Source organism: Salinarimonas soli, assembly GCF_008386575.1.
Lineage (GTDB): Bacteria > Pseudomonadota > Alphaproteobacteria > Rhizobiales > Beijerinckiaceae > Salinarimonas_A > Salinarimonas_A soli.
Window position 1 is genome coordinate 1 of record NZ_VUOA01000010.1, and the last position, 51,132, is coordinate 51,132.

Annotated in this window: 43 protein-coding genes; 21 read left to right on the forward strand and 22 right to left on the reverse strand. The window is 71.9% G+C overall.

The window, feature by feature from the left end:
• Window positions 1-758: 758 nt before the first annotated feature.
• The 5 genes from F0L46_RS05150 to F0L46_RS05170 all read left to right on the forward strand — a co-directional run bounded on the left by F0L46_RS05150 (window position 759) and on the right by F0L46_RS05170 (window position 6,685).
• Window positions 759-2,144, forward strand: coding sequence for a DEAD/DEAH box helicase (locus F0L46_RS05150; RefSeq protein ID WP_149815970.1), 1,386 nt, complete (start codon window positions 759-761; stop codon window positions 2,142-2,144).
• A gap of 265 nt (window positions 2,145-2,409) precedes the next feature.
• Window positions 2,410-3,174 carry an SDR family NAD(P)-dependent oxidoreductase gene (locus F0L46_RS05155; protein ID WP_149815971.1) on the forward strand — a complete coding sequence of 255 codons (765 nt, stop codon included), beginning with the start codon at window positions 2,410-2,412 and terminating at the stop codon, window positions 3,172-3,174.
• A gap of 236 nt (window positions 3,175-3,410) precedes the next feature.
• Window positions 3,411-4,622, forward strand: coding sequence for an acyl-CoA dehydrogenase family protein (locus F0L46_RS05160; protein WP_149815972.1), 1,212 nt, complete (start codon window positions 3,411-3,413; stop codon window positions 4,620-4,622).
• A gap of 5 nt (window positions 4,623-4,627) precedes the next feature.
• Window positions 4,628-5,884: a 3-oxo-tetronate kinase gene (gene otnK, locus F0L46_RS05165; RefSeq protein WP_149815973.1), complete on the forward strand. Its 1,257-nt coding sequence runs from the start codon at window positions 4,628-4,630 to the stop codon at window positions 5,882-5,884.
• A gap of 21 nt (window positions 5,885-5,905) precedes the next feature.
• Window positions 5,906-6,685, forward strand: a complete 780-nt coding sequence (locus F0L46_RS05170; protein WP_149815974.1) for a hydroxypyruvate isomerase family protein — start codon at window positions 5,906-5,908, stop codon at window positions 6,683-6,685.
• Between the two features lie 34 nt (window positions 6,686-6,719).
• Here F0L46_RS05170 and pbpC read toward each other — a convergent pair whose 3' ends face one another.
• Window positions 6,720-8,894 (reverse strand): penicillin-binding protein 1C, encoded by a 2,175-nt coding sequence (gene pbpC / locus F0L46_RS05175; RefSeq protein ID WP_149815975.1) that lies wholly within the window; start codon window positions 8,892-8,894, stop codon window positions 6,720-6,722.
• Window positions 8,895-8,968: 74 nt separating this feature from the next.
• Window positions 8,969-14,173, reverse strand: coding sequence for an alpha-2-macroglobulin family protein (locus F0L46_RS05180; protein WP_149815977.1), 5,205 nt, complete (start codon window positions 14,171-14,173; stop codon window positions 8,969-8,971).
• A 216-nt stretch (window positions 14,174-14,389) separates the two neighbouring features.
• On the opposite strand from F0L46_RS05180, the gene F0L46_RS05185 reads away from it, so the two are divergent.
• Window positions 14,390-15,796 carry a peptidoglycan-binding protein gene (locus F0L46_RS05185; protein WP_240539878.1) on the forward strand — a complete coding sequence of 469 codons (1,407 nt, stop codon included), beginning with the start codon at window positions 14,390-14,392 and terminating at the stop codon, window positions 15,794-15,796.
• 201 nt (window positions 15,797-15,997) lie between these two features.
• Here the strand turns inward: F0L46_RS05185 and F0L46_RS05190 are convergent, their stop codons facing one another.
• Window positions 15,998-17,719 carry a M81 family metallopeptidase gene (locus F0L46_RS05190; RefSeq protein WP_210247606.1) on the reverse strand — a complete coding sequence of 574 codons (1,722 nt, stop codon included), beginning with the start codon at window positions 17,717-17,719 and terminating at the stop codon, window positions 15,998-16,000.
• On the opposite strand from F0L46_RS05190, the gene F0L46_RS05195 reads away from it, so the two are divergent.
• Window positions 17,718-18,149 carry a hypothetical protein gene (locus F0L46_RS05195; protein WP_149815980.1) on the forward strand — a complete coding sequence of 144 codons (432 nt, stop codon included), beginning with the start codon at window positions 17,718-17,720 and terminating at the stop codon, window positions 18,147-18,149. The genes F0L46_RS05190 and F0L46_RS05195 overlap by 2 nt on opposite strands.
• A 7-nt stretch (window positions 18,150-18,156) precedes the next feature.
• On the opposite strand, the gene F0L46_RS05200 is transcribed toward F0L46_RS05195, so the two are convergent.
• Both F0L46_RS05200 and F0L46_RS05205 read right to left on the reverse strand, forming a co-directional pair.
• Entirely contained in the window at window positions 18,157-19,386 is a 1,230-nt protein-coding gene (locus F0L46_RS05200; protein ID WP_149815981.1) for an adenylate/guanylate cyclase domain-containing protein, read from the reverse strand.
• Window positions 19,387-19,466: 80 nt separating this feature from the next.
• Entirely contained in the window at window positions 19,467-20,645 is a 1,179-nt protein-coding gene (locus tag F0L46_RS05205; protein WP_149815983.1) for an aminotransferase class V-fold PLP-dependent enzyme, read from the reverse strand.
• A 63-nt stretch (window positions 20,646-20,708) separates the two neighbouring features.
• Between F0L46_RS05205 and kynA the strand changes: the two genes are divergently transcribed.
• Window positions 20,709-21,524 (forward strand): tryptophan 2,3-dioxygenase, encoded by an 816-nt coding sequence (gene kynA / locus F0L46_RS05210; protein ID WP_210247607.1) that lies wholly within the window; start codon window positions 20,709-20,711, stop codon window positions 21,522-21,524.
• Between the two features lie 46 nt (window positions 21,525-21,570).
• Here kynA and F0L46_RS05215 read toward each other — a convergent pair whose 3' ends face one another.
• Window positions 21,571-22,659: a TRAP transporter substrate-binding protein gene (locus F0L46_RS05215; protein ID WP_149815986.1), complete on the reverse strand. Its 1,089-nt coding sequence runs from the start codon at window positions 22,657-22,659 to the stop codon at window positions 21,571-21,573.
• Window positions 22,660-22,780: 121 nt separating this feature from the next.
• On the opposite strand from F0L46_RS05215, the gene F0L46_RS05220 reads away from it, so the two are divergent.
• The 3 genes from F0L46_RS05220 (at window position 22,781) to F0L46_RS05230 (ending at window position 27,070) form a co-directional block, all read left to right on the forward strand.
• Window positions 22,781-23,398 carry a TIGR02466 family protein gene (locus tag F0L46_RS05220; protein ID WP_149815988.1) on the forward strand — a complete coding sequence of 206 codons (618 nt, stop codon included), beginning with the start codon at window positions 22,781-22,783 and terminating at the stop codon, window positions 23,396-23,398.
• Between the two features lie 84 nt (window positions 23,399-23,482).
• On the forward strand, window positions 23,483-26,050 hold the full coding sequence (locus F0L46_RS26050) for an OmpA family protein (RefSeq protein ID WP_188311864.1): 2,568 nt from the start codon (window positions 23,483-23,485) through the stop codon (window positions 26,048-26,050).
• Window positions 26,051-26,134: 84 nt separating this feature from the next.
• Window positions 26,135-27,070: a Gfo/Idh/MocA family protein gene (locus tag F0L46_RS05230; RefSeq protein ID WP_149815990.1), complete on the forward strand. Its 936-nt coding sequence runs from the start codon at window positions 26,135-26,137 to the stop codon at window positions 27,068-27,070.
• 88 nt (window positions 27,071-27,158) lie between these two features.
• On the opposite strand, the gene F0L46_RS05235 is transcribed toward F0L46_RS05230, so the two are convergent.
• Entirely contained in the window at window positions 27,159-27,404 is a 246-nt protein-coding gene (locus F0L46_RS05235) for a hypothetical protein (RefSeq protein ID WP_149815991.1), read from the reverse strand.
• A gap of 54 nt (window positions 27,405-27,458) precedes the next feature.
• Window positions 27,459-28,694, reverse strand: a complete 1,236-nt coding sequence (locus tag F0L46_RS05240) for a M20/M25/M40 family metallo-hydrolase (RefSeq protein ID WP_149815992.1) — start codon at window positions 28,692-28,694, stop codon at window positions 27,459-27,461.
• 291 nt (window positions 28,695-28,985) lie between these two features.
• On the opposite strand from F0L46_RS05240, the gene F0L46_RS05245 reads away from it, so the two are divergent.
• A complete protein-coding gene (locus tag F0L46_RS05245; RefSeq protein ID WP_149815994.1) occupies window positions 28,986-29,399 on the forward strand; it encodes a DUF1236 domain-containing protein in 414 nt (137 codons plus the stop codon).
• A gap of 104 nt (window positions 29,400-29,503) precedes the next feature.
• On the opposite strand, the gene F0L46_RS05250 is transcribed toward F0L46_RS05245, so the two are convergent.
• The 5 genes from F0L46_RS05250 to dnaG all read right to left on the reverse strand — a co-directional run bounded on the left by F0L46_RS05250 (window position 29,504) and on the right by dnaG (window position 35,234).
• Entirely contained in the window at window positions 29,504-29,911 is a 408-nt protein-coding gene (locus F0L46_RS05250; RefSeq protein WP_149815996.1) for an acyl-CoA thioesterase, read from the reverse strand.
• 291 nt (window positions 29,912-30,202) lie between these two features.
• On the reverse strand, window positions 30,203-30,481 hold the full coding sequence (locus F0L46_RS05255) for a DUF2442 domain-containing protein (protein WP_149815997.1): 279 nt from the start codon (window positions 30,479-30,481) through the stop codon (window positions 30,203-30,205).
• Window positions 30,482-30,570: 89 nt separating this feature from the next.
• Window positions 30,571-30,744, reverse strand: a complete 174-nt coding sequence (locus F0L46_RS05260) for a DUF4160 domain-containing protein (RefSeq protein WP_149815999.1) — start codon at window positions 30,742-30,744, stop codon at window positions 30,571-30,573.
• A 9-nt stretch (window positions 30,745-30,753) separates the two neighbouring features.
• The gene (gene rpoD, locus F0L46_RS05265) at window positions 30,754-32,766 is read right to left on the reverse strand and encodes an RNA polymerase sigma factor RpoD (protein ID WP_149816001.1); all 2,013 of its coding nucleotides are present in this window, start codon (window positions 32,764-32,766) and stop codon (window positions 30,754-30,756) included.
• 449 nt (window positions 32,767-33,215) lie between these two features.
• The gene (gene dnaG / locus F0L46_RS05270) at window positions 33,216-35,234 is read right to left on the reverse strand and encodes a DNA primase (RefSeq protein WP_149816003.1); all 2,019 of its coding nucleotides are present in this window, start codon (window positions 35,232-35,234) and stop codon (window positions 33,216-33,218) included.
• A 101-nt stretch (window positions 35,235-35,335) separates the two neighbouring features.
• Between dnaG and F0L46_RS05275 the strand changes: the two genes are divergently transcribed.
• Entirely contained in the window at window positions 35,336-35,875 is a 540-nt protein-coding gene (locus F0L46_RS05275; RefSeq protein WP_149816005.1) for a hypothetical protein, read from the forward strand.
• A 40-nt stretch (window positions 35,876-35,915) separates the two neighbouring features.
• Here F0L46_RS05275 and F0L46_RS05280 read toward each other — a convergent pair whose 3' ends face one another.
• On the reverse strand, window positions 35,916-36,377 hold the full coding sequence (locus F0L46_RS05280) for a GatB/YqeY domain-containing protein (RefSeq protein WP_149816006.1): 462 nt from the start codon (window positions 36,375-36,377) through the stop codon (window positions 35,916-35,918).
• A 127-nt stretch (window positions 36,378-36,504) separates the two neighbouring features.
• On the opposite strand from F0L46_RS05280, the gene carA reads away from it, so the two are divergent.
• From carA to F0L46_RS05300, 4 genes are all read left to right on the forward strand, one after another.
• Complete coding sequence (carA, locus tag F0L46_RS05285; protein WP_149816007.1) at window positions 36,505-37,707, forward strand: glutamine-hydrolyzing carbamoyl-phosphate synthase small subunit; 1,203 nt, start codon at window positions 36,505-36,507, stop codon at window positions 37,705-37,707.
• A gap of 221 nt (window positions 37,708-37,928) precedes the next feature.
• On the forward strand, window positions 37,929-38,303 hold the full coding sequence (locus F0L46_RS05290; RefSeq protein ID WP_149816008.1) for a hypothetical protein: 375 nt from the start codon (window positions 37,929-37,931) through the stop codon (window positions 38,301-38,303).
• Window positions 38,303-38,620, forward strand: a complete 318-nt coding sequence (locus tag F0L46_RS05295) for a c-type cytochrome (RefSeq protein WP_149816009.1) — start codon at window positions 38,303-38,305, stop codon at window positions 38,618-38,620. Before F0L46_RS05290 ends, F0L46_RS05295 begins: the two co-directional genes overlap by 1 nt.
• A 73-nt stretch (window positions 38,621-38,693) precedes the next feature.
• The gene (locus tag F0L46_RS05300) at window positions 38,694-39,398 is read left to right on the forward strand and encodes a class I SAM-dependent methyltransferase (RefSeq protein WP_149816010.1); all 705 of its coding nucleotides are present in this window, start codon (window positions 38,694-38,696) and stop codon (window positions 39,396-39,398) included.
• On the opposite strand, the gene ubiA is transcribed toward F0L46_RS05300, so the two are convergent.
• From ubiA to F0L46_RS05315, 3 genes are all read right to left on the reverse strand, one after another.
• Window positions 39,395-40,327 (reverse strand): 4-hydroxybenzoate octaprenyltransferase, encoded by a 933-nt coding sequence (ubiA, locus tag F0L46_RS05305; RefSeq protein ID WP_149816011.1) that lies wholly within the window; start codon window positions 40,325-40,327, stop codon window positions 39,395-39,397. The genes F0L46_RS05300 and ubiA overlap by 4 nt on opposite strands.
• Window positions 40,328-40,349: 22 nt before the next feature.
• The gene (locus tag F0L46_RS05310; protein WP_149816012.1) at window positions 40,350-40,811 is read right to left on the reverse strand and encodes a hypothetical protein; all 462 of its coding nucleotides are present in this window, start codon (window positions 40,809-40,811) and stop codon (window positions 40,350-40,352) included.
• Between the two features lie 486 nt (window positions 40,812-41,297).
• Window positions 41,298-41,597 (reverse strand): HlyU family transcriptional regulator, encoded by a 300-nt coding sequence (locus F0L46_RS05315; protein ID WP_149816013.1) that lies wholly within the window; start codon window positions 41,595-41,597, stop codon window positions 41,298-41,300.
• 129 nt (window positions 41,598-41,726) lie between these two features.
• On the opposite strand from F0L46_RS05315, the gene F0L46_RS05320 reads away from it, so the two are divergent.
• Together F0L46_RS05320 and F0L46_RS05325 are read left to right on the forward strand one after the other, a co-directional pair.
• On the forward strand, window positions 41,727-41,960 hold the full coding sequence (locus F0L46_RS05320; protein WP_149816014.1) for a hypothetical protein: 234 nt from the start codon (window positions 41,727-41,729) through the stop codon (window positions 41,958-41,960).
• 68 nt (window positions 41,961-42,028) lie between these two features.
• Window positions 42,029-42,355: a hypothetical protein gene (locus tag F0L46_RS05325; RefSeq protein ID WP_149816015.1), complete on the forward strand. Its 327-nt coding sequence runs from the start codon at window positions 42,029-42,031 to the stop codon at window positions 42,353-42,355.
• On the opposite strand, the gene F0L46_RS05330 is transcribed toward F0L46_RS05325, so the two are convergent.
• The 5 genes from F0L46_RS05330 to F0L46_RS05350 form a co-directional block, all read right to left on the reverse strand.
• Window positions 42,343-43,851 (reverse strand): carboxypeptidase M32, encoded by a 1,509-nt coding sequence (locus tag F0L46_RS05330; RefSeq protein ID WP_149816016.1) that lies wholly within the window; start codon window positions 43,849-43,851, stop codon window positions 42,343-42,345. The two genes, F0L46_RS05325 and F0L46_RS05330, sit on opposite strands and share 13 nt — an antisense overlap.
• The gene (locus F0L46_RS05335; protein ID WP_149816017.1) at window positions 43,848-44,858 is read right to left on the reverse strand and encodes an ABC transporter ATP-binding protein; all 1,011 of its coding nucleotides are present in this window, start codon (window positions 44,856-44,858) and stop codon (window positions 43,848-43,850) included. The genes F0L46_RS05330 and F0L46_RS05335 overlap by 4 nt, the downstream gene beginning before the upstream one ends.
• The gene (locus F0L46_RS05340; RefSeq protein ID WP_149816018.1) at window positions 44,855-45,838 is read right to left on the reverse strand and encodes an ABC transporter ATP-binding protein; all 984 of its coding nucleotides are present in this window, start codon (window positions 45,836-45,838) and stop codon (window positions 44,855-44,857) included. Before F0L46_RS05340 ends, F0L46_RS05335 begins: the two co-directional genes overlap by 4 nt.
• A gap of 247 nt (window positions 45,839-46,085) precedes the next feature.
• Window positions 46,086-47,042 (reverse strand): ABC transporter permease, encoded by a 957-nt coding sequence (locus F0L46_RS05345; RefSeq protein ID WP_149816019.1) that lies wholly within the window; start codon window positions 47,040-47,042, stop codon window positions 46,086-46,088.
• 58 nt (window positions 47,043-47,100) lie between these two features.
• Window positions 47,101-48,072 (reverse strand): ABC transporter permease, encoded by a 972-nt coding sequence (locus tag F0L46_RS05350; protein ID WP_149816020.1) that lies wholly within the window; start codon window positions 48,070-48,072, stop codon window positions 47,101-47,103.
• 182 nt (window positions 48,073-48,254) lie between these two features.
• On the opposite strand from F0L46_RS05350, the gene F0L46_RS05355 reads away from it, so the two are divergent.
• Together F0L46_RS05355 and F0L46_RS05360 are read left to right on the forward strand one after the other, a co-directional pair.
• Window positions 48,255-49,850, forward strand: coding sequence for an ABC transporter substrate-binding protein (locus F0L46_RS05355; RefSeq protein WP_149816021.1), 1,596 nt, complete (start codon window positions 48,255-48,257; stop codon window positions 49,848-49,850).
• A gap of 179 nt (window positions 49,851-50,029) precedes the next feature.
• Window positions 50,030-50,962, forward strand: coding sequence for an isoaspartyl peptidase/L-asparaginase family protein (locus tag F0L46_RS05360; protein ID WP_149816022.1), 933 nt, complete (start codon window positions 50,030-50,032; stop codon window positions 50,960-50,962).
• Window positions 50,963-51,132 lie beyond the last annotated feature (170 nt).

Genomic DNA, 51,132 nt, shown 5'->3' on the forward strand with positions numbered 1-51,132 from the left:
GTGCCGGGGCGACCCGGACGGGACCGGACCATCGATCCGGGCACCCCGTGGACGCCGCTGGGCTTAAGCTCACGGCCGACTGCACCATCGAGCCCGCGGCGTCCCGCGCCCCCTCGATCCTCTCTCGCCCGCCCTCCGGCAGACGGCCGGACAGGACGGGCCGCCCCCGGGGCGCGATGCGCCATGTCCGGGCGACCTCCCCTCTCCCATGGGGAGAGGGGTCAGGGGGTGAGGGGGTACCACGCTGAGCCAGGTATCGCCGGACCCCTCCCCCTTTGCGGGGGAGGGACAGCTTGGCGAAGCCAAGCAGGGAGAGGGGCCGTTCGAGGTTCGCGCTGCCGGGGCCGCCGCGCGAGATCAGCGGCGAGCAAACCTTCCGCTGTCGAGGTCCGCTTTTCCGCGTGCCCCTCTCCCGACCCCGCTTCGCGGGGCCACCCTCCCCCGCAGAGGGGGGAGGGGGAGCGAACCGCCCGACGTGGTACCCCCTCACCCCCGGCCCCTCTCCCCATGGGAGAGGGGTGCCCCCCCTCCATTGACTTCCGGGGCCTTCGGTCGCATATGAGGTCCATCACGGCGCGGCGGGCATCGATCCCGCTTGAGCGAGACCTGCGTGAGGGCGCGCACGGCGCACCCGGTCTCCCCCTTCAGCCGCCGTTCCCAGCCGACCGTCCCCATCACGCGGGTCGTTCTCTCGACGCACGCGGACCGACCCGGCGCCCCCATGGCGCGGGCCCGCTCCGCCATGGATCATGACACCCGTGACATCTTTCAAAGACCTCGGTCTTGCCGCCCCGATCATGAAGGCGCTCGTGGCCGAAGGCTACGAGACCCCCACCCCGATCCAGGCCAAGGCCATCCCGCACGTGATGCAGGGCCGCGACCTGCTCGGCATCGCCCAGACGGGCACCGGCAAGACGGCGGCGTTCTCGCTGCCGATCCTGCACCGCCTCGCCGCGAACCCGAACCGCGCGCCGCGCCGGGGCTGCCGGGTGCTGGTGCTCAGCCCCACCCGCGAGCTCGCGAGCCAGATCGCCGAGAGCGTCCAGACCTATGGCCGCTTCCTCCAGATCAGCACCACCGTGGTGTTCGGCGGCGTGCCGCTGGGCAAGCAGGAGCGCGCGCTCGCCAACGGCGTCGACGTGCTCGTGGCGACCCCGGGCCGCCTCCTCGACCTCGTGGAGCGCCGCTCGCTGACGCTTGCCAATGTCGAGATCCTCGTCCTCGACGAGGCCGACCAGATGCTGGATCTCGGCTTCATCCACGCCTTGAAGCGCATCGTCGGCCTGGTGCCGAAGAAGCGCCAGACGCTGTTCTTCTCCGCCACCATGCCCAAGACCATCCGGGCGCTGGCGGCGGACTACATCGTCGATCCCGTCGAGGTCGCCGTCACCCCCGTCGCCACCACCGCCGAGCGCGTCTCGCAGCAGGTGATGTTCGTGGGCGGCGGGCAGAAGCAGGCGCTCCTCGAGCACGTGCTGCGCGACCCCGCCATCGAGCGCGTCCTCGTCTTCACCCGCACCAAGCACGGCGCGGACAAGGTGGTGCGCAACCTCGAGAAGGCGAATGTCGGCGCCGCCGCGATCCACGGCAACAAGAGCCAGGGCCAGCGCGAGCGGGCGCTCGCCTCGTTCAAGGACGGCCGCTGCCGGGTGCTCGTCGCCACCGACATCGCGGCGCGCGGCATCGACGTCGAGGGCGTGACCCACGTCATCAACTTCGAGCTGCCGAACGTGCCCGAGTCGTACGTCCACCGCATCGGCCGCACGGCCCGCGCCGGGGCCGAGGGCGTCGCGATCTCGTTCTGCAACGGCGAGGAGCGGGCCTACCTCAAGGACATCGAGAAGCTCACCCGCCAGCCGGTGCCGGTGATGGCGCTGCCCCCGGGCTTCCACGCCGAGGCGGCGCCTGAGGGCCCCGCCCCCGCGCAACCCAACCGCGGCCGCCCCTCGGGCCGCGGCGGGCCCCAGCGCCCGGGCCAGCCCCAGCGCTCCGGCCAGCCGCAGCGCTCCGGCCGCCCCGGCGGTCACCCGGGCGGCGGCCGTCCGGGCGAGTCCCGCTCCGGCGAGGCGAACCCTGGCGCCGGCCGCTCCCGCCGCCGTCGCGGCGGTGGCGGCGGCGGCCAGGGCCAGGCGGCGGGGCGCTGAGGCGCCCTCCCCTCTGCAGCGTCGGAACCCTCCCCCCTTTGCGGGGGAGGGACAGCCTGCGAAGCAGGCAGGGAGAGGGGCCGTCCGGGAGGTCGGGCCACCTGTGCCGCCGCACGAGAGCGGCGGTGGGCGAACCTGCCGCCGTCGTGTTCCGCTTTTGCGCGTGCCCCCTCTCCCGACCCCCGCTAACGCGGGCGCCACCCTCCCCCCTTGACCCCGGCCCCGCCGGAGGCGAGCTTGCCCCTGCGACAGCGGGGGAGGCCGGATGGATCTCGGGGGGGCGATACGGGGGCGGCATGTGCTCGTGACGGGGGCGTCGAGCGGGCTGGGCGAGCATTTCGCGCGGCTTTGCGCCCGCCACGGCGCCGCCGTCACCGTGGCGGCCCGCCGTCGCGACCGGCTCGCCGCCCTCGTGGCGGATCTGGAGCGCGAGGGCGCCGCCCGGGCCCGGGCGCTCGATCTCGACGTGGCCGAGGAGGCCTCCGTGGCGGCCCTCTTCGCGGCACTCGCCGACGATCCCCTCGACGTCCTCGTCAACAATGCCGGCATCGCCGGCGGCGGCGCGGCGATGGACACCGCCCTCGCCGAGTTCGACCGCATCATCGCCACGAACCTGCGCGGCGTCTGGCTCGCCTCGACCCATGCGGCCCGCGCCTGGCGCGATCTCGGGCGCGGCGGCACCATCGTCAACATCGCCTCGATCCTCGGCCTTCGCGTCTCCGGCGGCGTCGCGCCCTATGCGGTCTCGAAGGCGGCCGTGGTGCAGATGACGGAGGCGCTGGCGCTGGAATGGGCGCGCCACGGCATCCGCGTCAACGCGCTGGCGCCTGGCTACATCGCCACCGACATCAACGTCGACTTCTTCGCCTCCCCCGCCGGCGAGGCCATGATCAAGCGCATCCCCATGCGCCGCCTCGGCCAGCCCGCCGACCTCGACGCCGCCTTCCTGCTGCTTGCCACCGACGCCTCCGCCTGGATGACCGGCGCGGTGCTCCCGGTGGACGGCGGGCACCTGGTGTCGGGGCTCTAGCTCCCCTCCCCGCCCCAAGTCGGGTGTTTCCGACTTGGGGCACCGACCTGCCCATCTCGGCAGCAGCCGGGATGGGTGGGGAGGGGTTGGGGGTGGGGGTCGAAAAGTCGGAGCTGGCGGGGGAGGATTTGGAGCACGCAGGCTTGTACAGGCATAATCTGAACCGACGGGATCTCGCGTCCCGACCCCCACCCCTAGCCCCTCCCCACAAGGGGGAGGGGGAGAGCTGAGACTCCATGGATTTCCACATCCCGCCCCGCATCGAGGACTACCGGCAGCGCATCGCGCGGTTCGTCGAGCAGGAGCTGATCCCGCTGGAGAGCGATCCCGGCTCCTACGACCCGCACGAGAACATCCGCCTCGACCTCCTCGACAGGGTCCGCGCCAAGGCGAAGGCGGAAGGGTTGTGGTGCCTCCAGCTCAAGCCCGAGACGGGCGGTCAGGGGATTGGCCGCATGGGCATGGCCGTGACCTACGAGGCGATGAACCGCTCCATCTTCGGCCCGGCCTCGTTCAACTCGGCGGCGCCCGACGACGGAAACATGATGGTGCTGGAGGCGATCGGCACGCCCTACCAGAAGGAGCGCTGGCTCCAGCCCATCGTACGCGGCGACGTGCGCTCCGCCTTCGCCATGACCGAGCCGCATCCTGGCGGCGGCTCCGACCCGTCCATGATCCAGACCCGGGCGGACAAGGGCGCGGACGGGCGCTACCGCATTCATGGGCGCAAATGGTACATCACGGGAGCGGGCGAAGCGGCCCATTTCATCCTGCTCGCCCGCACCTCCGACGATCCCCGCTACGGTCTCACCGCCTTCCTGTTCCACCGCGACCAGCCGGGCTGGCGCATCCTGCGGCGGATCCCGATCATGGGGCCGGAGGAGCATGGCGGCCATTGCGAGCTGGAGTTCGACGGCCTGGAGGTGGGGCCCGAGGACGTGCTGCTGGGCGAGGGCCAGGGCCTGAAGGTCACGCAGATGCGGCTCGGCCCCGCGCGCCTCACCCATTGCATGCGCTGGCTGGGCCTTGCCCGGCGCTGCGTCGAGATCGCCAAGGAGTACGCCGCCGAGCGCCACGGCTTCGGTGTGCGCCTGTCCGAGCGCGAGAGCGTGCAGCTCATGCTGGGCCGGCTTGCCATGAACATCGAGGTCGGCCGGCTCCTCGTCATGAAGGCCGCCTGGGAGCTCGACCGGGGCGGGTTCGCCCGCAAGGAGGTCTCCATGGCGAAGGTCCAGGTGGCGAACGTGCTGCACGAGGCCGCCGACACCGCGATCCAGATCAACGGCGCCCGGGGCTACTCGAAGGACACCGTCCTCGAATGGATCTACCGCTACGCCCGCCAGGCCCGCCTGGTGGACGGGGCGGACGAGGTGCATCGCATGGTGCTCAACCGGAACCTGGACGCGGAGGGCGCCGACTTCTGGCGCTGGCCCGTGGCGGAGGCTTGAAAGTCATGCTGCTCGGCGTCATCGCGGACGATTTCACGGGGGCGAGCGACGTCGCCAACACGCTGGCCCGGGGCGGGCTCGCGACCATGCTGCATCTGGGCCTGCCCCGGCGCGACGCCGACGCCGCCACCGAGGCCGGCGTCGTGGCGCTCAAGAGCCGCTCGATCCCTGCCGACGAGGCGGTGGCGCTCTCGCTCCAGGCCCTCGACTGGCTCAAGGCCCAGGGCTGCCGGCAGATCGTGTTCAAGATCTGCTCCACCTTCGATTCAACGCCCGAGGGTAATGTCGGGCCCGTCTCGGAAGCCCTGGCCGGGGCGCTCGGCGCCGCCGGCGTGCCGGTCTGCCCCGCCTTCCCGGCGACGGGCCGCACGGTCTACCAGGGGCACCTCTTCGTCGGCGACCGGCTCCTCAGCGAGTCCGGCATGGAGCGCCATCCCCTCAACCCGATGACCGATCCGGACCTGCGGCGCTGGCTCGCCCGCCAGTCGCGGGAGCCCGTGGGGCTGGTGCCCTGGCGGGTGGTGCGCTCCGGCGCGGCCGCGATCCGCGACGCGCTCCAGGCGGCCGCCGCTGCGGGCGAGCGCCAAGCCATCGTCGACGCGATCGTCGACGAGGACCTCATCGCGCTGGGCGCCGCTTGCGCCGACGCGCCCCTTCTCACGGGCGGCTCGGGCATCGCGCAAGGGTTGCCCGCGAACTTCATCCGGAGCGGGCTTGCAAGCGGCAGCGCCTCGGCGTTCCGGGGCGTCGCCGGCCCCGAGGCGATCCTCGCGGGCTCCTGCTCCAAGGCGACGCTGGAGCAGATCCTCGTCCATGTCCGCGAGCACCCCTCGCTCGCCGTCGACGTAGAGGCCGTGCTGGAGGAGCGCCTGGCCCCCGCCGACCTCGCGGCCTTCGTGCGGGAGCACGAGGGGCAGGCGCCCCTGGTGTTCTCCTCCGCCCCGCCGGGCCAGGTCGCGGCGCTCCAGGAGCGCCATGGCCGCGAGGCCGTCGCCCACCGCCTCGACGCGCTCTTCGCCGACACGGCGCGCCTCCTCGTCGAGGGCGGCGTGACGCGGCTCGTGGTGGCGGGCGGCGAGACCTCAGGCGCCGTGGTCTCGGCCTTGGGCCTCGACGCCGTGGCGGTCGGGCCGGAGATCGATCCCGGCGTGCCGGCGCTCGCCAGCCCCGACCGGCCCCTGGCGCTCGCCCTGAAATCGGGGAATTTCGGGGCGCCCGACTTCTTCGCCAAGGCGCTCGCCGTCATGGCCCGCGACGCTTGACCCGTCATCCACGAGGATTCCATGCCGGCTTTCACCGCCAACATCGCCTTCCTCTTCGCCGACCGGCCCTTCGTTGAGCGCATCGATGCCGCCCGCGCGGCGGGGTTCGAGAACGTGGAGTGCCACTTTCCCTACGACACACCCGTCGAGACCCTGAAGGCGCGGCTCGACGGGGCGGGCGTGCGGATGACGGGGCTCAACACGGCGCCGGGCGACATCCGGGCCGGCGACTGGGGCCTTGCCGGCCTCATCGGCCGCGAGGACGATTTCGAGGCAGGCGTCCGGCAGGCGGCGGACTATGCGAGGGCGCTCGGCACCCCGATGATCCACGTGATGGCGGGCGTGGTGGACGAGGATGCCCGCCCGCAGGCCTACCGGACGTATGTCCGCAACCTGCGCAGCGCCGCCCGCGCCGTGGCGGCGGACGGGATCACCCTGCTCCTCGAGCCGCTCAACGCCCGCGACCGGCCGGGCTATCTCGTCTCGCGCTCCGACGACATCGCGGAGCTCATCGGCGAGATCGGCGAGCCCAACGTGCGGCTCCTCTTCGACGCCTATCACGTGCAGATCATGGAGGGCGACCTCATCCGCCGCATCGAGCGCCACGCGCCGGTCATCGGCCACGTCCAGATCGCCGCCGTCCCCTCCCGCGCCGAGCCGGACGAGGGCGAGGTCCACTTCCCCGCGATCTTCGACGCCCTCGCGGCGAACGGCTACGACGGCCTGATCGGATTGGAGTACAAGCCCCGCGGCTCGACGGAGGAGGGCTTGGCCTGGATGGACAGGCTCGGCGTGCGGTGAACCCCCTCTCCCCCTGGGAGAGGGGAGCTGCCCCCTACTCCACCCGCACCGTCACGCTGTCCGTCGCCCCCGTCGCGTCTATCACGCTCACCCGGGCGAAGCCCGCCCCGTCCGGCCGCCAGAGCGACTGGCGGCGGGGGCTGGCCGAGCCGACGGGGGCGCCGTTGACGAGCCAGGTGAGCGGGAGCACGCCGCCCTGCGCCTTCAGGGCGAGCGCCGCGAGATCGGCGCCGGCGCTCGCGAGGCCGAGATCCACCCGGGCGCCCTCGGGCGGAAAGGCGATCTTCAAGGGCGCGGCGACCGTGGAGGCCACCGTCTTGGGCTGGTCCTTGCGGATGTGGCGCAGGGGCGGCGGCAGGGTCGCGGAGGTGGCGAGCAGGACGTGGGGCGGGCGGATCACGGGCTCCGGCTCGCCGCCGAACCGCGCGAAGGCATCGAACAGGAGGGGCGCCGCGGCGACGCGGCCCGTGAGGCCCGGCACGGCCGCGTTGTCCGGCCGCCCGAGCCAGACCGCGATGGTGACCCGCCGATCGAAGCCCACCGCCCAGGCGTCGCGATAGCCGTAAGACGTGCCCGTCTTGAAGGCGATGCGCCCGGCGAGCGCGTTGTCGGGCGGCGGCGCGCCGCGCAGGATGTCGGCCACGTACCAGGCCGCCACGGGATCGGCGATCGCAAGCCCCCCGGGCGTCGCCGGCGCCCCGCCGAGGCGCCGCACGAGCGGCGGCACCTCGCCGCCCCGCGCCAGGCCCGCATAGAGCCGCGCCATGTCGGACAGCGTGATCCCGAGCCCGCCGAGGCCCACCGCGAGGCCCGGCGCCGCCTCGGCCGGCAGGAAGAGCTCGGCGCCGGCCTGGCGCAGGCGGGCGAGGAAGCGGGGCGGGCCGATCTCGGCGAGGAGCTCCACGGCCGGGACGTTGAGCGAGAGCTGGAGCGCGCGCCGCGCCGTCACCGTGCCCTGGAAGGTGAGGTCGAAGTTCTCCGGCGCGTAGGTGCCAAAGCGCGACGGCCGGTCGTCGAGCATGGTCTCCGGGTGCGCGAGCCCGCTCTCGAAGGCGAGGCCGTAGATGAAGGGCTTCAGCGCCGAGCCCGGCGAGCGGGGCGAGGCCGTCATGTCGAGGGCGCCGCCGCGCTCGGAGGCCAGGTAGCCGGCGCTGCCCACATGGGCCCGCACCTCGCCCGTGGCGTTGTCGACGACGAGGATCGCGGCGGACAGCCGCGGCCCCTGCCGCTCCGCGCCCTCGCGCGCCAGGGCCTCCAAGCTCGCCTGGAGGCGCCCGTCGATGGGAAGCCGGTGCACCCGCTCGCCGGGGCGCTCGCTCAGGGCCGCGTCGGCTGCGTGGGCGGCAAGCATGGGGAAGGGGCGGCGCTCGTCGGGCACCGGCTCGGCGCGGGCCGCCTCGGCGTCGGCGGGGGTGATGAGGCCGCGGGCCATTGCCCGGTCGAGCACCCGGTCCCGGGCGCGCCGCGCGGCGGCCGCGAACCGGTCGGGGCGGCGCGCCTCGGGCGCCTGGGGCAGTCCGACGAGGAGCGCCGCTTCGCCGTTGGAGAGCCGCTTCGGCTCGCGGCCGAAATAGGCGAGGCTCGCGGCGCGCACACCCTCCAGGTTGCCGCCATACGGGGCGAGGGCGAGGTAGAGATCGAGGATCTCGGTCTTGGAGAAGCGCCGCTCCAGCTGCACGGCCCGCACGATCTGGCGGGCCTTGGCGCGCGGCGTGCGCTCGTCCCGGGGCTCCAGGAGGCGGGCGACCTGCATGGTGAGCGTGGAGCCGCCCGACACCACCCGGCCGTGGCGCAGCCATTGGCCGGCAGCGCGCATGAGCGCCAGGGGCTCGACGCCACGGTGTTCGTCGAAGCCCCGGTCCTCGTAGGCCTTCAGGAAGGCGATGAAGCGCGGATCGACGTCGCCCGCCGCGACCGGCAGCCGCCAGCGCCCGTCGGCCGCCGCGTACGGCCGCAGCAGGCGCCCGTCGCGGTCGAGGACTACGGTGGAGCGCGCCTCCGCCGCCGTGAGGTCGAGGGGCCCGAGCGCGTCGACATACGCCCACACGCCGCTGCCGATGGCTGCTAGGAGGAGGATGGCCCCGACGGCGAGGCGGCGGACGACGACTCCCCTCCCCCTTGTGGGGAGGGGCTGGGGGTGGGGGTCGTGACGCCATCCGCCGACAATCCAGGACAGAGCTGTACGAGCGTGCGTGCTCCGACCACCCATCCCCAGCTCCGACTTTTCGACCCCCACCCCTAACCCCTCCCCGCAAGGGGGAGGGGAATCGTGCGCCTCCCTCCTCACGGCCGCGCCACCACCTCGACGGTGCCGAAGCCCGTGCGGCCGAAGCGCTCGGGGCGGTACATGTCCTCGACGCTCGCCGGCGGGTGGACGAAGCGGCCCGGCGCCACGGCCCGCACGATGTAGGCCACGGTGAAGAACGCGGGCTGGCCGGCTGCGCGGTCGAAGGCGGCGACGAAGCGGTCGTCGCGGTACTCGGCATGGGCGGGCTCGACCTCCGTCTTGAGCCAGCCCAGGGCCTCGACGGTGCCGGAATCGACGAGCTTCGGGTTGTCGATCTCAAGGCCCGCCGGGAGCCGGTCCACGAGGAGCACGCGGGCATATTGCGAGACGGGCTCGGTGACCTTGAGCACGGTCACGAGACGCTCGTTCTGGCGCACCTGGGCCGGATCGGCGGGGCTGCCGTCGAGGCGGTAGTAGGAACGCTCGATGGAGTAGCCGCGGGACGCCGCGGGCTCCGGGCCCACGGGATTGCCGGTGGTCGAGATCACGATCTGGGCGGGCAGCGTGCCCGTGTTGGCGATCGTGACCGGCCCGCGCTCCAGGGCCTCCCCGCGCCAGGTGCGGTAGAGGGCGCCCTCGTGGCGCGCGCCGCCGACCTCGAGGGCGAGCGAGGCGGAGTCGCGCTGGATCGCCTGGGCGGCGAGGATCATCCAGGCGTTCTCCTGGGTGCTCGTCGCCCGGCCGATGGGCCGCTCCTCGGCGATCACCTGCGTGACGGGGCGGATCGCGTCCCGGGGCAGGTTCGCCTCGGCGATGAGGGCGAGGATCCCGGCGCCGTCGCGAAGGCGGGTGCCGTAGTCCGCCCGCGAGAGGCCGCCGTCCCGGGTGGCGCGCAGGCCCTGGACGGCCGAGTCGAACACCGCCGCCGAGCGTCCGCGGTCGCCGAGCAGGGCAAGCGCGGCACCGATCTGGGCGCGGGCCAGCGCCGTCTTGAAGGCCGGCAGCTTCGTGTCGGCGAGGTAGCGCAGGTCGCCCATCACGGGGCGGCCGTTGCGGGCCAGGACATAGGCCGCGTAGGCCAGCCCCGCCCCGTTCTCGTCGCCGACATCGCCGGCGTTGGCGACGTGGTTGCGCAGCCGGTCGAGGGCGAGCGAGAAGGCCGCCTGCGGCACGGGGTGGCCGGCCTCCCGGGCCCGGGTGAGGAAATCGGTCACGTAGGCGTCGAGCCACGGGTCGTCCCCGCCCACGCTCCACAGGCCGAAGGCGCCGCTGGAATTCTGGCGTGCCAGCACCCGTTCCACGGCGCCCCGGATCCGCTCGTCGAGGGCGCCGTCGATGGCGAGCGCCTCGCCCTGCGCCAGGCGGTTCACGTAGAGGAGCGGCAGGGCACGGCTGACGATCTGCTCCGAGCAGCCATACGGGTAGCGGTCGAGGGCCTGGAGGAGCCCCGGCACGTCGATGGCCGAGAAGGTCGACACCGCCGCCGAGACCGCGCCGGTGCCCGGCAGGATGTCGGCCAGGAGATCGTTCGACAGGGTCACCCGGCCGCCGGGCTCGATGGAGCGCACGTCGCGGCGCACCAGCGCCGAGGTGCCGGGCTGGACGCGCAGCGCGAAGGTCTGCGAGACGTCGACGCGAGGGCCCGTGAGCCGGGCGGTGAGCACCGCCGTGCCGGGCCCCGCCGCCGTGACGGGGATCGTGACCGCCGCCTTGCCGCCGCGCTCCAGGCGCACCGTGCGGCGCAGCTCGGCGGCGGGCGCCAGGACCGGGCCGCGGATGTCGAGATCGACCGTGTAGTCGCCGGGCTCGCCCTCCACGTTGTCGAGCTGGAGATGGACCCGCGACTGGTCGCCGACCGAGAGGAAGCGCGGGAGCGTGCCCGCCACCACCACGGGATCGCGCACGATCACGTCGGCGTTCGCATGCCCCACCCGGTCGCCGGTCCAGGCGACGCCCATGACCCGCACGGTGCCGTTGAAGGCGGGGATGTCGAAGGTCACGGCCGCGGTGCCGTCGGGACCGACCCGCACCACGCCCGAATAGCGGGCGAGCGGCTCCTGGGTGGGCGTCGCCGAATCGAGGCTCGGCACGCCGTCACCGCCGGAGCGGATGGCACCGCGCGTCCCCTGCATCCCGTCGATGAGGAAGCCGTAGAGGTCGCGGATCTCGGTGCCGAGCTGCTTCTGGCCGAAGAAGAAGGCCGTCGGGTCGGGCGCCTGGTAGCGGGTGAGGTTGAGGATGCCGACGTCGACCGCCGCCACCGTAACCCGCGCCTCCTCGCCAGCCTTCAGGCCCGTGAGGCGGATCGGCAGGGTCAGGGCGCCGCGCGGGCGCATCTCGGCGGGGGCGCCGAGATCGAGGGCGAGGGTGCGGGCCGCGCGGTCGACGGAGAACCACGCCACGCCGAGCGCCCGCCCGGGCTGGCGCCGGGCCGCCTGGTCGAGGGGCCGGTGGGCCAGGGTCACGAGATAGGCGCCCGCGCCCCACTCCGCCTTCACGGGGATCGAGACCTCGGCGCCCCCCGCCGGCACGTCGACCACGCGCACCTCGTGGACGCGGTCGCTCACCACGGCGAGCGTCGCGGTGCCCGCGAACCGGGGCGAGAGGCGGGCCTTGAGCGCCTCGCCGGAGGCGTAGGCCGCTTTGTCGAGGCTCATGTCGAGGAGGTCGGGCACGTCCGCCGTCTGGTCGCCGGACCAGCCGACGGTGAAGCCCGTCGAGGTCGCGGGCGCGTCGGGCCCCTCGCCCCGGACCTCCAGGCGGTAGCTGCCCCAGGTGACGGCGGCGGCGATGCGGGCGGGATCTTGCGTGCCGATCTCGATGCGCCCGTCGGCCACGCGGGTCGTGGTCTTCACGGGCTCGTAGCCCCAACGACCGTCATTGTTGAACCATTGGTAGCGCCGCTCGACCCGGTAGAGCGCCCAGGAGGCGGCGCGGGCGATGCGGCGGCCGTCGGGCGCCGCCGCGACCACGTCGAAGGTGGCCGTGCCGCCCTCCGCGAGGGTGTCGCCGAAGGTCTTGCGTACCCCGATCACCGGCCCCGCGGGCAGGATCGGCAGGGTCACCGAGCGCTCGACGGCCCGCCCGCCGGCCTCCGCGACGCGCAGGACGATCTTGGCCTCGGTCGGGCGCGGGGCGGCGGCCTCCTGGACCGGGATCTGCATGGAGACCCGGCCGCGGGCGTCCGTGGTGCCCTTCGCCTCGATCTCGACGGTGGAGGCCTCGACCGCCTCGTCCTCGAGGCCCACGGCATAGCCGGGGAGGCCCGGCAGGAAGCCCGTCGCGGCCCCGACCACCACCTCGCCCGAAACCTCCAGCGCCGCGCCGGGGGCGCCGAACAGGTAGCGCGCCTCGACGTCGATCTCGGCGGGCTGGCCGGGCCGCAGCGCGGGCTCCTTCGGGGTGAGCGTGAGCTCCAGGCGCTCGGGGACGTAGTCCTCGACGAGGAAGGTGGCCTCGCCCACGGAGGGGCCCTTGGGGTCGGCATAGGCCGTCACCCGCCAGGTGCCGCGCATGGCGCCGCCCATGAGGGGCAGAGAGAAGGCGCGCCCGCCCAGGCCCTGGTCCTCGACCACGGCCCGGCGCTGCTCCACGCCGTCGGGGCGCCGCACCACGAGGGTGAGCGGCAGGGCCGGCACGGCGGCGCCGCGCACGTCCCGCAGGAGGGCCGTGACGAACACCGTCTCGCCCGAGCGGTACACGCCCCGCTCGGGATAGACGAACGCCTCCAGGGCGCCCGTGGCGGCCCGGCCCTTCACGCCCCGGTCGGACAGGTCGAAGGCGCCGGTCTGGAGATCGAGGAAGCCGTAATCGCCGGACAGCCCCGCCGTGACGAGGCCGGGGCTCATGCCGCCGGCGCCGCGCGCCAGGCCCGGATCGAAGCGGGCGTGGCCATTCGCGTCCGTAACCTTCGTGGCGAGGATCTCGTTGTTGCGGGCCACAAGCCGCACCTCGACGCCCGCGAGCGACTTGGCCGAGGCGAGCGAGCGGGCGAAGACGTGCACGCCGTCGCCGCCCTTGAACGCCGTGAGGCCGAGATCCGAGACCACGAACCATTGCGTGGCGAGCGTGCCGTAATCGTCGTCCGTGTTGTCGCTCGTGGGGGGCTTGGCCGTCATCACGTAGACGCCGGGCTCCAGGGTACCCACCGCCTCCAGGACGGGGAAGGCCGTCACCACGTCGCGGTTGAGCTCGTTCTTCACGTCAAGGGTGCCGGACCAGATCTTCACGCCCTTCTCGGCGCCGATCTGGCCCGCCGAATAGCGCGAGAGCTGGCTCAGGAAGTCGTCGGAGCGCAGGGTCGGCAGGAGGTTGCGGTCGCCCACCCGGGAGACCTCCACCGCCACCTTGTCGGTGTTCACCGTGACGACGGGGATGCCCTCCTGGCCCGTGCGCGGCAGGACGTAGTTGCGGCCCGTGAACCGGGCCTGGGGCGTGCGGTCGCGAACGTAGATCTCGTAATCGGCCGATTTCAGCAGCGTCTCGCCCACCGACGAGGGCAGGCCCTGGCGGAGCACGAAGGCGTAGCGCTCGCCATGGCGCAGCCCGTCGACGCAGAGCTGCCGGCCCTCCGCCGTGACGGCGCCGTTCGCCGCGCCCGAGACGGCGACGAAGGGCGCGAAGTCGACGCGGCCCCGGGCGAGGTCCTCCGAGAACTCGAAGCAGGCGCGCGGCGAGGCCGAATCGGAGTCGACCCGGTAATCCGTGATGCGGAAGCCGCGCTTCTCGCGCAGCTCCTCGTAGGCCCGGCGGACGCGGGCGTCGTCCGCGAGATCGAGGCTCGCCCGGTAGGCGTTGAGCGCCGGGCGCCACTGGGAGCGGGCATCCCAGACCTCCGCGAGCTGCACCAGGGCCGCCGCCTCGTCGGCCCGGTTGGCGGCGCGCTGATAGGCCATGTAGGCGGCGATCGTGGAGCGCTCCTGGAGGCGGTAGCGCTCGCTCCAGTCGGCAGGCTCCACGGCCCGGGCGGCCTTCACGTATGTGAGCCAGTTGGCGCCGTCCCGGGGCTCGGCGGCGAGAGCGGCGCTCGCCAGGGAGAGGGCCCGGCGCGGGTCGCTGCGGGTGAGCGCGGTCTCGGCGTCGCGGCGCAGCTGGGCGGCGGGGCGGCCTCCGACGCTGGCCGCCGATTCCGTGCGCAGCCGCTCCTCCAGCCGGACGCCCTCGCTCGCGAGGTCGTCGCGGGTGAAGCTCTTCTGGGCCTGGGCCTGGGTCGCGACGAGGAGGGCCCCCGCCAGGGCGGCTGCATGGACGAGACGGCGCATCGTTTGGGTCCCCCGACAGGCGGCGGCCGGCGGCCGCCCGCTGATGCGCCGTCAAGGTACCACCGACGGGTCCCCATGCAACGCAGGCGAAGCATGTCGGCCAGACGGGAATGAGCCGCCGTGCGAACCAGCACATGACGGGGCGCCCTCCCCTGGCGCATGATGCGCCGGCTCGACGAGCGGGGGGCTTTTCCGGTGTCCAGAACGATGATGAGCGTGGCCAGTGCCGGTTGCGGCCCCCTCCTGCTGGCCCTGGGCCTCGCCCTCTGGCCTGCTGCGGCTCTCGGGCAGCAGGGCACGCCGCCCAACGCCCCCGCCACCGCGCCGGACCCCGCCTTCGAGGCGGCGCGCACCGCGTTCGAAGCGCTGCCCGAGGCCGAGCGCCGGGCGGTGCAGGACTCCCTGGTCTGGACGGGCGACCACAACGGCGTGGTGAACGGCCAGTTCGGCCGGCGCACCTTCGAGGCCGTCACGGCCTATCAGCGGCGCGCCCGCCTCGATCCGACCGGCGTGCTCGACGAGCGCGGGCGGGCGGCCCTGCGCTTCGCCGCCAAGCGGACGCGGGAGGCCGCCGGCTTCGAGATCGTGACCGACGCGCGCACGGGCCTTCGCGTCGGGATCCCGCGCAAGCTCTTCCCGAAGGAGGGCCCGGCCACGGGCGCGGGCGGCGGCTCGCGGTGGCAGACGGAGGACGAGCGCGCCACCCTCGACACCCGCGCCTATCCGCCCGGCGGCCCGGATCTCCCGGCCCTGTTCGAACGGCTCACGGCCTCGACCGCGCCGGGGCGGCGGGTGACCTACAAGCTCCTGCGGCCCGACTTCCTCGTCGTCACGGGCGAGACCGCCACGGGGCGGTTCTACATCCGCTATGCCGGCGGGCCGGAGGGCGTGCGGGGCTATACGCTGGGCTACGACAAGGCCCTCGCCAAGACCCTCGACCCCCTCGTGGTGGCGATCGCCAACAGCTTCGAGCCGTTCCCCGGCGCGGCTCCGGTCGCCGCGCCGACGCCCCCGCGCATCGCGGCTCCCGCCCCGCCGCCCGCCGCCGCGCCGGCCATCGCTCCCGCCGCGACGACGCCCGCCACCGGGCTCGCCGTGGCGCCGCGCCGGGTGCTCACGGCGGCGGTGGAGGGCTGCGCGCAACCGCGCGTCGGCGGAGCGTCGGCGAAGGTCGTGACGATCGACCCCGCGGCAGGGCTCATGCTGCTGGAGGCGGAGGCGGGCCGGGCCGTTCCCTTGAGCGCCGGCCAGACGGACGACCGCGAGGGCCTCGTGGCGCTCGCCTACGGGCCGGGGCAGCCCGCCCGCATGCTGATGGCGGTGGCCGGCGAGCGCGCGGCCTCGGGGCTCGTGGCGCCGCTCCAGGCGGGCGCCGCCGGGGCACCCGTGTTCGACCGCGCGGGGCGGCTCGTGGGGCTCGTGCGATCGGTGCCGCTCGCGCCCCGCCTCGTCGCGGGCGTCGCGATCCCCGCAGCCCACCCCCTCGTCACGGGCGAGGCGCTTGCCCGGGTCTTGCGGGACGCGGGCGCCGTGTCCTCCCCCGAGGCGGGGGCCGCCCGCAGCGCGGGCGAGATCGCGGCGCGGATGCAGGCCGCTGTGGTGCCCGTGGAATGCGGGCGCTGAGCCGCGGCGGTTTCTAGGGGCTTGGCCCATGGGTAGGCCCGTCCTCCAACCTCGTCCTGAGGTGCCCGCCGCAGGCGGGCCTCGAAGGGCGTTCCAAGTATTTCTTTCCGGCTGTGGCAGCGTGGTGCGTGCTTCGAGACGCGCTCTTCGAGCGCTCCTCAGCATGAGGGGGACGGGAGAAAGCTCCTCCGGGCTAGGCCCTCACGGGCTCCAGGCGGCGTCCGGATCGAGGGGGTAGATCGGGCGTTCCAGCCGGTCGAAGCGCAGGATCGCGTTGTCGGAGGTGGTGACGCCCACGCCGTCGAGGGTGATGTGCGCCTTGGCGAGCGCCGCGAAGCCCGCCCGGTAATGGATCCGGCTCTTCAGGAGGAGGTAGCGGCAATGGCGCGGGTCGATGCCGTTGTTGGTGAAGATGCCGGCGTCCCAGGGCTCGTGATGGTGGGTGGTCACCACGATGCGGATGCCGGCCGTCTCGAACACGGCCGTCGGGCCCGTGGTGACGCGGGTGCCCGTATACATCGGCCCGCGCACGATCCACTCCCCGTCGGAGACGCTGCGCACCACGCCCGTCACCCGCAGGGGCTCGGGACGGGCGCCGATGGAGGGCATCTCCGTCCTGCCCCCCAGATCGAGGGTGAGCGTCGCGCCGGGGCCCGCCGCGATCATCGCCTGGACGGCAGGTGGGTCCCACACGGCCGCGACCGCCACGTCCTCGACGTTCTGCGCGATCAGCTCGCGGATCACCACCATGGAATCCGAGGTGCCGCCCGAGCCCACGTTGTCGGCATGGTCGAGGAGCACGATCGGCGCGTCGTTGATGCCCTTGGCGCGGGCGATGGCCGCCCCGATCGGCTCGTGGCGATAGACGAACTCCTCGCGCTCCTCCCAGGCCCAGGCGAGCAGCCGGTCGCGGGAGGACCGCGCCGCCGCCTCGTCGCCATCCGCCACCACGATGGCCGAGAGGCCCGCCACGGGGATGTCGGCCATGGGGAACCCGCCGAAGACGCTCGCGGCCAGGATGCCGGGGCGCGCCTCCTCGTCCTTGGTCATGGCCTGGAGCGGCCCCATGGGATGGTCGGCGGTGCCCATGCGCAGGGTCTGGGCGAGGAGCGGCAGGCGGCCATAGGCCATGACGGGCCGGCAGCGCCCCGCCATGGCATCGAGGAGGATCGTGCCGGCGCGGCGCCCCATCTCGGCCATGTCGAGGTGCGGATAGGTCTTGTAGCCCACGAGCACGGTGCAGTTCTCGACGACGCGCTCCGTGATGTTGCCGTGCATGTCGAGGGTGACGGCGATGGGAAGGTCGGGCGCGATGCGGCGCATGGCCTCCAGGAGGCCGCCCTCCCCGTCCCAGTCGGGCTCGGCCACCATGGCGCCGTGCAGGTCCAGCATGGCGCAATCGAAGCCGCCCCGCGCGAGCTCCTCCAGGATGAGGCCCGTGAGGTACTCGTAGGCCTCGCGCTGCACGAGTCCCGAGGGCATGGCCTCCGCCGCGACGGGGGTGACGATCTCGGCGCCGTGCGCCTCCGCGAGATCCAGATAGGCGGCGAGCGGGTGGTTGGTGCCCCGGTAGGCCGCGGGCACCGCCTCGCCCTCGTAGAGGCCCCAGGCCCGGAAGCGGGCGAGATCGGTGGGCACGGGGGAGAACGTGTTGGTTTCGTGCTTCAGCATCGCCGCGAGAATGCGCATGGAGCCTCCGATGGCCGCGTTCCCGCGAATGGTGATCCGGCTGCGCCGCCGCGTCCAGGCAAGATTCCGGCCGCATTCGCCCGCATGGCGCGAGATGTCGAACCGGATCGCGGTCCCGTTCGTTGCCAAGCTTGCGACGTTGTGCCTAAATGCTGACAAGTCGAAGAGTATCGCCATGTCGTCCGTTACACCGTCGTCCACCGCGACGACTGCCGCGTCACCAGCCGGCACCATGAGCCTCTCACAGGTCGAGTCCGCCTTCGAGCAAGCCATCGCGGCGGTGCGCGGCGCGAACGACGCGACCCAGGAGAAGGGCTCCGGCGCGGTGTCGTCCGGCGACGGGCTGCAGCAGGACGTCATGAGCCGCGAGGCGGACCTGAGCTGGCTGCGCAGCGAGCTCGCCAACCTGCAGATGATGATCAAGACCGGGGTGAAGCCCGCCGGGTCGGGGTCGAGCGACCCCGCGTCCGAGCCGACGAGCAAGCTGTCGGCGGAGCACAATTCCCTGCTGGCCGAGGCGGAGATGTTGAAGTCCCTGGAGGCGTCGAGCGGCTCGTCGAGCCGGGATCCCGGCGTGCGCACCCTCGAGGAGCGCATCCTCGATCTCCAGATCCGCGTCGCCGAGCTGAAGGTGCGCCTGAGCCAGTCGGTCCGCTCGGTCTAGACGCGGCCTAGACGCGCCTTGGCCGGTAGAGGCGCACCGGCTCGTCGAAGCCCTCCACGGCATGCGGGCCGAGCTCGTCGGGAATGTCCCAGAGGTGGTCGGCGAAGGCCTTCGACATGAGGATGGGCTCGTCGAGCACCCGGTTGAGGCGGCCGATGCGGCTCGCGAGGTTCACGTCGCAGCCGATCACCGTGAAGTCGAGGCGCGAGCCCGAGCCGACATTGCCGTAGGCCGCCTCGCCATGGTGCAGGGCGACGCCGAGGCCGATCGGTCCCGGGAGGACGCCCGCACGGTTGAGCGCCTCGACACCCGCATTCGCCTCCCGCGCCGCCGCGAGCGCCGCATGCGAGGCCCCGCCGGTGTCGTCGCCGCGGTCGCGGAAGATGGCGAGGAGGCCGTCGCCCATATATTTCAGCACCTCGCCGCCCCCCGCCTCGATGGGCGGGACGAGGCAGTCGAAGAAGGTGTTGAGAAGCTCGACCGTCTCCTCCGGCTGCAACCCCGACGACAGGCGGGTATAGCCGCGCATGTCGGCGAACAGCATGGCGGAGCGGATGCGGCTCACCTGCCCGCGCCGGATGGAGCCGCCGAGGATCTCCCGGTGCGGCTCGTCGCCCACATAGATGCGCAAGACGTCGTCGAGCCATTTGTGCGCGGTGCGCACCTCCAGGAGGGCTGCGAGCGCCGGCACGACCTTGCGCAGCACCGTCATGGCGCGCGGCCCGAAGGCGTCGGGCGTACGGGAGGCGAGCGAGATGCCGTTCTCGGTGCCGTTCGTGAAGGCGATCGGGATGCACAGATAGGACTGATGCCCGCCCTCCTTCAGCTCCGCCACGATGCCGAAACGCTCGTCGGGCTCGACCCGCAGGTCGAGGACGAGCCATTCGCCGGTGCGGTGCACGTGGTAGAAGGGGCTCGCCCGGTAGACCTCCATGCGGGCGTCCCCGTGGGGGAAGAAGCGCACCCGCGGCCCGTCCTCCCGGGTCCAGGACCGGCCGATGCCCGCATATTCGGAATGGAGCGCGTCGACCGCGATGGTGATGCGGTCGACCGGCAGCCCGGCGGCGTTCAGGCGCTCGGCGAGGCCGGCCAGAAGCGCGTTGCCGTCGTCGAGCCGCAGGGCGGGACCCAAGAGCCAATCGGCGATCGCCGCTCCCACGCGCTCGGCATCGTGGGGCATGAAGGCCGGGGCGCCGAGGTCGGGGAACGCGGGATCGAGGAGCAGCAGGTCGGACATGCCTTAAGGGTGGGCCCTCGGGGCCGCCGCGGCAAGCCTCGCGGTGCCCACAAGGCCGTGAGGCCGGGCGTTTTCGCCAATCACCCCGCGACGCCGCCGAGCGTTTCGGCAATCCGCCGCGCCGCCCGAGGCGCGTCCTCTGCCGCGTGGTAGAGGCCGAACCCGATCCGCAGCCGGTCGCCCCGCACGTCGGTGACGATCCGCCGGCTGGCGAGCCGCGCGTGGAGATCGGCGGCATCCGCGCGGCGGAAGGTGAGGAAGCTGCCGCGCCGCGCGTCGGCGAGGGGCACGACGAGATCGTCCGGGTGCAGCGGGCCGCGTTCCCCGAGCGCGGCCACGAACCCCTCCTGCAACGCCCGCACATGGGCCCGCACCCGGCCCGCGTCGATGCCGAGGCCCGCGAGCCAGCGCATCACCGCGTTGAAGCGGTAGAGCGAGGTCGGGTCGAAGGTGGCGCCCATGAAGCGGAAGCCGTCCGGCGCATAGGCCACCTCGCCGTTCTGGGAGGCGGCGAGCTCGCTGAAGGCGGCGTACCAGCCCGTCGCCCGCGGCCGGTTCCCGTAGCCCGGCGGGCAATGCATGAACGCGGCCCCCTCCCCGCTCATGGCGTATTTGTAGCCGCCCGAGAGATAGAAGACCCGGTCCGCCACGGGCGCGAGATCGGTGGGGAGCGCCAGGAAGCCGTGATAGCCGTCGATCACCACGAAGGTGTCCCGGTCCGGCACGGCGGCGACGATCCCGGGCAGATCCGTCACCTCGAACCCTGAGCCGAAGAACACCTGGCTGAACAGGACGATGTCGTGCCCGCCCCGCGCCGCGGCCGCCGAGAAGCGCTCGGCGAAGGTCGCATGGGGCTCGGCCGCCACCTCCTCGAGCTCCATCGACCCGTCCTCCACGAGGCGCCAGCTCAGCCGCCGGAAGCTGTGGAACTCCCCGTCGGTCGCGAGCACCCGCACGCGCTGCCCGGGGGAGAAGCAGGACAGGAGCCGCAGCCAGAACTCGAAGGTGTTGGCCGCGAAGACGATCGTTCCCGGGTCGGGCAGGTTGAGATGGCGCACCACGTGCTCCTGCGCCTCGCGCCAGACGGGGCCCATGACATGGCCCCATTTGTCGTCGACGAGGCGGGCCGCGTCGTCCCAGGCCGCGAGCTGCGCGGCGCGGCTCACGTCGGGCCAGAGGTGATGGCTGTGGGCCGCCAGATGCAGGCGCTCCGGGTCGGCGCCGAGGAAGCTTGCGAAGTGGGAGCGCAGGTCGAGCATGGCCCGATGTTGCGCGCGGGGGCGAATTCTTTCAAGCTTCAAACATCTCGCGGAGCAGCGGCCATGACCGACGGCGTGCATACCGACTTCAAGGGCGCGATGAGCTACGGCGACTATCTGGGTCTCGCCGACCTCCTCGCCGTCCAGAAACCGCGCTCGGAGCAGCACGACGAGCTGCTCTTTATCGTCATCCACCAGGTGCAGGAACTGTGGATGAAGCTGTTCCTGCACGAACTCGACGCCGCCATGGCGTGCATCCGGGCCGACGACCTAGGCCCCGCCTTCAAGAACTTCGCCCGCTGCGCCCGGGTCCAGGAGCAGCTGGTGCGGGCCTGGGACGTGCTCTCGACCATGACGCCCGCCGACTATCTCGCCTTCCGCGACGCGCTCGGGCGCTCCTCGGGCTTCCAGAGCTTCCAGTACCGCATGCTGGAGTTCAAGCTCGGGGCCAAGGATCCCGTGATGCTCAGGCCCCACGTCCACCGCCCGGAATGGCACGATCCCCTGCTCGCGGCCTACGAGGCCCCCTCGATCTACGACGAGGCGCTCCGGCTCCTCGCCCGGCGCGGCCTGCCGGTGCCGGACGAGGTGCTGACCCGGGACGTCACGAGCCCCCACAGCCCCCACCCGGGCGTCGAGGCCGTCTGGGAGGAGGTCTACCGCCATTCCGGGGAGACCTTCGATCTCTACGAGCTGGCGGAAGAGCTCGTCGACCTGGAAGACCTGATGCGCCAATGGCGCTTCCGCCACGTCACCACGGTGGAGCGCATCATCGGCATGCGCGGCGGCACGGGCGGGTCGTCGGGCGTGCACTATCTGCGCCGCGTGCTGGAGCACAGCTTCTTTCCAGAGCTGTGGAGCCTCAGGACGAAGCTTTAGGGAGCCGTCGGGGCCCGGCGCGAGCCGGACCCCGCGAGCCGCCGATCTACCCCCTGGCGCGGGCGCGGATCATGAAGCTGTCGAACGAGTACTCCGCCACCTGGAACCAGAGATATTCCTCGTTCCGGAAGGCGCGCAGGTGCTCGTACATGCGCTTGAAGTCCTCGTTCTTGGCGCTGATCTCGTCGTAGGTCTCGTTGGCGGCCTTGAGGGCGGCCTCCATGATCTCCTGCGGGAAGGGGCGCAGCTGCGCGCCGCCGGCCACGAGACGGCGCAGGGCCGCGGGGTTGCGGGCGTCGTATTTGGCGAGCATGTCCATGTTGGCGTGCGAGGCGGCGGCCTCGACGATGGCCTTGTAGGCCTTGGGCAGCTCCTCCCACTTCGCCTTGTTGATCATGAGATGGACGGTCGGCCCGCCCTCCCAGAAGCCGGGATAGTAGTAGAACGGGGCGACCTTGTTGAAGCCGAGCTTCTCGTCGTCGTAGGGGCCAACCCACTCCGCCGCGTCGATCGTGCCGCGCTCCAGCGCCGGGTAGACGTCGCCGCCGGGGATCTGCTGCGGCACGACGCCGAGCTTCTGCATGACCTGGCCCGCGAGCCCGGCGATCCGGAACTTCAGGCCCTGGAGGTCCGCGACCGTCTTGATCTCCTTGCGGAACCAGCCGCCCATCTGCGTGCCGGTATTGCCGTAGGGCACGGCGTGGACGTTGTAGCGGGCGAGGAACGTGTTGACGAGCTCGTTGCCCCCGCCATGGGTCATCCAGGCGTGCTTCTGCCGGGCGTTGAGGCCGAAGGGGATGTCGGCGAACACCGCGAAGGTCGGGTCCTTGCCATAATAGTAGTAGCCCGGCGCCTGGACCATCTCGACGGTGCCGTTGCTCACCGCGTCGAAGGCCTGCGGCATGCCGACGATCTCGCCCGCCGCGAAATGCTGGACCTGGAAGCGCCCGTCGGTCGCGTCCGAGACGTAGCGGCTGAACACCTCGTTGGCGCCGTAGAGCGTGTCGAGGGATTTCGGGAAGCCCGACGAGAGCCTCCATCGGATCTCGGGATTGGCCTGGGCGATGGCTGGACGGGCGAGCGTCGTCGAGCCCGCCGCGACACCCGCGGCGGCGAGAAACTGGCGTCGTTTCATGGTCGCTTCCTCCGGATCCGCCCTGTGATCGAGCGGTGACGCCAGGAGAGCACCGGCGGGAGGGCTTAGCAATGGCGAACCCCGTTTTGACACCCGGGCCCCCGCCTCCTACATCGGCCCGATGCCCCTTCTCGATCCCCTCTTCGTCACCCGCATCTACCAGGCGAACCTCGCCGAGACCGACGCCGATCTCGTGGCCGAGCTCGACGGCGCCTGCCGCTCCATCGCGGAGGACGACAATGCGGGCCAGCGCTGGTGCGAGCGCAACGGCTATCCGGGCTACACGTCCTACGCCTCCCTCGACGACCTGCCCTGGCGCGTGCCCGCCTTCAAGAGGCTCGCCAAGGCGCTGGACCGGCACGTGGCGGCCTTCGCCAAGGAGCTCGAGTTCGACCTCGGCAAACGCAAGCTCGCCCTCGACGCCCTGTGGATCAACGTCCTGCCGCCCGGCGGCATCCACACCTCGCACATCCATCCGCTCTCGGTGGTGTCGGGCACGTTCTACGTGGCGGTGCCGGAGGGGGCGAGCGCGATCAAGTTCGAGGATCCCCGCCTCGGCTTCATGATGGCGGCGCCCCCGCGCAAGGCGAAGGCGCGGCCCGAGAACCGGCAATTCGCCTATATCGCGCCCACGCCCGGGACCGTTCTCCTGTGGGAGAGCTGGCTCCGGCACGAGGTTCCGCTCAACGAGGCGGATGAGGAGCGCATCAGCGTGAGCTTCAACTACGCCTGGAGCTGACCGCCCGGCCGCCCGCCGGGAGGGGAACCATCGCCTCCCCCCGTCGTTGCCTAGGCCATGTTTAGGTCAACGCACGACGGGTTCATGAACACCTCCAAGCTTCTCCTCGCCGGGACCGCCCTGCCCCTGCTGGCCGCTCTCGCGGGCACGCCGGCGGCGGCCCTCACCCGCAGCACGGACGCCCCCATCGTCGTGGCTCAGGGAGCCTCCGACGAGGCGCCCGGCCGCGGCCGCGGCCGCCCCGACGACCTGGGAGGCGGCGGACGAGGCCCGGGCGGCGGCGGAGCCGAGCGCGGCGGTGGTGGCCTGGAGCGCGGCGGCGGCGGCGCGAGCGAGCGTGGCCTTGAACGCGGACAGGGCGGCGGACGCGGCCAGGGCGGCGGCGGAGGTCTCGATGATGCCCCGCGCCGCGGGCCGCCGGGCCTGGAGGGCTCGCCGGGCCCCCGTCGCGCGCCCTCGGCCGAGGATGCTCCGCCCCAGCGCCGTGCGCCCGCGGCCGAGGAGGCGCCCGCGCCCCGCCGCGCCCCGGCCGGCGAGGACGCCGTGCCCCAGCGCCGGAGCCCCGAGACCGCCCCGGCCCGCCCCTCGCCCCTCGATGCGCCCCCGAGCCGCACGCGCCCCGATCCCGAGGCGGCGCCGCAACGTGCGCCCCAGCGGGCGACCCCGCCCGAGGCTCCGACCCGCCCGAGCGCGCCCGAGGTGGCGCCGCCGCGGACCAGCGCGCCCGAGGCGCCCACGCGCCCGACCCGGCCCGAGGCTCCTCCCCCGGCCGCTAGGCCCGAGCCGCGCCCCGAGGCCCCCTCGCCGCGGGCCGTGACCCCGCCCCCGACGGCCCCGAGCCAGGCGGCTCCGACCCCGCGCCCGGCGCCGGCCATTCCGGACGCCGCCGACACGCCGCGGCCCCGCCGCGATCGCCCCGAGACCGCGCCGGGCACCCCCGTGCCGCCGGCCACCACCGCGCCGGGCACGACAGCTCCCGGCACGAGGGCGCCCGGCGCGACGGCTCCAGGCACCACAGCTCCCGGCACCACAGCCCCTGGCGCGACGGCTCCTGGCGCGACGGCTCCTGGCACGGCCGCGCCGCCCGCGACCGCGCCGGACGGTACCCAGCGCCCGCGTCGTGACCGCCCGGAAGCGGCGCCCGGAACCCCCGGCACCGCGGCCCCCAACGCCACGACGGCACCGGACGGCACGCCGCGTCCGCGCCGCGGTGACGGCACCGCCCCCGGCGCGACCGTCCCCGGTACGCCTGCCCCCGGCACGTCTGTCCCTGGAACGCCTGTGCCCGGCACCACGGCGCCCGGAGCGACCGTGCCTGGTACGACCGCGCCCGGCACCGCCGTCCCGCCGGCCACCACGGCGCCTCGGCCGGCTGCTCCCGGGGCCGCAGTTCCCCCGGCGACCACCGCTCCCGGCACCAGCGCTCCTGGCACGGCCGCTCCGTCGCCGACGCCCGGCACGACGAGCCCGCAAAGCGGAACCGTCGCCCCGGCTCCCGGCCAGCAGCCCGGCACGATCACGGGCCCGGTGAACCGCGGCCCCCTTCCCCCGGGCCAGCCCCCCGTCACCGTCAACCCGGCCCCGGGCGCCCAGCCCGGCGTGATCACCGGCCCGGTGCTGCGCGGCGGCGCGGCGGTGGTTCCCGGCCTCCTCCGGCCCACCGATCCCGTCGAGATCGAGCGCCGGCGCGTGGAGACCGAGCGCTTCGGCGGCGGCATCACGCGCGGGGACGCCAATGTCGACGTCAGAATCGACGAGCTGCGGGGCTTGCGCCGCGAGCGCGTCGAGGAGGGCGGCCGTCGGGTGATCATCGAGGAGCCCGGCAACCGCGTCATCGTGCGCGAGGGCGACCGCTACATCATCCGCCACGACGAGACCGACCGCTTCCGGCGCGCCTACGACAATTCGGACGTGCGGGTCGAGCGCCGCGGCGCCGACGAGGTCACGATCGTGCGCCGCCCCAACGGCGTCGAGATCGTCACGGTCCGTGACGAGTACGGCAACCTGCTGCGCCGCGTGCGCCGCGAGCCCGCCGGCCAAGAGGTGGTGATCATCGAGAACGCCCCGCGCGACCGCCGGCGCACCGAGTTCGAGGAGGTGGTCGAGCTGCCGCCGGCTCGCGTGACGATCCCGCGCGAGAAGTATGTCGTGGAGGTGGAGCGCGCCACGCAGGAGGATCTCGTCGAGGCCTTCACCGCGCCGCCGGTGGAGCGCGTGCAGCGCTCCTACACCCTCGACGAGGTGCGCCAGAGCCCGGCGCTCCGCGAGCGGGTCCGCCGCGTCGACGTCGACACGGTGACCTTCGCCTCCGGGTCGTGGCGCCTCGACGAGAACCAGATCGGCGCGCTCACGGGCCTCGCCCGGGCGATCCTCACGGCGATCCAGCGCAACCCGGCCGAGGTGTTCCTCATCGAGGGCCACACCGACGCGGTGGGCGCCGACGTGGACAACCTGACCCTGTCCGACCGTCGCGCCGAGACCGTGGCGACGATCCTCACCGAGCGCTTCAACGTGCCGGCCGAGAACCTCACCACCCAGGGCTACGGCGAGCAATACCTGAAGATCAACACCCAGGGCCCCGAGCGCGAGAACCGGCGCGTCACGATGCGCCGCATCACCCCGCTCCTGCGCGGCGCGCAGCAGCAGCAGTAAGCCGTGCGTTCCCGCCCTCCCCCGGCCGCGTGCCGGGGGAGGGTTTCTCTTTGGCAGACACGTTCCTGAAGGGGGAAGGACGTCATGCGCGCCCATCGCATCGGCATCGTCGGCTACGGCAAGATCGCCCAGGACCAGCACGTCCCCGTCATCAAGGGCGGCGACGCCTTCGTGCTCGTGGCGGTCTCGAGCACCCGGGGCGCCGGTCCGCCGGGCCTCGACCGGATCTTCCGCGATTATCGCGACATGCTCGCCATGGGCGATCTCGACGCGGTCGCGATCTGCACCCCGCCGAACGTGCGCCACGCCATCGCCCGCGACGCGCTTGCCGCCGGCAAGCACGTGATGCTGGAGAAGCCTCCCGCCGCGACCTTGAGCGAGCTGGAGGACCTCGCCCGGCGGGCGTCGGCGGCCAACCTCACTCTGTTCACCACCTGGCACTCCCAGGCCAATGCGGGCGTCGACGAGGCCCGCCGCCGCCTGCAGGGCCAGCGCGTGCGGCGCCTTGCAATCACCTGGCGCGAGGACGTGCGCCGCTGGCATCCGGGCCAGACCTGGATCTGGGAGGCGGGCGGCTTCGGCGTGTTCGATCCCGGGATCAACGGGCTCTCGATCCTGACCAAGATTTTTCCCGACCCGATCTTCGTGCAGGCGGCGACGCTGAGCTTTCCCGCGAACGCCGACGCGCCCATCGCGGCCGATCTCGTCTTCTCGACCGGACGGGGCGAGGAGGACCTGCGCGCGAATTTCGACTGGCGCGAGGACGGCCCGCAGATCTGGGACATCGTCGTCGAGACCGAGGCGGGACAGACCCTGCACCTCGCCGAGGGCGGCAGCCGGCTTTCCGTCGACGGCCGCGAGGTCGTGGCGCAGCCGCCCGCCGAGTACGAGGGCCTGTACGCCCGCTTCGGCGAGCTCATCAATGCCGGCACCTCGGAGGTGGACGCCGCCCCCTTCAGGCTCGTCGCCGACGCCTTCATGATCGGCCGCCGGGTGCAGGTCGAGCCGTTCACGGAGTAACGGATGGGCGGTGAGGCCGTCCTGTCGTGGAGCCTGCGGGCGCAGGGATGCGGTGCCGTCGACGCGGCATCTGACCCGAGCCCGGCTCTTATGGCCCCTGCAGGCTCTCGAAGAGCCCCTGCAGCGTCGTGGGATCGAGGACGTAGCCGCTGTCGGCGCGGATGAAGGGCTCCTTGCCGGCAGGCGCCTCCTCGGTCATCGCGTATTGCACCGCCTCGCGTAAGGAACCGAAGCTCTGGGAGGCGGCCCAGTCGGCGTCGGCAGGCGGGTCCGAGAGGTCGGCGGCCCGGTATTGCAGGCGGGCCGGGGCGGCGAGGTCGGTGGGGGTCAGCATGGGCGCGCTCCTCGGCACGAGACGGCGGAGGAACGCGCCGCCGCCCCTCCCGGTTCAGCCCTCGACCACGCCCGCCACGGCAAGCGCCGTCACCAGGCCCGCCGCCATGCCGCGCACGCTCGCCTCCGGCTCCACGTCGATCCATTCGTCGAGGGAGTGGTAGCGCCCGCCCTGCCCGCCCGAGCCGACGCGGATCGCCGGGATGCCGAGGCTCAAGGGGATGTTGGCGTCGGTCGACGAGGTGACGAGATCGGGCTCGAAGCCATGGGCCCGCATGCCGGCCAACGCGAAGCGCACGAGGTCCGAGCCCCGGTCCCCCTGCCCGCCCGGCCGGTCGCCGATGATCGTCAGCTCCACCGTGACGGCCCCGTTCGCCGTCGAGCGGGCATGGTTCTCGGCCTCCACCGCCGCGGCCACGATGGCGCGAAAGCGCCGGTCGAGGCGCTCCAGCTCGTCCATGGACTCGGAGCGCAGGTCGACCTCCAGGGCGGCCGCGTTCGGGATGGCGTTCACCGAGGTGCCGCCCGACACCACGGTGGCGGCATGGGTCGTGCGGGGCGTGCGCGGCACCGCGACCCGCGACAGCTCCAGCACGGTCTGGGCCAGGGCATGCATCGGGTTCACCGTGCCGAAATCCATGAGGCTGTGCCCGCCCGGCCCCCGGAAGGTCGCCCGAAAGCGCCGCGAGGCGATGCCGCCGGTCACGAGCGTGTCCATGTCGGGCCCGTCCACCGTGACGAAGGCCCTCACCCGGTCGCGGTAGCGGCTCTCGGCGAAGAAGCGGCGCACCCCGCGCAGGTCGCCCGGCCCCTCCTCGCCGACATCGCCCAGGACGACGATGTCGGCCTGGGTCTTCACGCCGGCCGCATCCATAGCCCGCAGCCACGCGAGCAGCACGGCGAGGCTGCGGGTGTCGTCGCCGACGCCGGGCGCGAGAAGCCGCGTGCCCTCCCGGCGCACCCGCACGTCCGTGCCGGCGGGAAACACCGTGTCGAGATGGGCCGCGAGCACCACCACCTCGCCGTTGCCGGAGCCCCGGCGGACCCCGAACACGTTGCCCTCCCGGTCCGCCTCCACGTCCGCGAGCCCGTGGCTCTCCAGCATGGCGCGGTAGGCCTCGGCCCGGGGCGCCTCGCCGAAGGGCGGCGACGGGATCTCGGTGAGCGTGACGATGTCGTCGACCGTGCGCTGGTGCTCGGCCCTCAGGGTCTCGATCATGGACGCGTAAGCGGGGCTTTCCATGAGGCGGCGGATGGCGGCGTCGTGGGACGAGGGCGTGGGATCGGGCATGGATGACCTCCGGATCCGACCGCCCTACGCGAAAAACGCGCCTCCATCCAGCGTTGCCGAACGCAAGATTTGGACGCCTGGACCGCATCGTGGGTCAATTCGCGTTCCTTGCGGACCCCAGTCCCATGTCTTCGTTGCGCGGCGCACCTGCGCGCATGGCGGGATTTCAGGTTCTCGGGCCTCTGTCGGCCTGTTCCAGGGCAGGAAAGAGACCGAAATCGCCTGTGGATGGTTGGGAACCCCTGCATTCGTGAATCGTTCTGACTCTCGACAACCAGGGAGACATTCTCAATGCGTCACATTCTTCTTGCCGCCACCGCCGCCGCTGCCCTCACCATGAGCGGCGCGGCCTTCGCTCAGAACGGCCAGGGCGGCGCTGCCGCCGGCGCGGCCACGGGTGCCGTGGGCGGCGCCATCGTCGGCGGCCCCGTGGGCGCCGTGGTCGGCGGCGCGGTCGGCGCGATCGCCGGCGGCCTCTCGGCCCAGCAGGCTCCGGAGTTCCGCCAGTACGTCGTCCGTCAGGACGTCCCGTCCTACCGCTACCAGAACGAGGTCACGGTCGGCACGGTGCTCCCCGCCGACGGTGTCCGCTACTACGAGGTGCCCGAGCAGTACGGCGCGCGCGACTATCGCTACACGGTCGTGAACGACCAGGTGGTGCTCGTCGACCCCCGTTCGCGCCGCATCGTGCAGGTCGTCCGCTAAGCTCGCCAGAGCCTGAGCAACCGGGAAAGGCGGGCCTCAACGGCCCGCCTTTTTCGCATGGGCGGCCGTCGCGGGTTCCCAGCGGCGCGAGACGGCCCGAGCCGCTACCCCTCCAGAACGGGGATCGGGCGCGGACGGCCCTCGTCGTCGATGGCGACGAAGGTGAAGGTCGCGTCCGTGACCTTCTCGCGCACATTGGTGCGAAAGCGCTGCGACCACGCCTCGACATGGATCTTCATCGAGGTGCGGCCCACTGACTCCACCTGCGTGTAGACGCACAGCACGTCGCCCACCTTCACGGGCCGGATGAAGGTCATGGCCTCCAGCGCGATCGTCACCACGCGCCCCTGCGCCCGCTCGACCCCCGCGATGCCCCCGGCCTGATCCATCTGCGACAGCACCCAGCCGCCGAAGATGTCCCCGTTGGCATTGGTGTCCGCCGGCATCGCGATGAGCCGCACGGTGAGCTCGCCGCGGGGAAAGGGGGCGTCGATGTGGTTGCGGTCGGCCATGGCAAGACGCAGTGGTGAGGGACGGCCGTGCTTAGCACACGCCGCCGGCGGCGCGCGACTCCCCTCTCCCGATAGGAGAGGGGTTGGTGGTGAGGGTGGCCAGGCTGGACCAGCTCTCTCGAACCCTTTTGCCTGTCATGGCCGGGCCTGACCCGGCCATCCAGTCGACATGTGGACCTGGGTCCCCGGGTCAAGCCCGGGGGTGACAGGAGCGCGGCAGTGAGGTGGTGCGAACCTTCGAGCGTGTAACCCTGAAACCCCGGTCCCGCGCCCATCCGCGAGAGGCGCAGATCACGCGGCGTCGGCTCCGCGTCGGAGGAGCCCGGCCTCCCGCATGTCGGCATGGAGGGCGATCGGGTCGACGTCGTAGCCGTTGGGCCAGGCCAGCGCCCCGAGCTCGATGAAGGCGCGCGCGAAGAACGCCGGGTCTCGCAGGGGCTCGATCATCGAGCCGCCGACGGCGAGGTCGGGGCCGAAATCGTAATCACCGACCATGCCGTCGGAAAAGGCGACCCGCAGGCGGTGGCCGCCCAGGGGCTCGACACGCAGGATCTTCACAAGCGCGATCATCAGACGTCGGCTCCCGGGATCCGCTCGAAGGGCTCGTTCAGCCTCCCACGTTCCCAATTGGCCATCAACCGATCGCGTTCTCGCTGAATTCAGTCGCCCACGATCCGTCGTGCGGTGGCGGGCAGGGAGCCGGCGATCACCTCGCCGGTCTCGATCTCGAACAGCGCCTCGTGGCCCTGGTAGAAGGCATGCAGATGCGGCGGGTTGTGATCGCGCCAGTACATCTGGATGACGATGCCGAAGAAGATGGAGATCGTCGGGATCGTCCAGGATCAGTTATCCAGGAAGCTCCTGAGCTTCCGCGACCGTGACGGGTGCTTCAGCTTCCTCAGCGCCTTCGCCTCGATCTGGCGGATGCGCTCGCGGGTCACCGAGAACTGCTGGCCGACCTCTTCGAGCGTGTGGTCGGTGTTCATGCCGATGCCGAAGCGCATGCGCAGCACGCGCTCCTCGCGGGGCGTGAGCGAGGCGAGCACGCGGGTCGTGGTCTCGCGCAGGTTCGACTGGATCGCCGCGTCGATGGGCAGGATCGCGTTCTTGTCCTCGATGAAGTCGCCGAGGTGGGAGTCCTCCTCGTCGCCGATGGGCGTCTCGAGCGAGATCGGCTCCTTGGCGATCTTGAGGACCTTGCGAACCTTCTCGAGCGGCATGGCGAGCTTCTCGGCCAGCTCCTCCGGGGTCGGCTCGCGGCCGATCTCGTGGAGCATCTGGCGCGAGGTGCGCACGATCTTGTTGATCGTCTCGATCATGTGCACGGGGATGCGGATCGTGCGGGCCTGGTCGGCGATCGAGCGGGTGATCGCCTGCCGGATCCACCACGTGGCGTAGGTGGAGAACTTGTAACCGCGCCGGTACTCGAACTTGTCCACCGCCTTCATGAGGCCGATATTGCCCTCCTGGATCAGGTCCAGGAACTGCAGGCCGCGGTTCGTGTACTTCTTGGCGATGGAGATCACGAGGCGCAGGTTGGCCTCGATCATCTCCTTCTTGGCCTGGCGGGCCTCCTTCTCGCCCTTCTGCACCATCGAGACGATCTTGCGGAACTCGTGGATCTCGAGCCCGGTCTCGCTTGCCAGTGTATGGATGTTCTCGCGCAGGTCGTGGATGCCGTCCTTGCCGTTGGCCACGAAGTCGCGCCAGCCGCGCGCGCCGAGCTTCGAGACGCGCAGCACCCATTTCGGGTCGAGCTCCGAGCCCTGGTACTGGCGCAGGAACTCGTCGCGGGCGACGCCGTAGGACTCGGCGAGCCGCATCAGGCGGCCCTCATACGAGATGAGCCGCTTGTTGATGTCGTAGAGCTGCTCGACCAGGGCCTCGATGCGGTTGGCGTTCAAGGAGAGGGACTTCACGTCCGCGACGATCTCCTCCTTGAGCTTCTTGTATTTCCGCTCCTGGGCCGGGGTGAGCTGCTTGTTCTGGAGCCGCTGCTCCACGTGCTCCACCTGGAGGCGGCGCAGCTTCTTGTAGTTGTCGGCGATGCGGTCGAACGTCTCCAGGACCCGGGGCTTGAGCTCGGATTCCATGGCCGACAGGGAGACGTTGTTCTCCATGTCGTCGTCGTCCATGTCCCCGCCCTCGGGCGGGACCGGCGGCTCGGGCTCGTCGAGGCCGTCGCCCGTGGCAAGGCCGGTCTCGCCGCCCATCACCTCGGCGGGCGTGCCCTTGCCCTCCGGGTCGGCATAGGTCGCCTCGAGGTCGATGATGTCGCGAAGCAGCACCCGGCCCTCGACGAGCTCGTCGCGCCAGATGATGATGGCCTGGAAGGTGAGCGGGCTCTCGCAGAGCCCCGCGATCATCGCCTCGCGGCCGGCCTCGATGCGCTTGGCGATCGCGATCTCGCCCTCGCGGGAGAGCAGCTCCACCGACCCCATCTCGCGCAGGTACATGCGCACCGGATCGTCCGTCCGGTCGGTGGGCTCCTTGGTGGTCTCGGGGCGAACCGCGACGGCGCGGGCGGGCGCGGGCTCGGCCTCGCCGTCCGAATCGTCCTCGCCGTCGGCGGCCGCGGCTTCGCCGCCCTCGGCCTGGCCCTCCTCGGATTCCTCCGAATCGACGACGGTGATCCCCATCTCCGAGAGCTGGGCGAACACGTCCTCGATCTGGTCGGAGGTGAACTCCTCCGGCGGCAGAACCTCGTTGAGCTCGTCATGGGTGACCCAGCCGCGCTTCTTGGCGGCCTTGATCATCTTGCGTACGGCCTGATCCGTCAGGTCGAGGAGCGGGCCGTCGGCCTGGGCCTCGGGAGCTGCTTCCGTCTCGTCGCGTTCGGTCGCCTTCGTCGCCATGGATTCTCGCCACTCCGCGCGGCTCCGCCGCGCCTCAAACGTCATTCGCCTGTCGCATGAAGCCTGGACGCATGATCCGGGCACGGGCCCGGCCGCACGGGCCCGGTTTGAGGCGATCAGACACCAAGTCCGCTTGTCGAACCGTTAACCATCCCCCGGAACGGGACCGACCGACTCAGAACGCGCGGCCGCAGCCGCGATCGCCCCGGCTGCGCCTCCGCAGCCGTCGATTCGAGCCCTGTCCCCTCAGCCGTCCGGCGCAGGCGCCTGGTCGCGGGACGAGCGGGCCTCAGCCTCACGAGCCGCCGAAGCGGCTTCCTGGTCTCGTCCTCGGCCAGCACGGTCCGCCGTCCGAAACAGGTTATGTAGCGCAGGCGACGCGCGATGCAAGCCGCCGCAAGCTTGGCGGGAGCGGAATTTCGAATCGGAGCAACGCGTTAGAGCGCGAATCAGGCGGCGGGCGAGGAGGCCGCCGGGTCGACGGGGCCCGGCGCCGGCACTTTTGCCGCGGACATGCCGCGCGGATCGGCCGCGATTCGGAACGGGAGGAGGCCGGGCGCCCGGTACTGCGCCGCCTCCTCGGCAAGCTCCAGCTCGGCGTGGGCGCTGCGCTCCTTCACCTCCTGGATGGTCTTGCGCAGCTCCAGGAAGCGCTGCTCCAGCGCCTCGCTGGGATCCTCGTTGAGGGCCGCCTCGATCTCGTCCTGCTCCTCCTTGAGGTCGCGCAGCCAAAGCTGCTCGTAGAAATTCTCGAAGCAGGCGCGCAGGAAGGTCTCGGGCAGGTCGAACTGGAGCACGGGGAACCGGGCGTAGAGATTATGCCCCCAGGGCGCCTGAGCCCCGTCGGGCAGGGTCCGGGCGCGCCCGTGCAGGCTCTCCAGCGCGTCCTGGTACTCCTCAGCCACCCAGGCGAAGAAGATGCTCGGGTCGGACACCTCGTACTCGCCCATCACCCGCAGGAGCTCGCCCACGAGGTCGTGATGGGGGACCCGCTCGGCGAAGCCCCGGAAGCGCAGCTGCGCGACCTGCTCACGGCGCTCGTCGAGCAGGGCCGGATAATGCACGCACATGCCGAGGAAGATCCGCTCGAGCCCCAGGAAGCGGCCCGTCTCGCCGCCCGTGAGATCGGCCGGCAGCGGGATCGCGGCCGTGGCGGCGGCCGGAGCGCGGCGCCGCGCGACGGCGTTGCTGCGGTTGAGGGTCCAGAGGAAGTCCTTGAGCTGGGCGCGCGCCACCGATTCGTAGCTGCGCCGCAGGGTCTCGTCGGGGATCGCGGCGACGAGCTCCTTGATGCGCTTCTCGAAGACCGCCTGCCCGTCCGCCGTGTCGAGCCGCGCGGTCTCGACCTCCCGGCCCCACAGCACGTCCCAGAACGCCTGCGCGCCGTCGACGGCGGCCTGGAAGGCGGGCAGGCCCGCCGAGCGGATCAGGTCGTCGGGGTCCTGGCCCGCGGGCAGGAAGCTGAAGCGGAACGTGTAGCCGGTCTTGAGCGCGGGCACGATCCGGTCGATCGCCCGGAAGGCCGCGGCGCGCCCCGCCTTGTCGCCGTCGAAGCAGATCACGGGCTCGGAGGCGAAGCGCCACAGCGCCGCGATCTGGTCCTCGGTGAAGGCGGTGCCGAGCGTCGCCACCACCGCCTTGAGCCCCGCCTGCGACACCGCGATGGCGTCGAGATAGCCCTCCACCACGATCACGGTCTTGGCCTGGTGGGCGGCCGCGCGGGCCCGGTGGCCGTTGAAGACGAGCTTGCCCTTCTCGAACAGGGCCGTCTCGGGGCTGTTGAGATATTTGGGCTGGGCGTCGGCGGCGAGCGCGCGGCCGCCGAAGGCCACCACCTTCCCCTTGAGGTCCTGGATCGGGATGATGAGGCGCCCGCGGAAGCGGTCGTAGATCGGGCGGCCGTCGTCGGGCCGGATCGCGAGCCCCGCCTCGACGAGCTGCGCGTCCGTGATGCCCTGGCCGCGCAGATGCGTGACGAGGCCGGTGCGCTCGTCGGGCGCGAAACCCATGCGGAACTCGGCCTGGGTCTTGGGCAGGATGGCGCGGGCGTCGAGATAGTCGCGGGCCGCCTTGCCCCGCGCGGTCTGCAGCTGCCCCTCGAACCAGCGGGCCGCCATCTCGACGACGTCGTAGAGGTCCCGGTGCCGGCGGGCCTCCTCCTGGGCCTTCGGCGTCGGCGCGGGCAGCGCGACGCCCGCCTCGCCCGCGAGCCGCTCCACGGCCTCGGGGAAGGTGAGCCCTTCCGTCTCCATCACGAAGGTGAAGATGTCGCCGTGCTTGCCCGACGAGAAGCAGTGATAGAAGCCCTTCTGGTCGTTCACGTAGAACGAGGGCGTCTTCTCCGGCTGGAAGGGCGACAGGCCCTTCCACTCGCGGCCGGCCCGCTTCAGGCGCACCCGCCGGCCCACGACGCTCGACACGGGCAGGCGCGCTCGGATCTCGTCCAGGATGTCGGGGGGGTAACGCATCGCGTCGCACAATACCCGACCGGCCGCGATCGCGCGAGGGGCGGGCCTTGTGGACAAGTCGGACGCAGGAGGCCATTTTCCGCGCCGGATCGGGGGCAGAGATGGGTCAGTCGAAGCGACGGAAGATGCTGGGGGAGCGGGTGTCGCATTGCCGCACCTGCACGCTCTGCTGCACCCTGCCCGACATCGGGGCGCTGGAAAAGCCCATGTACCGGCCCTGCCGCCACATCGAGAACGCGGGCTGCGGGATCTTCGGGACCCCTGAGCGGCCCGCGACCTGCCTTGCCTATGCGTGCGCCTATCTCCAGGCCCGGCAAGGCGACGGCCCCGACCGCAACCGCATCCCCCACCCGCTGGAAGCAGGCGCCTATTTCCACCGCGACCCGATCGAGCGGGCCTACGTGCTCTTCGTCGATCCGGCGAAGCCCGAGGTGTGGAAGCGCTCCGCCCTCGTCGACATCCTGCGCCCCGCCCTGCGGGCCGGCTTCACTCTCGTGGTGCTCGACCGCGGCCGCCGCATGACGATCGCGAGCCCGGCTCTGTTCGAGGAGGTGCTCAAGCTCGACTACGTCGCCTTCGCCGACGCCCATGGCCAGCCCCTCGACGTACCGGAGTTCAGGGACGCGATGGCGGGGGCGTAGCCGCCTCCCCTCTCCCAGGGGGAGAGGGGAGAAGCGCGGGTCACCCCTTCGGCAGCATCTCCTTCACGAGGGCGCTCGCCTTCGCGAAATCCATCCGGCCCGCATACTGCCCCCGCAGCGCGCCCACGACCTTGCCCATGTCCTTCATGGACGCGGCGCCGGTGTCGGCGATGGCGGCCTGGATGGCGGCGCGGGTCTCGGCCTCGTCGAGGGGCTTCGGGAGATAGGACTGGATCACCTCGATCTCGGCCTTTTCCGTCTGGGCGAGCTCGGGGCGGCCGTTCTGCTCGTAGATGGCGGCCGATTCCTGGCGCTGCTTCACCATCTTCTGGAGGAGGCTCATGATGTCCTCGTCGCTCGTGGCCTCCTTGCCGAGGCCGCGGGCCTCGATGTCCTTGTCCTTCAAGGCGGCCTGCATGAGGCGGATGGTGCCGAGCTTGCCCTTGTCGCCGGCCTTCATGGCGTCCTTCAGGTCCTGGGTGAAGCGTTCGCGCAGCGACATGGTGGTCTCCCGGTTCATTGACGGCTTGCGGGCGGGCCCTTAAGTGAGCGCGGACGAGAGCGCGGGCCGCCATGCGGCCCCTCACGGGTCGGCCGCCGGTCGCCCGGACTTAGAACGGATCAGGGCCATGCTGCAAGATCACGCCAAGGGGGCTGCCCCCGGCTGGGAAGAGCCGCGCGCGACCGCCGTGGTCGTGCTCCAGGACGGCACCGTCCTCGAGGGCTACGGCATCGGCGCGGTGGGCGAGGCGGACGGCGAGGTCTGCTTCAACACCGCCATGACGGGCTACCAGGAGATCCTGACCGACCCGTCCTATGCCGGGCAGATCATCACCTTCACCTTCCCCCACATCGGCAATGTCGGCACCAACGAGGAGGACGTGGAGACCGTCAATCTCGCGGGCTCGTCGGGCGTGCGCGGCACGATCCTCGCGGCGCCCATCACCGATCCGTCGAACTGGCGCGCCTCGCGCGACCTCGACGCCTGGCTCAAGAGCCGGGGCATCGTCGGCCTCTCGGGCGTCGACACCCGCGCCCTCACCGCCCTCATCCGCGACCGCGGCATGCCTAACGCCGTCATCGCCCACGACCCCGAGGGCCGCTTCGACATCGAGGCCCTGAAGGCGCGCGCCGCCGCCCTGCCCTCCATGGCGGGGCTCGATCTCGTCCCGATGGTGACGGGCTCCCAACGCTACGACTGGGACGAGACCTCCTGGGCCATCGGCCAGGGCTATGGCCGGCGCAGCGCCTCGACCCACCACGTGGTGGCGATCGATTACGGCGTGAAGCGCAACATCCTGCGCCTTCTCACCGATGCCGGCTGCAAGGTCACCGTGGTGCCCGCGACCGCGGGCCTCGAGGACATCCTCGCCCTGGAGCCCGACGGCGTGTTCCTCTCCAACGGCCCCGGCGACCCGGCCGCCACGGGCGAATATGCCGTCCCCGTGATCCGCGAGCTTCTCGACCGCAAGGTGCCGACCTTCGGCATCTGCCTCGGCCACCAGATGCTGAGCCTCGCGGTGGGCGCCCGCACCATGAAGATGCACCAGGGCCACCACGGCGCGAACCATCCGGTGAAGGACAAGACCACCGGCAAGGTCGAGATCGTGTCCATGAACCACGGCTTCGCGGTCGATCCCGCGACGCTGCCGGGCAACGCGGAGGAGACGCACGTCTCCCTCTTCGACGGGTCGAATTGCGGCATCCAGCTCAACGACCGCCCGGCCTTCTCCGTCCAGTACCACCCCGAGGCGTCGCCCGGCCCGCGCGACAGCCATTATCTCTTCGCGCGGTTCGTGAAGCTGATGGACGGCGCCAAGGCCGCGCGCTGAACGAGCGCCCGCCGAGGCGAGAGTGTTTCGCCCGCGCATCCGGCGCGGGCGAGCGTTGAACGGATCGAAACCGCCGCGGCTCCGCATCCCGCCATTAAGGCAAAGCTTGAAGGACGAACCGCCTCAGTAGTCGCCCTGTTGCGCGCCCCGCCCAAATCGGGCTAACCGAACCCCAGTTGAAGCCGAGTACTATAACCAAAACGAATCGTGGGGGTTCCATCATGGTGCGCACCGATCAGACGGCCGCAGAATTCGTGCGGCTGCACAAAGCTTTCATCCTTCATTTCGGCGCCGCGACCGTGCTCGCCTGGGCCACCGCCCTCTATGCGGGCTTCCACGCTCCGTGGGTGCGCAACCTCGCCTTCCTGATCGATCCCTCGTCCTACAAGGTCGAGAGCACCTGGTCCTATCTCTTCGGCTTCCCGCTGCTCATGACGGTGGCCTGGGTGGCGGTGCTGCTGGCCCGCGACATGCTGTTCGCGACGCGCCTGCGCGGCCATCTCGTGGCGGAGTTCGCGGTCGCCGGCGCCGTGGGCTTCCTGATGTTCTATCTCGCCATCGACCGGGCCGTCGCGGCCCTGCGCCTCGCCTTCTGATGCGCGCGCTCCTCGCGGCCCTGGGCCTGCTGGCGGCGGGCGCCGGGGCGCAAGCGGCGGATGCCGGGCGGGGCGAAACCCTGGTCCAGACGAATTGCGCGCCCTGCCATGCCGTGGGCCGCACCGGCGACAGCACTGTTGCGACAGCACCCCGCTTTCGCGAGCTTGCCCGGCGCTACCCGCTCGAGAACCTCCAGGAGGCTCTGGCCGAGGGGATCACCGTCAACCACGAGGGCATCCAGATGCCCGAGTTCACCTTCACGCCCGAGGAGGTGGACGACATCCTGGCCTATCTGAAGCGCATCCAGGTGCGCTGACGCGATCCGGCTTGACGGGCCCGCGCCCCTCCTGGTCAGGTGCGCCGGCTGCCGTCCCCGGAGGATCCCCGTCTTGAGCACCTGGCGCGACTTCTGGAATCAGGACACGCCGATCTACGCCAACGAGCGCCACAAGACGCTGCACTATCGCGGCGTCGCGCGCGACATCGCCGCCCTGATCCCCTCCCCCGACGCGGTGGTGCTCGACCATGGCTGCGGCGAGGCGACGGACGCCGACCGGGTCGCAGCGGCCTGCGGCAAGCTCTTCCTCTGCGATGCCGCGCCGCTCGTGCGCGACCGCCTCAACGAGCGCTTCCGCGAGGTCCCCAACATCCAGGTGGTCTCGCCCGAGGGCGTCGGCGACCTGCCGGACGCCTCCCTCGACCTCGTCGTGTCGAACTCCGTCGTGCAATATTTGAGCCGGGCCGAGCTCGACGCCTCGCTCCGGCTGTGGCGCGCCAAGCTCAAGCCCGCGGGCCACCTCGTCCTCGCCGACGTGATCCCGCCCGACGTGAGCCCGCTGACCGACGCGGCGGCGCTCATGCGGTTTGCCTGGCAGGGCGGCTTCGTCGTCGCGGCGGGGGTCGGCCTCGTGCGCACCGCGCTCTCCGACTACAGGACCCTGCGCAGCCGCCTCGGCCTGTCGCAATACACGGAATCGGGCATGCTCGGCATCCTGGAGCGCGCCGGCTTCACGGCCGAGCGCCGGCCGCGCAACATGGGGCACAACCCGGCGCGCATGACCTTCGCGGCCCGCCCCGCGCCCGACCGCGCCTAGACCCAGGCGTCCAGCGCCAGCGCGGCGAAGAGGATCAGCCCGGCATCGCGGTTGGAGCGGAAGAGGCGCAGCGCCATGCGCCCGTCGGCCGGGCCGAGGCGCGCCACCTGCCAGGCGAGATGCGCCCCGAAGGCCGCAAGGCCCAGCAGCGCCGGGAGGCCCGCGCCCGCGAGCCACAGGGCGGCGGCAAGCAGCCCCAGGGTCAGGCCGTAGCAGGCCGCCACGCCGCCGCGCACCCGGGCGCCGAACAGGCGGGCGGACGACTTGATGCCCGCCACCTCGTCGTCCTCGATGTCCTGGAGCGCGTAGATCGTGTCGTAGCCCACGGTCCACGCCACGGCCGCGAGGTAGAGGAGCACGGGGGCGGCCGCGAGCGAGCCGAACAAGGCCGCCCAGCCCATGAGCCCGCCCCAGGCGAAGGCGAGCCCCAGCACGATCTGCGGCATCCAGAACACCCGCTTCATGAACGGGTAGAGCAGCACGATGCCCACCGACGCGAAGCCCGCCGCGATGGCGAAGGCGTTGAACTGGACGAGAACCAGCAGCCCCACGAGGCACTGGAGCAGGACGAACGCGATCGCCGCCCGGACGCTCACCTGCCCGGAGGGCAGCGGGCGGTTGCGGGTGCGCTCGACGCGCCCGTCGAGGTCCCGGTCGACGAGGTCGTTGTAGGTCGACCCGGCGCCCCGCATGGCAACGGCGCCGACGAGGAAGAGCGCGCAATGGAAGGGATCGGGATAGGCCCGCCCGGCCGCGATGGCGGCGAGCGCCGCGGACCACCAGCAGGGCAGGAGGAGAAGCCACCAGCCGATGGGGCGGTCGATGCGCGCCAGGCGCAGGAAAGGCCGCGCGGCGGCGGGGGCCAATTGGTCGACGAGGTTGCCGCGCGGCGCGTCCGGGAGGGAACGGTCGCGGGCTCCGGCTGGCATCGGCGCGGGATCGGGGGTCAGGCTAGAGGGCGCCCTTGGGCATGCGCATGGTGCCCGTCAGGCCGTCTCCGCCCAGAAGCCCGCCGCCGCCGCTCTGCTGCTGCTGCTTGGCGCGGCGCTCCATCTCGGCGACCTTGCTGGCCGCCTGGCATGCCTGGGTGCGGAACTTCGTGGCCCGGTCGTTGTCGGCCTTCATGCCGTCGATCAGGTTGGCCGGGACCTGGCACCAATCCTTGTTGGTCTCCATCCACTTGATCGCGGTGTTGCCGTTGCTCACGAGGTCCCCGAACGTCTTGCAGGCCGAGCGCGGGTCCATCTTCTTGTTCTTGTTGAGCGTGTTGAGGCGCTCGATAAGGCCGCGGCGCTTCGCGAGGATCTCCTGGCCGTCGGCGCATCCGCTGTTCTGTGCCATGGCGGCGGAGGCCGCGAAGGCGGCGCCGGCCAGGGTGGCGCAGACGATCAGGAGACGGGTGGTGCGAGGCATGGCAGTCGGTTCCCCAGGTGCGCGCGGGCGCCGGTCGATAGCAGGTCGAGTTCCGCCGCGCCAGCCGGGAGGGTCGGACGTCGGCGGTCGAAACACGGACGGGCGCATCGGTGCATGAGCCGACGCGTCTCGCGTCCGTGGTCCTGGTCCCTTGTTCGAGCCGTCTTTCATCATGCGATTGTGGCCGCATTGGTGCAAGAGGGCCGGATAGGCCGGCGAAAGCGCCGATCCGGAGGGATGTTGCGCCGAAGACACGGATGCGGACGATGTGATGAGAGCCGTGAAACCCCCGCTCCGGCGCCGAGCTGCTCGGCCACGGACCGCGGCCACAGCCGTCCGGAGATCCCTGGAGCGCCCGTCGAAGCCCTGCTTCGCAGGGCGCCTCAGAACGAGGTTGGAGGGTGGGACGAGGGCTCCTCCACCCCCCTCATGCCGAGGCGCGAGCCGAAGGCGAGCCTCGAAGCACGCACCACGCGTCCACCGCCCCTAGCCGCCGTCGAAGATCCGGTCGCCCTGCTCGTCCACGATCTGGCGCGCCTTCACGAGGGCGAAGTTGGCCGCGTCGTCCTGGCTCGGATGCGTCTCGGCCCGCACGAAGCGGTGCTGCTTCGTCTCGCCCGCGATCTCCTTCTCGATGATCCCCGCCGTCTGGAACCCACCCTTGCCCGGATAGGGATCGGGCCGCAGGCGGTAGCCCTTGTACTCGACGGCGTCGAAGGCGGGCGCGGCGGGCGCCGACGCGCCGCCCGAGAGGCGGGACAGAAGCGAGCTGATGAAGGACAGCATGGGCATCTCCGGAAGGGGGCGCCTCACATATAGCCCTCTTCGCCGCCCGCTCTAGGGGCTCTGCCCCTCGGCGGAACGCGGGCTGCCCCTCGCGCGTCTCCTTCGACGCGAGGCTTGAGGAGCGCAGGCATGAACAGGGCTTTCGGCGTTCAGGTCACGATGCCCGGCGACGATGCGGGCGCCTACCCCCTCGTCGTGGTGGCGACGGGCGAGCGCGACGCCGAGCTGGTGGCGGCCCGGGCCGCGGGCGGCGAGGCGAGCGCGGTGACGCTGCGCGAGCTCACCGAGGAGGAGGCGCGCCAATACGGCCTCGACATGGGCCGCCACGGCGACGCCAAGGCCCTTCCCGCCCTGAACCTCTAGGCGCCGCGCCGGACCCCCAGCATTTCCCCTCCCTGGCGCCCCGGGGCGAAACCCTCTACCACGGCCCGATGTGGTCCGAGCTGGCGCTTCAGTTCCTCGGAACGGTCACCAATCCCGTGATCGTGCTCCTGCCCGCGCTGCTCCTCCTGTTCACCCGCCGCAAAAGCTTGATCCTGGCCGGGACGGCCGCAGCCGGCGCCGCCTTCGGGCTCATGGAGGCGATGGGGAACGGGGCCTTGGAGGGCGCGCTCGTCGTCGTCACGAGCGCGCTTGCGGGCGCGGTCGCGGCGGAGGTCGTCCTCGCCATCGTGCTGCCGCTCGGCCTGATGGCCCTGTCGTGCGCCCTGTGGCTGCGGGCGCGGCTTCGCCCGACGCGGGACGATCAGGCGCCGTAACGGGCCGCAAGGTGGGCGAGGTAGGGCGCAGGGTCGAGGGCCCGGCCCGTGGCGCGAACCAAAAGCTCGTCGCGGGAGAAGCGCCGGCCATGGCGCCACACCCTCTCGCGCAGCCAGTGGTGCAGGGGCGCGTAGTCGCCCGCCTCCAGGCCGTCCCGCACCCCCGGATCCCCCATCGCGCTCACGAAAAGCTGCGCCGCCATGACGTTGCCGATCGTATAGGTGCAGAACGAGCCGATCATCCCGGACGACCAATGGATGTCCTGCAGGCAACCCATGGCGTCCGAGGCGACGGCGACGCCGAGGTCGCGCCGCATGGCGGCGTTCCACGCCTCGGGGATGTCGCGCGCCTCGATCTCTCCGGCGATCAGCCGCGCCTCCAGCTCGACGCGCAGCATGATGTGGAGGTCGTAGGTGAGCTCGTCCGCGTCCGTGCGGATCGCGCCCGGGCGCACATGCGTGATCGCCGCGTGGAAGGCGTCCGCGTCGATGTCGCCGAGCGCGTCGGGGAAGGCCGCCTGGAGATCGGCGAAGTGGCGGGCCCAGAAGGCGGGGGAGCGCCCGACATGGTTCTCCCACAGGCGCGACTGCGACTCGTGCGCCCCGAAGCTCGTGCCGCCCACCGCGTAGAACCCGACGAGGTCGGTGGCGAGCGCCGTCCGGGTATAGGCCTCGTCCACGTTCTGCTCGTAGAGCCCGTGCCCCGCCTCGTGGAAGCCGCCGAAGATCGCGGGCGGGTCGAAGGTCTCGGCGCGGCGCAGGGTAAGGCGCACGTCGGCGCGGGTGAACGAGATCTCGAAGGGGTGGACCGTGAAATCGAGGCGGCCCCGATCGAAGTCGTAGCCAAAGCGCGCGGCGATCGCCGCCGCGAAATCTCGCTGACGCTCCGCCGGGAAGGAGCGGCGCAGCACGTCGAGACGGGGCGCGGGCCGCGCGGCTGCGCGCTCCAGCAGCGGGCGGATGCCCTCGCGCAGGGCGGCGAACAGGGTCTCGAGGCTCGCCACGGTCTCGCCGGGCTCGTAGAGCCCGATCAGGGCGTCGTAGGGGTGCCCTCCCCCGCCGATGGCCGCTGCGTATTCGCGGGCCAGCGCGACGGTGCGGGTGAGATAGGGCTCGAAGAGGTCGAAGCGGCTCAAAGCCCGCGCCTCGATCCAGGCGCCGTTCGCGGCGGCCCGCAGCTCCGCCTTGGCCCGCAGGAGGTCGGCCGGGATGCGGGCATGGAAGGCGAGCGCGTCGCGCACCGCCCCGACCTCCCGCACGGCCGCATCGTCCTCCGGCAGGCTCTCGACCTCGCGAAGCGCGCCCTCCAGGGCGCGGGCGGTAGCAGGGCCCATAAGGCGGGCGCGGGCGGCCTCGATCAGAGCCGCGATCTGGTGGCCGCGCGCGGCGGCCCCGCCCTTCGGCATCATCGTGCGGGAGTCCCACACCAGCACGGAGGAGGCGCACAGGAGATCGTTGACGGCCGCGATCTCGGCCCGGAGCGCGCGCAACGTCATGCCGCGAGCTCCACGCCGCCCGTGTAGAGGTGGCAAGCGACGCGCTGGGCGCCCGTGGGCACGAGGTCCGGCATCTCGGCCACGCAGCGCGGCCCCGCCGCCGGGCAGCGGGTGTGGAAGGGGCAGCCCGGGGGCGGCGCCAGGGGCGAGGGGATCTCGCCCGCGATGGGGGCGAACTCCGCGCCCACCGCGTCCTCGGTCATGAGGCGGGGCACGCTCGCGAGGAGGGCCTGGGTGTAGGGGTGGCGCGGATCGGCGTAGAGCGCGTCCGCCGTGCCGATCTCGACGATGCGGCCGAGATACATGATCGCGACCCGGTCCGAGATGTGGCGCACCACGCCGAGATCGTGGCTGATGAAGAGGTAGGTGAGCCCCAGCTCCCGCCGCAATTTCAGGAACAGGTTGATGATCTGCGCCTGGATCGACACGTCGAGGGAGGCCACGGGCTCGTCGCAGACGAGCACGTCGGGCTGCATGGCGAGCGCCCGGGCGATGGCGATGCGCTGGCGCTGGCCGCCGGAGAACTGGTGCGGGAAGCGGCCGACATAGGAACGGTCGAGCCCGACCCGGTCGAGCCAGCCCGCCACGTAGTCGCGCGCGTTCTCCCGCGTGGTAAGGCCGTGGGCGACGGGCCCCTCGGCCAGGATCTCGCCCACGCTCATGCGGGGGTTGAGGGAGGCGAAGGGGTCCTGGAATACCGTCTGGACCCGGGTGGTGAGCTTGGTGCCCCCGGGCGACATCACGGGCCTGCCCTCGAGCCGCACGGTGCCGGAGGTCGGCGCCATGATCCCAGCCGCCATGCGCCCGAGCGTCGACTTCCCGCAGCCCGACTCGCCGACGAGCCCGAGGGTCTCGCCCGGCGCGATGGCCAGCGACACGTCCCGCACCGCCTGGACGCCCCGCAGCTCGACCCGGGCGCCGAGCCGCGCCGCGATGCGGTCGCCGAGGGTCACGCGGGGGTCGAAGCGCTTGGAGACGCGGTCGATGACCAGATGGGGATCGCTCATGCGGCGGCCTGGGAGGCTGGAGGCAGGGGATGATGGCAGAGCGCCTCGCGCCCCGAATCCACCACGCGCGGCGGATCCTCGCGGCAGACGGGGGTGGCGCGGGGGCAGCGGGGCTGGAACGGGCAGCCCGGCGGCAGGCGCAGGAGCGAGGGCGTCGAGCCTGGGATCTGCGGCAGGTCCACGCCCTTCGGGTTGCGGCTCGGCACGCTCGCCAAGAGCCCCGCCGTGTAGGGATGGCGCGGCGCCCGCAGGGTCACGCGGGTGGGGCCGGCCTCGACCATGCGGCCCGCATACATGACGAGCACGTCGTCCGCGAGGCTCGAGACGGTGGCGAGATCGTGCGTGATCCAGATCATCGCGGTGCCGAGGCTGCGCACGAGGTCGCGCATCTCGAAGATGATCTGGGCCTGGACCGAGACGTCGAGCGCGGTGGTGGGCTCGTCGGCGACGATGAGCGCCGGGCGGTGCAGCAGCGCCACCGCGATGGCGACGCGCTGGCGCATGCCGCCGGAGAGCTCGTGCGGATAGGTGTTCAGCCGCGAGGCCGGATCGGGGATGCCGACCTTTTTCAGCACGTCGAGGGCGAGATCGCGGGCGGCGCGGTCGGATGCGCGCTCGTGCGCCCTGATGGCGAGCGTCATTTGGCGCCCGACGGTCAGCACCGGGTTGAGGGTCGCGGTGGCGTCCTGGAACACCATGGCGATCCGGCGCCCCCGCAGCGCCCGCAGCTCGTCCGGATCGAGGCCGACGAGCTCGCGGCCCTCGAAGCGGATCGAGCCCGAGACGATCCGGCCCGGCGGGTCGATGAGGCCCAGGATCGAGTAGCCCGTGACCGACTTGCCCGAGCCGGATTCGCCGACAAGGCCGAGCACCCTCCCGCGATCGACCGAAAACGACACCCCGTTCACCGCCTTCACCTCGCCCGCCCGGGTGAAGAAGTGGGTGTGGAGGTCGCGGACCTGGAGGAGGGGTTCGGTCATGCAAGACCTCGCGATCCCCCTCCCCCTTGCGGGGAGGGGTTAGGGGTGGGGGTCGTAAAGTCGGAGTTCCTCGTCAGCGAATGGGAGCACGCACGCGCGTACAGCCCATTTCTGCACCGGGACCTCTCGCGTCCCGACCCCCACCCCCAACCCCTCCCCACCCATCCCGGCTGTTGCCGGGATGGGCAGGTCGGTGCCCAAGTCGGGAACACCCGACTTGGGCGGGGGAGGGGAGAATGCGCGCCCCTCATCGCTTCAGCCTCGGGTTCAGCTGGTCGCGGATCTGGTCGCCGACGAGGTTGATGGCGACGATGAGGATGATGAGGGCGATGCCCGGATAGATCGAGATCCAGTAGCGGCCCGACATCATGTACTGGAAGCCGTTGGAGATCAGCATGCCGAGCGACGGCTCGGTCACGGGGAGGCCGAGCCCCAGGAACGAGAGAGTCGCCTCGAGCGCGATCGAGTTCGCGATCTGCACGGTCGCCACCACGATGAGGGGCGGCATGATGTTGGGCAGGATGTGGCGAAACACGATGCGGCGCGCCGACAGCGGCACCGAATGGGCCGCCTCCACATAGTCCTTGCGCCGCTCCGCCGCCGCCGCGCCGTAGGCCGTGCGGGCAAAGTACGCGTATTGCGCCGCGACCAACGCCGCGATGAGCTGCCCCTTGCCCTGGCCCAGCATGGCGACGAGCACGAGCGCCAGAAGGATCGCGGGGAACGAGAGCTGGAGGTCGACGATCCGCATGATCGCCGTCTCGATCCGCCCGCCTGAATGGGCCGCAACGAGGCCCAGCGTCGTCCCGACGGACAGCGCCACGAGGCCCGCGACGAGACCCATCTGCAGCGAGATGCGCAACCCGTAGAGGATGGCCGATAGCAGGTCGCGCCCGTTGGCGTCGGTGCCGAGCCAATGGGTGTAGCCCTCGGCCCCGACATAGCCCGGCGGCCGGCGCGCATCCATGAGGCTCAGGTTCGCGATGTCGTAGGGATCCTGCGGCGTGATCCACGGCGCGAGCAGGGCTGCGAGCACCACGAGCACGACGACGGCGAGCGCGATCACCGCGATCCAGCTCTCGCGGTACTCGGCCCAGAAGGCGCGCAGCGGCGAGACCGGGGGCGGCACGGGGGCCGGCGCGGCCTCGGGCGCCGGGAGCGTCACGGGATCCTGTGACGTGAGGGTGGTGTCGGTGGGGGTCATGGGGTGTGCTCCCTCCCCTCTCCCCCTGGGAGAGGGGAGAACGTCGCGCGCATCCCCATCACGCCCCCTTCCGCCGCAGGCGCGGGTCGAGCAGCGCGTAGGTGAGGTCAACGAGGAGGTTGATGGTGACGAAAAGCGCCGCGACGAGGATGAGGTAGGCCACCATCACCGGGCGGTCGAGGGAGTTGATCGAGTCGATGATGAGCTTGCCCACCCCAGGCCAGGAGAAGATCGTCTCCGTCACCACGGCGAAGGCCAGCGTCGAGCCGAACTCGAGGCCGAACACCGTGACGATGGGGATCGAGATCAGCTTGAGGACGTGGTGGCGCAGGATCGTCCACTCGGAGAGGCCGGCGGCGCGGGCGAAGCGCACGGTGTCGGTGAGCATGATCTCCCGGGTGCCGGCGCGCGAGAGCCGCACCATCATGGCGAACTTGAAGAGCGAGAGGTTGAGCGCCGGCAGCAGCAGGTGCTTCCACCCCTCGGGCGTCAGGAAGCTCCAGCCCACCCCGAACACCTCCACCGTCGGCCCCCGGCTCCCCGCCGGCAGCCAGCCGAGCCATACCGCGAAGGTGAGGATGAGGAGGAGGCCGATCCAGAAGGTCGGCACCGAGAAGCCGAGCACCGAGACTGCCATGATCCCCTTGGAGACCGGGCTGTCGGGCCGGTAGCCCGCGTAGATCCCCAGCGGCACGCCGATGAAGGTCGCGCCGAGCACCGCCACGAGGGTGAGCTCCAGCGTCGCCGGCAGGCGGCTGAAGATCAGGTCCGTGACGTTCATGTTGAACACGAAGGACCGTCCCAGGTCGCCCTGGAGGAGGCGGCCGAGGAACCCCGCATATTGCTCCCAGATCGGCCGGTCGAGGCCGTAGGCCGCGATGGCGCGGGCGCGGATGTCCTGCGTGGCGTCGGGCGAGATGATGACGTCGATCGGGTTGCCGATGGCGAACACGCCCACAAAGACGAGCGCCGACATGACCAGCATGACGAGGCCGGCCTGCAGCAACCGTTGGATGATGAAGCCGAGCATGCGGGGCGAAGATTTCCCGGAAGTTGAATCGCTTACACCGAGGCGTTGAACGCACGCCGCATGGGCCGATTCCCACCGACAACGAGGTTGTGCCCTCAGGTTAATCGCACATAAACTCCCGGGGCAAGCTGCGGAAATGCGCAAGAACAGGACCGCATCTGCCCAGAGAGGACCAATCGGCCATGAATTTCGCCCCAAACCTGCGGCGCCTGTCCCTGGCGGCCGCAGCCGTCGCGCTGCTCTCCACAAGCGCGCTCGCCCAGAACCTCACCATCGGCACGCGCGCGGGTCCTGAGTCCATCGACCCGCACTTCACGGCGACTGGCACCCATGCCGAGGCGCTCAAGCACGTGTTCGATACCCTGGTCTGGTCCGGCGACCAGCTCCAGATCGAGCCGCGCCTCGCCGAGTCCTGGCGCCAGATCGATCCGACCACCTGGGAGTTCAAGCTCCGCAAGGGCGTGAAATTCCATGACGGCTCGGACTTCACCGCCGAGGACGTGAAGTTCTCCATCGAGCGCATCCCCACCGTCTCGGGCCCGAACCCGACGACGATCTACGTGCGGCGCGTCAAGGACGTGACGATCGTCGATCCGCACATCATACAGGTGAAGACCGACGGGCCGGCGCCTGCGCTTCCCTATGACTTCATTCGCCTCTTCATCGTCTCCCACAAGGCCGCCGCCGGCCTCACCAAGGAGACCGCCAACGAGGCGTTCAACAATGGCAAGGCGGCGATCGGCACGGGCCCCTATAAGTTCGTGTCGTGGACGCCCAAGGAATCCTTCGTCGTCGAGCGCTTCGACGGCTGGTGGGGCGAGAAGCAGCCTTGGGCCCGCGTCACCCGCAAGGAGCTGCCCAACGACGCCGCCCGCGTGGCGCAGCTGCGCGCCGGCCAGGTCGACCTCGCGGTGCGCATCCCCGCCGCCGACATCGCCACCCTCCAGCGCGAGTCCTCGCTCAACGTGGTGAAGGGCGACACGGTCTACGTGTTCAACATGGAATTCGACTTCCGAGAGAAGTCGCCCCAGGTCTCGGCCAAGGACGGCTCGGCCCTGCCGGCGAACCCCTTCCGCGAGGCGAAGGTGCGCGAGGCGGTGGACCTCGCCATCGACCGCCCGGCGCTCGCCGAGATCGCCATGGAGGGGCTCGGGCGCCCCGTGAACCAGATGGTGACCTCCAACACCTTCGGCTACAACAAGTCCCTGCCCGAGCTGAAGCCCAACCTCCAGCGCGCCCGCCAGCTCCTCCAGGAAGCCGGCTACCCCAACGGCTTCAAGGTCACCTTCAATTTCACCAACGACCGCCTGCCCGGCGACCGAGCGGTGGGGACGGCGGTGGCGCAGATGCTGGCCCGCGTCGGCATCGAGGTGAACGCCAACGGCCAGCCCGGCGCCGTGCTCTTCCCCGCCCGCACCCGCGGCGACTATTCGCTGGTGATGTCCGGCTGGGGCACGATCACGGGCGAGGCCTCCTACACGCTCTCCTCGCTCGGCCACACCAACAACAAGGAGCTCAAGATGGGCGCCTTCAACTGGCGCGGCTATTCCAACGCCAATCTCGACAAGCTCCTCCAGGACGCGGCGGTCGAGGTGGACGAGGCCAAGCGCCGCAAGCTCCTGGAGGATGCTGGAGCCCTGTTCATGCAGGAGCGCATCTCGCTTCCCCTCGTCGCGGTCTCCTCCGCCACCGCCTTCCGCAAGGACAAGGTCGAGCCGAAGCTCATCCGCGTCGACGAGGAGGTGCTCGCCATGGACGTGGTCCCGCCGAAGAAGTGAGACCGCCCATCCCCCTCCCCCTTGCGGGGAGGGGTTAGGGGTGGGGGTCGGGACGCCATCCGCCGTCGGTCCAAGATAGGGCTGTAACGGCCTGCGCGCTCCAGCTCCCCATCCCCCGCTCCGACTTTCCGACCCCCACCCCCGGCCCCTCCCCACAAGGGGGAGGGGAGAAGGTGCCCATGCCCCCTACCCTTCTCATCCATGGCGGCGCCGGCGCGATCGAGCGCGGCAAGTCGACCCCTGAGCACGAGGCGGCGCTGCGGTCCGCCCTCGACGAGGCGCTGGCGGCGGGCCAGGCCGTGCTCGATGCCGGCGGCCCGGCGCTGGACGCCGTGATCGCCTCCGTGCGCGTCATGGAGGAATCGCCCCTGTTCAACGCCGGGCGCGGCGCGGCCCTCACCTGCGAGGGCACGATCGAGCACGACGCCTCGGTGATGGACGGGGCGGAGCGGCGCGCCGGCGCCGTCTCGGCGACGAAGCGCATCCGCTCCCCCATCCTTGCCGCCCGCGCCGTGATGGAGCGCTCGCCCCACGTCCACCTCACGGCCGACGGGGCGGAAGCCTTCGCCCGCTCCATCGGCCTCGAGATCGTGCCCGAATGGTGGTTCTTCACCCCTGAGCGTCAGGCGGCGCTGGAGCGCGTCCAGGCTGCCGAGCGGGGCGAGAGCGGGGCCTCCGAGCGCGACCGGCACGGCACGGTGGGCGCGGTGGCGCTCGACTCGGCAGGGCACCTCGCCGCGGCCACCTCCACGGGCGGGCGCGCCAACCAATGGCCCGGCCGGGTCGGCGACACGCCGGTGCTCGGCGCCGGCACCTATGCCGACGACCGCACCATCGCCTATTCGGGCACCGGCCACGGCGAGACCTTCATGCGCCTCGTGCTCGGCCATCGCCTGGCCTGCCTCGTGGAGCTCGCCGGGATGCCGCTCCCGCAGGCCTCAGCCCAGGTCCTCGACGAGCTTGCCGCCCTCGGCGGCACCGGCGGCTTCATCGCGCTCGATGCCCGGGGCGAGGCCGTGATGCCCCACAACACGCCGGGCATGTATCGCGGCATCGCCCGGGGCGGACGCCGCGCCGTGGCGATCTTCGGCGACGAGACGATCGATGCGTGAGCGCCATCTCTCCCCGCGGGCGGGGAGAGGGCTTCGCCCGCGGAGCGGCGGGCGAAGCAAGCGAACGCAGGTGAGCGAGGGTGAGGGGGTGTCTCAGGATGGAGCTCCTCTGTCCAAGCCCCCTCACCCTCGGGCTGCCGCCCTCGCCTCAAGCCCCGGCAAGGGGGCTT

Coding starts and splice junctions, on each gene's coding strand:
- F0L46_RS05155 (WP_149815971.1), top strand. CDS start 2,410: ATGGATCTCGGGGGGGCGATACGGGGGCGGCATGTGCTCGTGACGGGG.
- F0L46_RS05190 (WP_210247606.1), bottom strand. CDS start 17,719: ATGGTGCCGGCTGGTGACGCGGCAGTCGTCGCGGTGGACGACGGTGTA.
- F0L46_RS05310 (WP_149816012.1), bottom strand. CDS start 40,811: ATGCCTCGCACCACCCGTCTCCTGATCGTCTGCGCCACCCTGGCCGGC.
- carA (WP_149816007.1), top strand. CDS start 36,505: ATGCTGCAAGATCACGCCAAGGGGGCTGCCCCCGGCTGGGAAGAGCCG.
- F0L46_RS05250 (WP_149815996.1), bottom strand. CDS start 29,911: ATGGCCGACCGCAACCACATCGACGCCCCCTTTCCCCGCGGCGAGCTC.
- F0L46_RS05355 (WP_149816021.1), top strand. CDS start 48,255: ATGAATTTCGCCCCAAACCTGCGGCGCCTGTCCCTGGCGGCCGCAGCC.
- F0L46_RS05280 (WP_149816006.1), bottom strand. CDS start 36,377: ATGTCGCTGCGCGAACGCTTCACCCAGGACCTGAAGGACGCCATGAAG.
- kynA (WP_210247607.1), top strand. CDS start 20,709: ATGACCGACGGCGTGCATACCGACTTCAAGGGCGCGATGAGCTACGGC.
- F0L46_RS05315 (WP_149816013.1), bottom strand. CDS start 41,597: ATGCTGTCCTTCATCAGCTCGCTTCTGTCCCGCCTCTCGGGCGGCGCG.
- F0L46_RS26050 (WP_188311864.1), top strand. CDS start 23,483: ATGAACACCTCCAAGCTTCTCCTCGCCGGGACCGCCCTGCCCCTGCTG.
- rpoD (WP_149816001.1), bottom strand. CDS start 32,766: ATGGCGACGAAGGCGACCGAACGCGACGAGACGGAAGCAGCTCCCGAG.
- F0L46_RS05290 (WP_149816008.1), top strand. CDS start 37,929: ATGGTGCGCACCGATCAGACGGCCGCAGAATTCGTGCGGCTGCACAAA.
- otnK (WP_149815973.1), top strand. CDS start 4,628: ATGCTGCTCGGCGTCATCGCGGACGATTTCACGGGGGCGAGCGACGTC.
- F0L46_RS05360 (WP_149816022.1), top strand. CDS start 50,030: ATGCCCCCTACCCTTCTCATCCATGGCGGCGCCGGCGCGATCGAGCGC.
- F0L46_RS05345 (WP_149816019.1), bottom strand. CDS start 47,042: ATGACCCCCACCGACACCACCCTCACGTCACAGGATCCCGTGACGCTC.
- F0L46_RS05205 (WP_149815983.1), bottom strand. CDS start 20,645: ATGCTCGACCTGCGCTCCCACTTCGCAAGCTTCCTCGGCGCCGACCCG.
- F0L46_RS05230 (WP_149815990.1), top strand. CDS start 26,135: ATGCGCGCCCATCGCATCGGCATCGTCGGCTACGGCAAGATCGCCCAG.
- F0L46_RS05320 (WP_149816014.1), top strand. CDS start 41,727: ATGAACAGGGCTTTCGGCGTTCAGGTCACGATGCCCGGCGACGATGCG.
- ubiA (WP_149816011.1), bottom strand. CDS start 40,327: ATGCCAGCCGGAGCCCGCGACCGTTCCCTCCCGGACGCGCCGCGCGGC.
- F0L46_RS05195 (WP_149815980.1), top strand. CDS start 17,718: ATGAGCCTCTCACAGGTCGAGTCCGCCTTCGAGCAAGCCATCGCGGCG.
- F0L46_RS05330 (WP_149816016.1), bottom strand. CDS start 43,851: ATGACGTTGCGCGCGCTCCGGGCCGAGATCGCGGCCGTCAACGATCTC.
- F0L46_RS05275 (WP_149816005.1), top strand. CDS start 35,336: ATGGGTCAGTCGAAGCGACGGAAGATGCTGGGGGAGCGGGTGTCGCAT.
- F0L46_RS05200 (WP_149815981.1), bottom strand. CDS start 19,386: ATGTCCGACCTGCTGCTCCTCGATCCCGCGTTCCCCGACCTCGGCGCC.
- F0L46_RS05255 (WP_149815997.1), bottom strand. CDS start 30,481: ATGATCGCGCTTGTGAAGATCCTGCGTGTCGAGCCCCTGGGCGGCCAC.
- F0L46_RS05325 (WP_149816015.1), top strand. CDS start 42,029: ATGTGGTCCGAGCTGGCGCTTCAGTTCCTCGGAACGGTCACCAATCCC.
- F0L46_RS05295 (WP_149816009.1), top strand. CDS start 38,303: ATGCGCGCGCTCCTCGCGGCCCTGGGCCTGCTGGCGGCGGGCGCCGGG.
- F0L46_RS05240 (WP_149815992.1), bottom strand. CDS start 28,694: ATGCCCGATCCCACGCCCTCGTCCCACGACGCCGCCATCCGCCGCCTC.
- F0L46_RS05170 (WP_149815974.1), top strand. CDS start 5,906: ATGCCGGCTTTCACCGCCAACATCGCCTTCCTCTTCGCCGACCGGCCC.
- F0L46_RS05215 (WP_149815986.1), bottom strand. CDS start 22,659: ATGAAACGACGCCAGTTTCTCGCCGCCGCGGGTGTCGCGGCGGGCTCG.
- F0L46_RS05350 (WP_149816020.1), bottom strand. CDS start 48,072: ATGCTCGGCTTCATCATCCAACGGTTGCTGCAGGCCGGCCTCGTCATG.
- pbpC (WP_149815975.1), bottom strand. CDS start 8,894: ATGGGTGGTCGGAGCACGCACGCTCGTACAGCTCTGTCCTGGATTGTC.
- F0L46_RS05340 (WP_149816018.1), bottom strand. CDS start 45,838: ATGACCGAACCCCTCCTCCAGGTCCGCGACCTCCACACCCACTTCTTC.
- F0L46_RS05245 (WP_149815994.1), top strand. CDS start 28,986: ATGCGTCACATTCTTCTTGCCGCCACCGCCGCCGCTGCCCTCACCATG.
- dnaG (WP_149816003.1), bottom strand. CDS start 35,234: ATGCGTTACCCCCCCGACATCCTGGACGAGATCCGAGCGCGCCTGCCC.
- F0L46_RS05180 (WP_149815977.1), bottom strand. CDS start 14,173: ATGCGCCGTCTCGTCCATGCAGCCGCCCTGGCGGGGGCCCTCCTCGTC.
- F0L46_RS05220 (WP_149815988.1), top strand. CDS start 22,781: ATGCCCCTTCTCGATCCCCTCTTCGTCACCCGCATCTACCAGGCGAAC.
- F0L46_RS05160 (WP_149815972.1), top strand. CDS start 3,411: ATGGATTTCCACATCCCGCCCCGCATCGAGGACTACCGGCAGCGCATC.
- F0L46_RS05235 (WP_149815991.1), bottom strand. CDS start 27,404: ATGCTGACCCCCACCGACCTCGCCGCCCCGGCCCGCCTGCAATACCGG.
- F0L46_RS05335 (WP_149816017.1), bottom strand. CDS start 44,858: ATGAGCGATCCCCATCTGGTCATCGACCGCGTCTCCAAGCGCTTCGAC.